We start from the raw sequence: 51573 nt of genomic DNA, 5'->3' as shown, positions 1-51573 counted from the left end.
TCGGTCAGTTGCAGACCGAGAAATGGCCCGAGGTCGAGCTCGACAACCGGGGGCACGAGCGTGGTGCGGGCCCAGAACTTGGTGACCAGATCGACGAAGATCAGACCGGGCACCGCGAACCAGAGATACGCATGCCGCATCTCCATCAACGCTCGAGCCCCTTCCATGCAAGCAGCCGCATAGCGTTGGCGGTCACAAGCACAGTTGCACCGGTGTCGGCCAGAATTGCGGGCCACAGCCCCGTGATGCCGATGACCGTAGTCACCAGAAAGAATGCTTTGAGCCCCAGTGAGATGGTGATGTTCTCGACAATGTTGCGCATTGTAGCGCGCGACAGCACGATCATGTTCGCGATATCCAGCACCCGGCCATGCAGCACCGCCGCGTCGGCCGTCTCCAGTGCCACGTCCGTGCCGCCACCCATCGCTATGCCAATGTCGGCAGCAGCAAGTGCCGGAGCATCGTTGATGCCGTCGCCAACCTTGCCAACCACCTTCCCCTGCTGGCGCAGTTCGTCGACGAACTTCTGCTTGTCTTGCGGCAGTAGCTCGGCTCGAGGCTCGATGCCCAGGGACTTGCCGATCGCCTCGGCAGTGCGGCGATTGTCGCCGGTGAGCATAACCACGTCAGCTCCCAGCCGCTTCAGTGCATCCAGACCGGCCTTGGCATCCTCGCGCGGCTCATCGCGCATCGCGATCAATCCCGCGACCTTGCTGTTGGCGAGCAGTACAGAAACGGTCTTACCTTCGTCATTTAGCGCGGCAATCCGGCTCTCGAGATCGGCAGAGAGGGGTGCGCGCTCGCCAGCAGCGCGGCGAGAACCGAGAAACAGCTCCTGCCCCTCAACCGTGCCGATGACACCTTTGCCGCCCACCGCTCCAGCGCCTTCAACTCGCTTGGGATGGACGTTCTGCTCCTTCGCTTTGGCCAGGATCGCCGTGGCCAGCGGGTGGCTAGATCCCACTTCTAAGGCCGCAGACAGTGCGAGCACGTCGGCCTCCGAATGATCGACCCCGACGATGTCGGTGACCTGCGGCTTGCCCACGGTCAGCGTACCCGTTTTGTCGAGTGCTACGTGGTTGATCTTGCCCAAGCCCTCGAGCACGGCCCCGCCTTTCATCAACAGGCCGCGTCGGGCGCCAGCCGAGAGGGCAGCAGCGATGGCTGCGGGGGTCGAGATGACCAAGGCGCATGGGCAGCCAATGAGCAGCACTGCCAAGCCCTTATAAATCCACTCTCCCCAGGACTGCCCGAAGAGCAGCGGAGGGACGATGGCTATCAAGGCCGCAACCACCATGACGCCGGGCGTGTAGTATTTCGAGAACCGGTCGATGAACCGCTCAGTCGGCGCCTTCGATTCTTGCGCCTCCTCAACCAGTTTGATGATGCGCGAAATGGTGTTGTCCGAGGCTGCCGCCGTGACCCGAATTCGTAGCACGCCTTCCTGATTGACGGTGCCGGCAAAGACCAGATCGTCGACAGTCTTGCGCTTGGGGACGGACTCACCCGTCACCGGGGCTTCATCAATGGCGCTCTCGCCGGAGACGATAGTTCCGTCGGCCGGGATGCGGTCGCCTGGCCTGACAAGTACGGTCGCCCCGACTGCAACCTGGTCAGCCGGGATTTCGGTGGTCTTGCCGTCGGCCTCGACAAATGCCGTCTTGGGGACCAGCGTGGCCAGGGCCTTTATGCTGGCCCGTGCCCGACCCGTTGCGATTCCCTCGAGCAGTTCGCCCACAAGGAAAAGGAACACCACTACCGCTGCTTCCTCGCTGGCACCGATGAACACGGCGCCGACGGCGGCGACCGTCATCAGCGTCTCAATTGAGAAGGGGCTGCCGTTCAGCGCGCCAAAGAGCGCCCGCCTCGCGATCGGAATCAGACCGACCGCCATTGCGACAATGAAGATCCAGGACTCTACAGAGGGTACGGACCAGGCCAGCGCGAACGCCCCTCCGATCGCCAGCCCGCAAACGATCGTCAGACGAGCCTTGACAGTCTTCCACCAGGGGCCGTCTTCGGGGGAATGGTCGTGACCGTGCATGCCGGCGAGCTTGTCGGGCTTTTCTTGCTTATGATCCTCACCATGGGCATGGTCTTTGTGCTCATCGTGATCATGCTCAAGATGGCTGTGACCATCGTGGTTGTCCTCGCCGTGATCATGTCCGGCGTGAGCGTGCCCTGATTGATCGTGCCCAGTGTGTTCGAGCGTGGGCGCCTGCTTTGCGGTCTCGCTCTTCGATCCAGCATCGCCGCGCTCGATAGCCCTGGCCTTGTAACCGAGACTGGTTACCTTCCGCACGATCTGTTCCAGATCGGCTGCCGGCGAGTGCTTTACGGTCATGGTGCCGGCCACCACGGACACCGAGACGTCCTCGACCCCTTCGACCCTCCGGGTAGCGGTATCGATCTTGGCTGCGCAGCTTGCGCAGTCCATCCCGTCGACGAGAAAGCGGGTCTGGGTCGTTGCCTCGGTCATTTTCATGCTCCTTGCCGCACCGGGCACTGGCTACAACCTCTAGCCACTGGAGGAGCAACGCCTAAACTGATCACGATGCTGTGCAATGATGTCGCACCAGCGCCACGCCCACCCTGCACCGGCGCCAGCACCTTTCATGGTGGATGGCTTTGCACTACATGCTCCAGTGGCTAGAGGAGCACTGTGAAATGGATCATGGCTTAGCGATAGGAAGAGCAGCCGAGCTCAGCGGCGTGAAAGTGCCGACCATCCGGTATTACGAGGAGATCGGACTGCTCCCCGCATTGCAGCGGACAGACGGCAACCGTCGCCTCTATGCAAGGGCGGATGTGGACCGGCTGGCGTTTATTCGCCATGCGCGGGAACTTGGATTTGAGCTCGATGCCATTCGAACGCTTCTGCACCTTCAGGATGAACCGTCCCAGCCATGCGCGGACGCCGACGCCATCGCAAAGGCGCGGCTGGAAGAGGTCCGCAGGAGAATCTTGAGTCTCAGGGCGCTCGAAGCCGAGCTGCAGCGCATGGTCGAAGGCTGCTCCCATGGGCGGGTCGAGACATGTCGGGTGATCGAAATTCTGGCCGATCACAGTGAGTGCCGATTCCATGAGAACAATCAGGCGGCCTGACACGGCGTTTGGGAGAGCGGGCCTCACGCCAAGTTGATCAACATCAGGGATGGCACGGCCGGGCCTCTGACGGGCTAGATGATGGCAACAGGAGGAACGCATGACCATCAACAGACGGACATTCATCGGCAGCACCGCCGCGATCCTGGCGATCGGGAGCATCGCGGGGGGAGCGTCCGCCGAAGACGGGGATACAATTCCCCTGGAAAAGTTGATGAAGCCCGCGGGACCTCCGGATCGATCCTTGGGCGCCGCAGATGCAAAGATCACCCTGATTGAGTATGCGTCGCCGACCTGCCCGCATTGCGCCAAGTTCCATGTAGAGACGTATCCGGAACTGAAGCGCACCTATGTCGAAGCCGGTCAAGTGCGCCTAGTCGTCCGCCCATTCGTGCGCAATGTCCCGGACGCCGTGGTCTTCCTGCTAGCCTATGCCAGCGCCGAGACAGCCTATTTCGACCTGATTGAAGCCTTCTTCAAGACCCAGGAACAGTGGTCGACTTCGGAAACACCGAAGACGGCCCTGGAAAAGATCGCCTTTCAGCATGGCTTCACCCAAGAGAGCTTTGACGCCGCTCTCAAGGACCAGGCGGGCTTCGATGCCCTCGAAGCCGCTCGAGATCAGGCGATGAAGGAGTTCCACCTTACCGGAACCCCCACGTTCTACATCAATGGCAAGCACAGGACCGGAGCGCTCTCACTCGAAGAACTGGCGACGGAATTCGAACCGTTGCTGCGCGCCTGAACGCTATGAAAATACTGGGACTTGTGGTGGTTGTTTTGGCGGGGGCGGTGGCTGGCGCCGTAGCCGCCTTTGCCTTGATCCAATCGCCAATCGGACCCAACTGGGATCAAGCCCAGTTGCGGCAGCTCATCGTCGACGAGATCGCGGCTGCCACGGCTGGCCCGCAATACCGACCGGAAGAACTCGGCCCAATGGTGGAGCAGTACCTCCTGGCCAACCCGGATGTTCTTCAGCGGGTGTCTGACGCTCTCGCTACGAAGCGCCAGGCAGAACAGGCGGCCAAAACCAAGACCCTCATCGCTGAAAACCGCGATCGCATCTTTTCAGACACTGGGGCGGCGGTCGTTGGCAACCCGCTTGGCGACGTCACCCTTGTGGAGATGTACGACTACAACTGTGCCTACTGTCGCACTGCCATGCCGGATCTGGTCGCACTTGTTGACGAGGACCCCAACCTGCGTCTGGTGCTTAGGCAGTTCCCGATCCTGTCACAGGGGTCGGTCGACGCTGCCAAGGTCGGTGTTTTGGTGGATTTGGCAGGAGCAGATTACTGGTCCTTCCACCGAGCGCTCTACACAGCCCGCGGGCAGATCGATGGCCCCGTTGCGTTGCGGGAGGCAGGCAAACTGGGGCTCGACGAGGCGACGTTGAAGGGCAAGCTATCCGACCCGGAAGTGACGGCCGCGCTTGACCAATCCTATGACCTGGCCCGCCGACTCGGCATCTCAGGCACTCCCACTTTCATCATCGGCGATGAGATTGTCCCCGGGGCCGTCGGCATCGAGGTCCTGCGCGAAAAGGTCGGCAATATGCGCGCGTGCGGCAGTACGATCTGTCCCCCAAGCTGAGGACCGCGCCCTTTCTGCAAATCATTCCTACTTGCAAATGACCGCTGGACGTGCTTATCCCTGTTGCGATCTATTCGCAACTAGGAAACAACATGAGCGATCAGTCGCACGGCGACATCGTCACTCGGCGCGGCCTATTGTTGGGCGGGCTCGCGGTAGCAGGTGGTGCGGCAGCGCTGGCCACGACCGCGGCTGCCCAAAGCATGCCAGGCCACGACATGGCCGCCACGTCGGGTGATTCGGCGGTGCCGACCGCCGACCCATACGCAGCGCCTACGGCTCACCGCGGAGCGCATGGCGGCATGATGACCGTGGGCCAAGTCGACTATGCGAGGAACGGTTTCGACCCATCCGCGATGCTGACAGAGTGGGAGAGGGGCACCCTATCCACGACCGTGGACGGTAGACCGCTTCGCACTTTCGAGGTCGAGGCGGTCGACAAGGAAATCGAGATCGCCCCCGGCGTGATGTTCCCGGCTTGGACGTACAACGGACGGGTACCCGGTCCAGCTTTCCGCGCGAAGGAAGGCGAGCGACTACGGTTCGTCTTCAAGAACTTCGGGTCGCACCCACACTCGATGCATTTCCATGGCATCCACTCGGCCCGCATGGATGGCGTGCCGGGTGCTGGCCTCATCAACCCAGGCGAGGAATTCGTCTACGAGTTCGATGCCAAGCCATTCGGCTGTCACCTCTATCATTGCCATGCGCTGCCGCTGAAGCGGCATATGCATAAGGGCATGTACGGCGCCTTCGTCATCGACCCCGACCCCGCTCTCCATCCAGAGTTCGAAGCACAGGCCAAGTCGCGGCTGCTCGGTACGCCGGAGAACGCCCACTGGCAGGAGATGGTGATGGTGATGAACGCCTTCGACACCAACTTCGACAACGAGAACGAGTTCTATGCTGTCAACTCCATCCCGCATGCGTATGGCAACCGGCCGATCCGTATCGAGAAGAGCCGGCCGGTGCGCATCTACCTGGTGAACGTGACCGAGTTCGATCCGATCAACTCGTTGCACCTGCACGCCAACTTCTTCGACTACTATGACACCGGCACGCAGCTCACTCCGACGCTGCGTACCGTCGACCTCATCACCCAGTGCCAGGCCCAGCGCGGCATCCTTGAGTTCAGCTACAAGGACCACGAGCCGGGCATGTACATGTTCCATGCCCATCAGTCTGAGTTTACCGAGCTCGGCTAGATGGGAATGTTCGACGTCGTGGAGGCGTAAATGACGGACACTGCATCGACTCTTCCGCCCCCGCTTGAAGCGAACAGATGGCGTCGCCTTGCATGGCTTTTGCTGCCGCTGGCGCTACTGCTCGCGGCGCTCGCCTGGATCGCGGCAACTGATCCGCTCAGGAGCTTCAACAACGGCGCCCCGCCGGTCGAAGCGCTGACCTATGAGCGCACCATCCTCGACAGCAGCGGGATCAAAGTGCTGGTGCGGGCCGGCGGGTCGGAGCCGATGTCGATCGCGCAGGTCCAGGTCGATGATGCCTACTGGACATTTACCCAGGACCCGCCCGGCGAACTCGCTCGCGGCGCCACCGCCTGGATTTCACTTCCGTATCCTTGGGTGCTGGGCGAGGCGCACCGCGTCAACGTCCTCACCAATACCGGCACTGCCTTCGAGCACGAGATTCCCGTCGCTGTTCCAACGCCGCAGCCAAACGCTTCCGCGCTGACCGCTCAGGCCCTGATTGGCGCCATCGTCGGTATCCTGCCCGTTGCGATCGGTCTGATGTTCTACCCCGCGCTACGCGGCGTCGGCCAATCCGGCTTGAACTTCCTGCTGGCACTGACGATCGGCCTACTCGCGTTCCTACTGATCGACATGAGTGCCGAGGCGCTCGAGCTTGCCGCCGAGTCGGCGGCGCTGTTCCAGGGGCCGGCCATGGTGGTGCTCGCCGCCTTGGCGAGTTTCATGATCCTCATGGCCATCGGCCGCTGGCGCGGCACTCCCGCAGGCCTGGCGCTCTCGTTCTACATTGCCCTCGGGATCGGGCTGCACAACTTCGGGGAGGGTCTCGCTATCGGTGCCGCCTTCGCAGCGGGATCAGCTGGCCTTGGTACATTCCTCGTTCTTGGATTTGCCATCCACAACATCACCGAAGGTATCGGCATAGCAGCGCCGATCCTTAAGGAGCGCCCAAAGCTCTGGTCATTCGTCGTCCTGACGCTGGTGGCTGGCGCTCCCGCGGTGGTTGGAATGTGGATTGGCAGCCTGGCTGTCGCCCCCCAATGGTCGGCTCTTGCCCTGGCTATCGGCGCCGGCGCGATCTTGCAGGTGATCGTCGAGGTTGGTGCCTATCTTCTCCGTTCCAACAAGGGCAAAGGCTCGGCACTGCTGTCGCCTTCGGCTCTGGGTGGTCTCCTGGCAGGCGTCGCCTTCATGTACGCCACCGCCGCAGTGATCAAGATCTGATTGCGAGGACAGTACATGCCAGCGGTCCAGACGCTTGAAAGGCTAACCGATGCCTGCCGCGCCCATGGTATCAAACTCACCGGCCAGCGAAGGGCGATAACGCAGGTCATAGCGAAAGCCCAAGGCCACCCCAGCGCCAACCAAATTCACGAACTGGTCTCGCGCGACCACCCTCGAATCTCGCTCGCCACTGTCTATCGAACGCTCAAGACGCTGCGCGACGCGGGGATTGTGGAAGAGCACACCTTCGGCGAGGGCCGCTGCCATTACGAGCTAGCCGACGGCCCACATCATGACCATCTGATCGACGCCGAAACGGGAGAGATCGTCGAGTTCGTGGATCCCGAAATAGAGAGGCTGCAGCACGCGATTGCCAAGCGGCTCGGCTACAGGCAGCGCACAAACTGGAACTCTACGGGGTACGCGCCGACGACAAATGATCGCCGACCTCATGCCTGGGGCAAACGGTTATCGGAACCGGCTCCGACGCCAACGTCGTATGGCGGCTCGACTCAAGACAATGGGAGAATTCGCGATGACCCTGGCTATCCGAATTGTCGCGTTGCTCACACTGCTGGGGCTGTCCTTTCCAGGGCAGGCTCTGGCGCATGGGCTCCTGGTCCAGACCGTTCCAGCTGCCAATGCGGCTGTTGCCCAGCCACCAGTTGAGATCAGCCTGAGCTTCAATGAGAACATTGAGGCTCGATTCTCCGGCATCGACCTCTTGGGGCCGGACGGCGCGCTCGTCGCTACAGGTGAAATCACGGTAGACAATAAGAACATGGTTGCGCCGGTGTTGGGTTCCCTCGTGCCCGGCGTCTACCAGGTTGATTGGCATGTACTTTCAGCAGATGGGCACAAGGTGAAAGGAAGCTACAGATTTGAAGTCAAACCGTAGAAATGGACGTCGCTAGCACGCTTGTCTTGGCGCGATGGGGCTATTTCCTGTCGGTTATGATCCTGTTCGGGTCGACGCTGTTTCCGTTCTATGCGCTGAACAGGAGCGGCACAGCCTCGCGGGCGCAGCAGCCTCGCGGCATCAATCTTGCCCTTGCGCTTGCGACTATAGCTTTTGCCGGCGTGTGGCTGGTGTCCTTTGCAGCAGGACTCACGGACCGCGAGGGTACCCTTGAAGCGCTGAGTGGCGTTCTGCTGGAAACCGGCTTCGGTCCGGTATGGATCGCCCGGATTTCGCTTGTGATCCTCTTGCTCGGGGCGAGCTTGTGGGGCCCCCCGGGATTTGTCCCCGCGATAACTTTCCTGATTTTGACATGTGAGGGCTGGCAGGGCCACGCCGCAGTATGGGGCATCGTGGGCTCACTCAGTCAGGCTGTCCACGTTGCCGCAGCCGCAGCATGGATAGGGGGCCTCGTGCCCCTCGGTCGCCTGATCGTAGCGGCGCGGCGCGATCCGACGGCAACGGCAGAGGTGGTAACCGCGCTGGGCCGCTTCTCAAGCATGGGCGTAGCGGCCGTAGCGCTCATTGCGGTGACAGGTGCTTTGAACACTTGGCAGATGCTCGGTGGTGTGCCCGATCCGGGCGATGCGTACGGCCGGGTTCTCCTCATCAAAATCAGCTTGTTCGCGGCAATGGTCTGTTTGGCCCTCCACAATCGCTATTTTCTTCTCGAGAAGCGCATGAAGGTTGCACCGGCTCAAGGCCTGCGAACGCTGTCGCGCAATGTCCTGCTTGAGCAAATTCTTGGCTTTGCCGTGCTTCTGGACGTGAGCGCTCTGGGACTGATGGCTCCTAATATGTGAGACCTTGTCGCTTCCTTAACCATAGCGGTCGATCATTCCTGCCATTGTGTGGCGTGGATTGTCCAGCGTGCGCGGCCCTTCATCGGCACTTTGCAGGAAGCGATATGTGGCGATGCTTGCCGGCCTCGTGGTCGTCAATGCGGTCACCTTGTCTGGCCTTGTTACACACCCGGATGTTTCGCGAATGTGGGACGGCCAGCAGACGGCTACATCTGCATACGAAGCCCGACTGGCCCAGTTGCGCCGTGATGTCGATCGCCTTCGCTCCAGGGAGACGGCGAGCAGTGGAAGCACTGCCCTTAAAGTTCAAGACCTCACCCAGCTTCAACTTCAATTGGCCGAACAGCTAAGCACAGTGCGTCTGCTCGGAAGCAAGGTCGCTGACCTAGGCATAGCGGTGTTTCAAAAACCTCTACCGTCGATTCGGCGCGACAACGAGACGTCACCGAAAGTGGGGCCGATCGACAGGATAGAGCTCGAACTTCGTGACATGGAGCAGGAAACCGTCACCGCCCTCGGGGCGCTGACTGAGATCGTCACGCTGTCGGCTGAGGCGATAACAGAAGAACTCACGCAACTTGGCCACCCGCCACAGTTTGATGCCCGGCTGGGTGTCGGTGGACCGCTGCTGGAGGCAGCCGACATGGCACCGGTCGTGCCGACGTTCGATTTGGGTCCGGCGCTTGCCGCCATCGATCGGTTGACGACCGTGCGCCTGGCGATGGAGCGAACCCCAGTTCACCCGCCCGTCGCAACCAGCCGGGTCAGCTCGGGCTATGGCCTTCGCAGTGACCCGTTCACCGGTCAGAAGGCGTTCCACTCCGGGATAGATTTCCCGGCGCCAACAGGTACGCCGGTCAGCAGCGCCGCCAGCGGCGTCGTAAGTTTCGTCGGTTGGAAAGACGGATATGGTCGGGTGGTCGAAATCACCCACGCGTCCGGACTGGTGTCACGGTATCCGCATCTGTCGAAGGCATTGGTCGCGGAAGGCGATGAGGTAGAGGCAGATGCAAGGATCGCGCTGGTCGGGTCCACTGGCCGCTCGACGGGACCGCATCTTCATTTCGAGTTGCGGCAGGGTGATAACGCGATAGACCCTGCTCCCTTTCTGAAGGCAGGCAAGCGCTTAGAGGCGTTCGATACATGAGAGCGCTAATGCACCGCTGCGACCAACACCGGTCGCTGGTCGACAATTTCGACCCAATTGCCGGCGTTGGCTTGTGATTGCCGCTTGAGATAGGTGTAAGGCGTCTCGTTCCAAAGGTGGATGTCGCCGTCCTGGTTGTCGAGGACCAGGTCGCCCCGGTCGGTGCGGGCCATCAGCACTGCGTGGCCCGCGCCATTCTGCTGACGGACCACTGCCATAAGCAGCGTACTCGCCGCCCAGCCTTGGTTGATCAGCTCTCTGCGCTTGGCCAGCGCATAGTCCTCACAGTCGCCCGCCCCCTTCGGGTAGGTCCAGTACTCATCGATCGCGTACTGGTCGAGGTCGGTTAGTGGTGCGACCGTGGCATTGATCTCACCGTTGACTTTCACCAAAGCGTCCCAGGTCGACTGCGTAATTTCGGTCGCCACCACCAGTGTATCGCTTTCGCCGCACTCGGTCGGTGAACTCTTGCAGAATTCATAGTGCCCGACGGGCATAGAGGTCGGCGCTCCTTCCGGTGCGAATGCCGGGTTGCCGAAGTCGACTGCCAGAGCCGACTGCTGACCGATGAGGCCGAACACCGCGGCAAGCGACACCAAAACTAAATGCTTGAAGGACATTGCTCTTCCCCGATCGAGGAGGAGCTTGCCGATGTGGAATTGCCCGAAAGGGAAAAGCTGTAATCAGATTTGAAGCGAGTTGAATGCAACTGGCTAAGGCCGCAGTTACCCTAACTGTTCGTTGATCTGGCTCGGCTGCGCCCTCCTGGCTGCGGCTGATCGTTGCCCGGACCGGGGCTTACCCAGCCCGCCCATCCCGCCCGGTGAGAGCTTCACGCATGATCTACTCGTAGTTCCGGCGCCCGCCGTTTGCGCGGTGAACTGATGCGCTGGCCAGGAGAACAAGCATGACGAATGACGAGACGAACGTGGCTGCGCCTGAGGGAGACGTCGCAGGCCGACATCACGCGCCCAAACCTTCTTGCCTTTGTTCCCATTGCCGCAGCGGCGGGGCTTTCGGCGTCTTCTTCGCTGCGACGCGGCAGATTCGTGCTGCTCAACACCGGCAATTGGAGGCCGGTTCCTCCAACGACGCTGCAGGTGGAGGGAACAAACAGAGTGCTGAAGACTTTGTTTTTCCTGGCTGTATCTGCGGCATTTTTACCGCGGCACGCGGATCAACGGAATGTGCCTTGATGGCAGCATGTTTCGGCGGCAATGCTTGAGGGTCATGGTGAACTGGTCGCTTCGGCAAATAGCGGTGATAGCGCTTGGGCTCTTGTTCGCCCTGAGCGCCAGCACCTTTGCCGTCCAGGCGAGCAGCATGGGCGCGCCGGGGGCACGAATGATGTCGGCATCCAACATGGACGTCGAAAATCAGGTGCCCCCCGACTGCGACGACGGCAAATCCATGCCGCTCCCGTGCAAGGACGCCGCCCCGGCCTGCTATGCAATCTGCGGGGCATCGGCGTTTGCGGTGCTCGTCGAGCCTCAGGCGGCAGCTCGCCTCCTATCCACTGACAAACTCTACCTTCCAAGGGTTGAGCCCCTTTTGGGCAGCAGTACCCCTCCCAGTCCTCCTCCTCCGCGAACCCCCTACATCGGCTGAACGCCAGCACGCTTCGGTTGAAGCCTGCTGAAGCGTGAGCGCGCTTGCTGTTCAGCGCGTGCGTCCGGATCCCCGGTCGCATTCGCGGGCAAAGAGCTGATTTCGGGTAATCGCGGAGGGGTTTCGTGCCCAACAATTCCAAGCCTTATGGCTGGCCGTTCGTGCGGTCCTTCTCGGCGCGCCCGAGATGACAGGGTCTGATCGGGCACAGGCCGAGGCCCGCTGCGTGAGCGCCCCCTTGGGCGTCACGCGGCGCAGCGTACTCGCCTTTATTCCGCTTGCCGCGGTAGGCGGCCTCGTTGCCGTCTTCGCCGCCGGATTGGGCCGCGATCCCAGTGTCATTCCCTCGGCGCTGATTGGCCGGGCCGTGCCGGATTTCGCGCTCCCTCCCGTTCAGGGGCGCAGTCTCGGCCTCTCGAGCGTCGACCTGCGCGGCGAAGTCTCGCTGGTCAATGTCTTCGCTTCTTGGTGCATTCCCTGTCGCGAAGAACACCCAGTGTTCATGCGGCTCGCCCGGGAGAAGGTCATTCCCGTCTATGGCATCAACTACAAGGACGCTCCTGACGACGCAGCGAAATGGCTGGACGAGCGGGGTGATCCCTACACCCGCACAGGCGCCGACCGTGACGGCCGGGTGGCGATCGAGTGGGGCGTCTACGGCGTTCCAGAGACGTTCGTCGTGGGTGCGGACGGCGTCATCGCCCACAAGCATGTCGGGGCAATCACCGAGCAGATCTTGTCGGACACGTTCCTGCCGCTGATTACCCGACTGCAAGCGGAGGCGCGCCCGTCATGAAGCATTCTTTCCTCATGCTCGTTGCTGCCATCGCGACTGCTGCCGTGCCGGTGTCGGCCGCTGAGCCAGCGCGTCAGTTCGCGCTGCATGACACCCCAGTTCCCGTGCCCGACATCAACTTCGCGGACGAAGCCGGTGCCTCGCGCTCGCTTGCCGACTTTCGCGGCAAAGTCGTGGTGCTCAACGTCTGGGCAACGTGGTGCGTCCCGTGCCGCATCGAAATGCCGACCCTGGACCGTCTGCAGGCTAAACTCGGCGGCCCCGACTTCGAGGTGATCGCACTTTCGATCGATCGCGGAGGGCCGAAAGTGGTCAGAAGGTTCTTCGACGAGATTGGCATTCAGCATCTCGCGGTCAGCATCGACACCTCCACGGGCGCGGCTTTCGAGCTTGGCACTGTGGGTCTGCCAGCGACCCTGCTGATCGATCGTGATGGCATGGAGATCGGCCGCGTCATTGGCCCGACCGATTGGGATTCGGAGGAAATGGTCTCGACACTTAAGTCGCTCATCGCTGCCGAGCCGGCACAGCCGACACAATAGCAAGGGAAAGAAACTCCATGAGAATGTCGCAGCATACAAACCTCGCAAAGCCATCGGGAACCGCCGAGCCGGCGGGGCGGCTCGGACGCTACTTAAGCGGTCGCAGGGGACTGCTTGTTCTCGGGGGCATAGCCGTAACGTTGGGCCTCGGCCTCAACTGGAGCTGGCTCGCGGCCGCCGGCATCACCCCGATCCTGGTCGGCCTGCTTCCGTGCGCCGCCATGTGTGCGCTCGGCCTGTGCCTGCCTCGCCTGATGAGACCAACTGCGGACGAGGCGGCGTCACGTGACATGCCGCTCAATGAAGTCCCCGCTTCAAGCAGCGACCAGCCGCAACCGAAACCCACGAGCGCTCAGGCAGATCGCAACACCTCCGCCACAGCCCGGTCATGCGAAGACTACGAGTGAAAGTGAAGAACCTCAAAAGCATTGCATTCGCAGCCACCATCCTCGCCGCGCTCGCCTCGCCTGCCCTGTCCCATTCGCTCGACTACGTCGAGCAACAGCTCATGGAGAATGAGGATTACTTCCAGCCGGTCGACAGCCACGCCCCGGACTTTGCGCTGGAGGACGCTGCCGGGAACCCGGTCGAGATGGCAGACCTTCGGGGGAAGGTCGTCATCCTCAATTTCATCTACACCAATTGCGGCGACTTCTGCCCGCTGCACACTGAGCTGCTTGCGGCCTTGCAGGCGATGATCAACCCGACCCCAATGCGGGACAGGGTCAAGTTCGTCACCATCACGACCGATCCATCTCGCGATACGGGTGCCGTCCTCGCCGAGTACAGCAAGGCGCATGGCGCCGATCTCGGTAATTGGCTGTTCCTGACCACACAGCAGGGGCAACCCGAGGACACGACGCGCACTGTCGCCAAGGGATATGGGCTCGAGTTCACCCAGACGGAGGACGGCGAGCAAATGCACGGCGTCGTCACCCATGTCATCGATCAGGATGGCCGGCTCAAGGCCCGCTTTCACGGATTGAAGGTCCAGCCCCTGAGCATCGTCACTTTCGTTAATGCCCTCGTGAACCGGGACCTACCCGATGATGGTCACGGCGACCCGGGCTTGCTCGACTGGCTGAAAGGACTGCTTGGATGACAGCGGAAACCCCGGAGACAGCTGGCACCTCTGACAGCACGACGCCGAACTCTGCTTGGCCGAAGCGAACTCGGCCAACAGCAATGATGGTCGGGCTCCTGCTTCTGATGGTCGCAACCTTCGGCATGTCGGCAGCCTCCCTGCTGGTCTCGCTCGGCTACCTTGGGACTGCGGCTCCGAGGGCTGACTTCGAGAGCCTCGCCAAGGAGTATCTGCTCAGCAATCCAGAAGTCATTGTCGAGGCGGTCAAGCAGTTGGAGGCGCGTCAGCAGGCGGCCCAGGAGAACGAGCTGACCGCGGTTCTCACCGCCCGCCATGACGAGATCGTCAGTGATCCCACGTCCCCGGTCGGGGGCAATGTCGATGGCGACGTCACGGTCGTGGAGTTCTTTGACTACAATTGCCCCTACTGTAGGCAGGCTGCGCCCATGCTGCAACAGCTGCAGCAGGAGGACAGCGGGCTACGGATCGTTTTCAAGGAGTTTCCGATCCTCGGGCCGGGGTCCCACTTCGCTGCGCGTGCCGCGCTCGCCTCCCAGAAGCAGGGCAAGTACCTTGCCTTTCACAGCGCGATGATGGCGTTCAAAGGCTCGATCTCGGAGAGCTCGACACTGGAGATCGCAGCCAGCATCGGCCTCGACGTCGAGCAGTTGAAGCTCGACATGGCCGATCCTGCGATCGAGGACGCGATCGCGGCGAATTTCGATCTCGCCGATGCCCTTCGATTGTCGGGGACACCCAGCTTCATCTCCGGCAAGCAGATTACTCGAGGCCTTGTCGATCTTGAAACTATGGCGCAGCTGATCGCTGCAGCACGCGCGGAATAGGAGAGAACCGACGTGCTGGACAACATCGGCATTCCAGCAGCATTCCTCGCGGGGATCGTATCCTTCCTCTCGCCCTGCGTGTTGCCTCTCGTGCCCGGCTATATCTCCTATGTGTCTGGCAACGCGCTGAGCGAGATCGGACGGTCGACCTCCACGCGGCTCTCGGCGCTTGGCCTCGGCCTGTGTTTTGTACTGGGGTTCTCATCGGTGTTCGTTGCATTGGGCGCGACGGCGACAGCGCTGAGCCGGGTGCTGCTCTTTTACCGGTACGAAGCAAACCTGGTCGGGGGCGCGATCGTCATCCTGTTCGGCGTCTTCATGACGGGCCTTGTCCCAATGCCGTGGCTAGAACGGGAGTCGCGCTTCCACGGTACCATTCGCGGAGGACGTCCCGCTGGCGCCTATCTGCTTGGGCTCGCCTTCGGCTTCGGATGGACGCCCTGCATCGGACCGGTGCTGGGGGCCATACTCACCGTGAGCGCGGTGTCGTCCACTGCCTCGGCCGGCGTCGTCTTGCTGTCGGTCTACGCCCTCGGACTTGGGCTCCCCTTTCTCCTGTCGACGATCTTTGCCGATGCCTTGCTTCGCCGCCGCAGGCAAGTGGGCCGCCTCGGCCGCTTAGCCCAGGTCGGCGCCGGAGGTGTGATGATCGTCATGGGCGTCGCGATGATCACCGGGACGATGTCGGTCTTATCGTTCTGGCTGCTCGAGAACGTGCCCGCTCTCCAGGCAATAGGGTGAGGCCCTGATGAGGAAACAAATGGAGCAGTGGATCATGAGAAACTGCGCAATTGCCGCGCTAGCGCTCATCGGCTTGGCGTTGATGGCCTTGTCAGTGTCAGTATGGTCGGGGCCCGCCCACGCCGGCACAGGCGGAGATGGTATCCTCCAGGATCGTTTCGAGTACCTGAGCCAGCACGGCAACAGCAACTGCTCGCGCGCGTTCATGGAGTCGATCGCCTCGATGGCACCGACCATGCGGCTGCAGGGCTCCTGCTGCGGCCCGATGGCTGAGCACCGCTATCGCGAGCAAGTTGAAGGCCTGCAGAAATACGCGAGCGTCCCGCTTATTCCCGCCGATCCTTACGACATTCCGGCAGGCATCGCGCAACAGGCAATGGCCTGGTTTGCCGTGGAACTCTCTGCCGAAGGGCAGGCGGCCTACGACTACGCGATGGAGAATTCGGCAGAGCGGGGGCCATGTTGCTGCAAGTGTTGGCGCTGGCAAGTTTACGGCGGGCTCGCGAAGTACCTGATCCGCGAACATGACTTCACCGACGAGCAGGTCGCCGAGCTTTGGGACATGTCGGACGGCTGCGGCGGTGACGATCATGTCCACTAGTCGTTTGTCCTCATCGCTCGAGCCGGTTCCGCTGAACCCGGCGCTATCACGACGGCGGTTCCTGGCCGCCGGGGCGACGGCGGTCGCGGGACTGGTCCTGCACCCTGTCGTGCTCGGCGCCCAAGCCCTGTCCGTCACCGCCCTCGCCTTCGATGGGGGTGACCTCGTGGTCGCCCGCGGCAGCGAGGTGCAGCGCCTCGCCGTGAACGGCAAATGGAATCCGCTGCCCGCCCCCGGCGCGACACCCGTTCTCGCTCTCGCCACTCATGTGGGCCGGCCCGGCCTGGTCGTTGCCGGCCTTGCTTCAGGCGCGGTCGCCGTCTCGGTTGGTGGCGGACGCAACTGGGAGGATCGGAGTTCGGGATTGCCGGGCGGACGGGTAGCTGCACTCACTGTGGCTGCGACGAAGCCGGAGACCTTCTACGCATCCGTGCTGGGCGACGGCCTGTGGCGGAGCGAGGATGAGGGGCGCACCTGGAGCCTTGCCATGGATCGGCCGTGGCTCAACGAGCAGGAGCAGGACGTCGTTGCTCTTGCCTCGGTAGAGCTCGCGACCGGCATGGGCGGCATCTGGATCTATGCCGGCACCAATGTCGGATTGACCCGGGTCCCGGATTGTTTCTGCCGCTGGCAGGACGTTCAGCCCGGAGACGCGATGGACGCGCTCGCCTCGGGCGGCGCACCGAAGAGCGCGGCGCCACTGCCTAAAGGCGAAATTGTCCAGGCACTCGTGAGCGCGCCCGCGAAGCCCGAGACGCTCTACGCGGCCCTGCCTTCCGGCCTCTGGAAATCAGAGGACGCGGGAGTGGTGTGGTCGCGCCTCATCGCAGGACGCAGTTCGGCGATCGCCGTTCACCCCACGAACCCTGCCCATGTCGTCGCCGAAATAGACGGTGTTCTACAACGGACCGCCGACGGCGGCACTCGCTGGTCAACACTGCCCCCAAACGGAGTACTTCAATGAACAAATCGCTGATCGTCGCCGCGGCCGTTTTCGCTCTCGCAGCGGGAGCCGCCATGGCAGCCCAGACCACACCACAAGATAAGGCGCAAGCCGCCGCAGGCATCTCGGTCGCATCCGCCGCGCCATCGAAGGAGATCACGATCTGGCGCGACCCGGGCTGTGGTTGCTGCAACACCTATGCCGAGTATTTGCAGAAGCACGGCTACGACGTGACGCTGGTCGACGACGCCGACTTCGCCCAGCGCTCGGTCGCCGCAGGTGTTCCCGAGCAGGGGCTCGGTTGCCACCTCGCCCAGATAGACGGCTACTATGTCAGCGGCCTCGTCCCAGTTGACATCATTGAACGGCTCGTCGCCGAACGCCCGGATATCGCCGGCATCACGTTGCCTGGGATGCCCGCCAATGCGCCCGGCATGGCACCGGACAAAACCGGCATCTTGAAGACCTACGCCTTCGGCGACAGCGGGATCAGCGTATATTCCAACGAGTGAGGAAACGATGCGCTGGAGACTGATCGTTCCAGTAGTGACAGTGGCGGCGCTGATCGCGCTGGCTGCCGTTGTGCGGGGTCAGCCGACTGGGCTGCCCGAAGGGCTTACCATTCTTGGCGAGCCGGTGACGGTCGAGCAGGTGGCACTCGGGCGCACAGTTTATGCGGAGAACTGCGCTTCCTGCCACGGTGCGAACCTCGAGGGGCAGCCGGACTGGAAGCGGCGGCTCGACAATGGCCGGATGCCGGCGCCCCCGCACGACGAAAGCGGGCACACCTGGCACCATTCGGACAAGGCCCTCTTCAGGATCACCAAGGGCGGACTAGGGGCGGTGGTTCCTGACTATGAGAGCGACATGCCGGCGTTTGGAAGCAAGCTCTCTGACGAAGAGATCGCCGCCGTGCTCGCTTACATAAAGAGTACCTGGCCGGATCGCCCGAGAGCCTACCAGGCTGAACGATCGCAGGATGATCCGCTATGATGAAATCCGTGATCGAACGTAGCAATCGCCGGACCTTCCTTGGACTTATCGCGAGCGTGATATCCATCGCGGCGATTGCTCCTTCCGGTGCGTCATTTGGCGCCGAGCAATCCTCGCCGGCGCTCCAAACCATCACAAGTGCTCAGTTGGCGCAGCGGCTGCGCGAAAAGAACTTCGTTCTCGTGAACGTCCACGTTCCCTACGAGGGCGAGATCTCAGGGACGGATGTATTCATCCCGTTCGACCAGATCGGCCAAAACCTCGATCTCCTGCCGGCGGACAAGAGCGCGGAGATCGTTCTCTACTGTCGGAGCGGCCGTATGAGCGAGATCGCGGGCAATGAGCTGTCAGCGATAGGCTACACCAACGTGTCCCATCTTGCCGGCGGCATGATCGACTGGGCCGCATCGGGGAACGAAGTCCTCCGGCGCAGGTAGCGTCTCGAACCGATCATTTGCGCCCCCGCCGGCGAAAAGGGGCATCGATCTCACGATACGCCTTTGTTACTGGACGTTCGCCGGCCTGTGCGCCGGACCTCTCCTGGTCGAGCTTTTCGAGCGCCGCCAACATGAAGTCGGCAATATCCAGCCGATCCTCTCGGCAAGCGCACTTCAGCGCATCGAGAACGACACGTTCAAGGTTTGAAGTCTCACGGATGATCACGTTTTCGACTCCTACCGATCCGGAAAGCGTGCTCCTTTCCACGATGGGAAGGTCAAGTCACAACGTCGTGTCGAAAGCGATGTTGGGTGGCCCCCAAAAACCAGCCGTCGGGTTCGCGGTCAGCCAAACGGCCCGACCAACGCTATCGAGCGAGCGCTTCAATGACGCGGCATTGTGCGACGACCCCTTTCCGGCATTCAGACACCATGCGCGAGAGTTCGGCCTGCAGGTTCTGCAGCTTGGCGATACGGCTTTCGACTGCCTCGAGCTGCGCCTGTGCAATGCGGCTCGCGGCCTCGCAGGAGGCCTCGGGCTGTTCCTGCAGGGCAAGCAGAGTGCGTATGTCGGCCAGCTCAAACCCAAGATCGCGGGCATGTCGGATGAAGCCAAGGCGACCAGCGTCTTGCTCGGCGTAGGTGCGCCGCCCGTTCATCTGACGGCCGGGCTTGGGCAGCACGCCGATCCGCTCGTAATAGCGGATAGTCTCGATGTTTACGCCGGTCTCGCGCGATAGGTCCCCGATCTGCATTTTCACTCTTGCTCCTGTAGTGACTACAGGATGTAGGCTGTTGGGCAATTCACTGCAAGGGCGCGTTCGGCATACCGAGAAAGGAGGCCTTCGCATGGGTGAGGACCTGCTCGGTCTCGTGCTCGATGTCCGGCGCGCAAAGAAGCAAGGGCCTGAGGGCATAGCCCGCCGGCAGCGCGAGCGCCTGGGGGCGATGATCGCGCTCGCGAGGACCAAATCACCCTACTATGAGCGGCTTTACGCCGATCTGCCGGAAGGGACTGCAAGCGTGGAGCTGCTGCCCACGACCGACAAGAAGGCCCTGATGGGTGCCTTCGACGAATGGCTCACCGATCGGTCGGTGCATCTCTCCGAAGCACAGGCCTTTGCCGACGACGCTACCAAGGTCGGCGAGCCGTTTCACGGCCATACGCTCGCGACCACTTCGGGCACTAGCGGTACCAAGGGCATTTTCCTGTCTGATCGGCACGCACTTACCGTCACGCAGGCAATCGCAGTTCGCGCGATCACGAGCTGGCTGTCGTTCGGTGATTTCGTGAGAATCATCGCCAGCGGCGGGCGAATGGCGATGGTGATGGCCAAGGGCGGGCACTTCGCCTCGGCAGTGGGAGCGGCCGGAATCAAACGCCGGCTCAAGGAAAAGCTGCTGCAGCTCTCGGTGCACGATCCGATTCCGGAGATCGTGACCAAGCTCAACGAGTTTCGGCCGGCGCTGATTGCACCGTATGCGAGCATTGCTTCGTTGCTTGCAACCGAGCAAGAAGAGGGGCGGCTCCATGTCCATCCGGTCCTCCTGACACTTGCGGCCGAGGGCCTCGCGCCCGAAGAATACCTGCGCATCGCACGCGCCTTTGGCGCGAAAGTAGGGAATACCTACGCCTCAACTGAAGTGCCCTTCCTAAGCGCCAGCTGCGACCACGGCTGGCTGCACGTGAACACCGACTGGGCCACGCTCGAGCCGGTCGATGCAAGCTACAAGCCGGTGCCCAAAGGCCACGTCTCACACACGGTGCTGGTGAGCAACCTCGCAAACCGCCTGCAGCCGGTGCTGCGCTACGATCTCGGCGATAGCGTCGTCGAGCGCCCTGACCCCTGCCCTTGCGGCAGCCCTTTCCCGGCGATCCGGGTGCAGGGCCGCACCTCCGATGTCGTGCGCCTTGTTGGCCGGGACGGGCAGGACGTGGCTATGCCGCCGATGGTCTTCTCAACGCTGCTCGATCCGGTGCCCGGCATCGATCTCTACCAGGTGGTGCAGACCGCGCCCGATGCGCTGCGCGTGCGCATGAGGGTCTCCGGCGACCCTGTCGTGGTGTGGCGGCGGGTCGAAGGCGACATGCGGGACTTGCTCAAGCGCCATGGCCTCGAGCACTTGCGGCTCGAGCGCGGCGATGAAGCGCCCGAACAAACCCAAGGTGGCAAAGTCCGCCCGATTATTCCCTTCAAACCCAAAGGACCTAGCCCATGAGTGCTGCTGCGACAGCCCGCTATCACGTCACAGGCATGGACTGCGCCTCCTGCGCGGCCAAGATCGAAGGCGCCGCGCGAAAAGTCTCTGGCGTCTCCGACGTGAAGGTGTCAATCGCCTCACAGATCATGACCCTCGAGGTCGACGATCCTGCAGTCCGCCTGCCGGTGGTCGAAAACGCGGTTACCGAGCTCGGCTATCAGCTCGACCGTCTCGACGGGCCAAAGGCCTCGGGTGGCGAACACGACCATGACGAGGACGGCGATGACGACGACGATCGCATCCCTGACCTGTCGCATGTGACGCCGGCTTACAAGCGGGCACTGTGGATCGTCGTTCTGCTGAATGTCGGTTACGGCGTGGCCGAAATCGGAGGCAGCTTCCTTGCGGGTTCGCAAGCCTTGCAGGCCGACTCCCTAGACTTCATTGGGGACGGTCTGATCTCGTTCCTCGGCTTGATCGCAGTCGGGTGGGGCCTTGCAGCCCGGGCCCGCGCGGCGCTGCTGCAGGGCATCTTTCTTGCCTTGCTTGGCTTCGGCGTCATCGGCTCGACGCTCTACCGGGTGTTTGTGGAACACGAGCCCCAGACGCTGCTGATGGCGGGTTTTGCGATCGTCGCCTTCGTCGTCAACGTACTCGCGGCTTTGGTCCTGATTCCGCACCGAAAGGGCGACGCCAATATGCGCGCGGTGTGGCTGTTCTCGCGCAATGACGCGATCGGCAACCTCGCGGTGGTTGTTGCGGCCGGTCTAGTATGGGCGCTGAATTCGCCTTGGCCGGATCTGATCGTAGCATTTGCCGTGGCGGGCCTGTTCCTGCAATCCGCCTGGTCGATCATCAGAGATGCCCGGTCAGACCTAAAGACGGCGCGCGGGGCTGCGTGATCGCACGGCTGGTTCTCTTGGCCGCGATCGGCGGCATCGTCGCCATTGATCTTGGAACCAAGGCCTGGGTGTGATGACGCTGTCTTGCCGTTCTTCGCTCTGCGCCTGGGCTTCAACACCGGCGTGAGCTTCGGCATCCTGGCGGCCGAAGGCGTGCACGGCTACGTGGTTCTGCTCATGCTCGCGCTCACAGTGTCGACCTTCTTCCTGGGGCTGGCCTAATGGGCCCGCAGGCCGCTCGATCGGGCTGGGTATGGTGCAATGGGTGGCGCGTTGGGCAACCTGATCGATCGCCTGCCCGATGGCGCGGTCACCGATTTCTTGGACCTGCACGCGGCGGGCTGGCACTTCGCAGCGTTCAACATTGCCGACGTGGCGATCACGACCGGTGTTGGCCTGCTACTCTGGGCCGCTCTCATCACCGGCAACGGAATTCCGTAGTCGAGGCGATCCTTATTTCGGACCCATACATTCTTGCCGCTGCGGAAGCTGCGCCGACCGATATGCCCAATCTTGCATTTCGACTAGTCGCCAGCACCCGCTTCCGATACGTCCCGATCAGAGATCACTTGGGACCGCCCATAGCTCGCCCCTGGCCATCTTTCGGCAAACTCGGGATAGCGCAACAGGTCATAGTGTACCGCCAACGTGTCCAGCCCACACAGCACCTGGTTGAGCATCAGCTCCCAGTGCGCCTCCGCCTTCTTCTTTTGCCGCCGACGCTCAGCCCCGCTCTTTGCCTTTCGCTTGGGCTTCGGCGCGTCCAGCAGCCACTGGTCGTTGATCAGGAACGCCTCGAGCAGATTGAAGGTCCCGCGAGGCATGTTGTCCCGCAGGCGACCGATCGACTGCATGGCGTAGATCTTCACGTCCGCGACCGTGCTGCGGCTGCCGCCACCACCGCCACTGTCACGGATCGGCTTGGCCGACAGTGTCGACAACTGGGCGCGCTCGATGTCGTCGCGGAACCGGAAGCCCGCCTCGGCGCGCAGCATGGCGAGGTCTTTGTCCTCGCCTGGCCGCGCTAGCTGGTCGGTGAAGAGCAGGTTCTCGAATGGGGCGCCGGTCGCCTCGAACGGAGTGATGGTGCGCACTTTGTCCGCGATGGCGCGGATCCTCGCCGTGCGCCCCTCCATGCCCGGCAAGCTGGCGTGGAGCTTGCCCTGCTCTCGCCCCGTGACAGGCACGAGGGGCGAGCCCTCGCGGCCCTCGCGCAGTGCCTTCAGTCGGTTTGCGATGCTGTCTTCTTCAGCCACGGACCTGATCCTTGGTAAGCGGCAGGGGGGTCCAGTCGATGCGGTCGAACATGCCGCGATCGAGTGGCTTCCCATCTGCACCGATGCGAATTGCCTTGAGTTCGTTCAGGGCTGCCTGGCGATCGTCGTGCGACATGGCCGACCGGTTCACCCAGGGCGAGCGATTGACGATGCCGGCTAGCTGCTTCGTGCGCAGCTTGGTCCAGTGGCCGATCGTCGAGAGGGAATGTCCTTTGAGCCAAAGGACATACACCTGGTACTTGACGCGCTCGTCATGCATCGCGGAGGGCTCCGAAGAACCCGAACTCGAGCTCGGGGGTGCCGTGCTGCGCGATTTTCCGCGCCACCTTCTCGGGCTTCTTCCACTCCTTGCTCGGCAGCGTGACACGCCGGTTCAGGATGGGCACGAGAGCGCGGGCCGCTGCTGCCTCGGCCGCGTCGCGCGACGGGAAGCAGTCGACGTTGTTCGCCGCATCGACCAGCCAGTAGATCCCCTCGAACGGGATCTCTAGCCGGCATGCGAACATGTCGTTGAACTTGCGGTGCGGAAACACCCTGATGCGATAGCGCTCCGGCAACTTAGAACCCGAGGTCACTGATCAACTCCTCTTGGATAGCCCCATTTTCCTGCGCAGCCGCGCCCTCGGCCTCATCGGGCACGCGCACTGCTTCCTTCGCCCACCGCGGCAGTCCGAGGTCCCAGGCGATGCCCAACGTCATGTCGCGGTCGATCATCCCGAGCTTCACCAGCTTGTCACCGCTGCGAGCGATCGCACGGGTGACCACGTCCTTGCGCCGCGCCTCGTTCTCCTCGGGGGTGGCGTCCGGGAGATCGGTGTAGGTCCACTTGCGCATGAGCTCGGCGAACACCGCTGGCCACGGCACGACCTTCTGAACCTGCTTGGGCAGCTGCAGCCCCTGGTGAGGGTCGATGCCCTGCGCGTCGATGGCTGTCTTGATGCTGCGATAGAGCAGCTCGTCATTGTTGGTGAGGCGAAGGCGTTCCATCGCCTGCTGCTCGCGACCGCCCTTGGCGGGCTCGTCGACCACGCACGACGTGACCATGTCGCCATCGGCATCGTACCCGACCTCGACCTGCTTCAGGACGAAGTGCCAGCTCACGCCGTCGGCCCCCTCCTTGTCCTTCACAAGCTCGACCCTGCGGTTCCACCGGCCGTTGGCGTCCTTCGTCTCGCCCTTGGAGACCAGGAGCACATTGTCGACGTTCGCGCGGATGGAGGTGTGCCCCCGCAACTTCTTCCCGTCGGCGTTCATGTGGTGGACGATCACCAAGACGGTCTCGCATTCCTTCGCGATGCGTGAGGCGCGAGCGAGGATCTTGCTGACCTCACCGCCGTCGTTCTCGTTCGCGCCCGGCGTGGCCGTCGCGAAGGTGTCGATCATGATCACGCCGATGGGCAGGCCGTAGTAGCTGCGCCAGGCCTTGCACTCAGCGATGAAGCTACTCGCATGGTCATCGCTGTTGTGGAGGTCGAGCTCGCCCGGCAGCAGTACAAACGGCACGTCCTCCTCGATCTTGTGCTCGATCTTGTAGGCGCGCATGCGCTTCTTCAGCCCGAGCCCGCCCTCACCGGCCTGGTATATCGCCAGGCCCCTCTCCACCTTGCGGCCCTGATAATCTGTGCCCCTCGCGATCGCGAAGGACATGTCTGTGGCGAGGAACGACTTACCCGAACCCGACTCGCCGCCGATGATCGCCACGCCGTATTTGGCGAGCAGACCCTTGATCCGGTGCTCGTACTCACGGCCGGGTTCGTTCATGCGCGACCACTCAACCGCGCCGAACCGCGACTGAGGAGGGCGCGGGCGCCAATCCGGCATCTTGTCGGCCAGAGCGAAGAACTGCTCGCGCGTGCCGCCCTGCTGCACCCACTCGTGGATGTCGTCCTTCGCCTTCTTGGCGGGAAGCTCCATCACGCGAACGCGCTTGGCGACGCCGCGCACCGACGAGGCAACCAGGTCGGCGTGGTTCCGGCCGGACACGTCGTTGTCGGGGATGATGATCAGGTCTGCGCCGCGCAGCAGCTCGGTGAACGCATCCTCCCACTTCTCCGCCCCCATCGCGTTGGTCGTGCCCTCGAGGCCGATCGAGACCGCGGCCTTCACCGCCTTCTCACCCTCGACGAACACGATCGCCTCGCCACGAGCGATGGCTGCGAGGATCTCGGGCAGGCGATACAGCACTCGCCGTACGTCGCGGATGTTCCACACCCAGCCGTCGCCCTTGGCGTCAGGGTGACCAGGCTCCTTGCGGCGCTGCCGGAAGGTCTTCTTGCGCTTGCCCGACTCGGGGTCGATCTCGCCGTTCTCGAACCGGCAGACCTCGTAGAGCTCCTTGCCGTTCTCGTCGGTGTAGCTGAAGCGGGCGACGAGTTCGCCGAGCCCGCCCTTCTTCTGCTGGTGGGATTTCTCGCGGTCCGGGATGGGGAAGCCCTTGGCCTTGAGCCACTCGAAGGCGTCGTTGCCCTCGAGGCTCAGTTCCTGCTTGATCAGCGCGAGGACGCCACCGCCCTCCTTCACGCGATGGTCGAACCAAGTGCCCTTCTCCAGGTCGACGGACCGCTTCCCGCTCTCGCCCCACCGGAGCTCGATGCCCTCCTTGCTGTGGGCTGGATTTGGGTCACCCCACAGCTCGCGGGCGACGCCCTCCATCATGGGGCCGAAGTTGATCTCCTCGCTCATTCTGCGGACGCCTTCTTCTCGTCGAGGATAGCGTCGATACGGGCGACCACCCCGCCCGTGGGCAGTGAGCCCCGTTTGCGCCGCACCGCCTCGCAGAAGGACTTGAAGCCCTCGGTGTCGCGGAGAATGTAATGGAAGGCGTTGACGACCGACCGCATGGCGAGCATCTCGCGGCGGTTCCTCTCCGGCGTGACGCCGCCGTTATTTCTGTCGCGCCACTGCAGGTGGAATGTGACGGACTGGCCGTAGTCCTCCTCGAGAAAGAGGACGACTTCTGAAATCGGGATTTGCTTCGACATGGCCGGCCTCAGAACCCCGCGAGGCGAGGCTGCTTGCGCCCGCCCTTCCGGAGCCAGCGATGGGACGGCTCGCCGTCGTATCCCTGGAGGAACACGGCGATCACATAGTCGATCGCGCCGGAGTTCGGTTTGTGCCCTGCTACGATCATCGCGCCGGGCGGCATCGAGGGCTTCGGCGTGACGTTGTAGATGCGGTAGAGCGGCAGGCTCTCGAGGAAGTGGCTGCGCTCCTCGCCGAACACCCAGCTGGCTTGCATCACGATGGCGAACTTGCGTCGAGCGAGCCGGAGGCCGTGCCGGATGTACGGGTACGGCTCTTCGTTGCAGAGCTTGAATGGCGGGTTTGTGCAGATGTTGTCGACCTCGTCGCTCGACTGCAGGAAGTCTTCCTCCTGCTCGATGATCGGAAAGCGGGCAATCAGATCGCGCGCCTCGACGGTGTAACCGGCTGAGCGAGCGGCGTTGACACAGTTTCCCATGCCGGCGCTCGGGTCGCGGATAACGCCCTCGAAACGCTCGCGGGCAAAGAACCTCTCCCACACCCAGGTCGGCTCGACATACCAGTCGTTGGGGTCACGCTCCCAGACGTGCGCGTTCTTCTTCTTGGTCTTCGGCATGTCAGCGTCCCGACGCGAGGCGGAAGGTCTGGGACACGCCCTCGAGCAGGCCATCCTTGCGACCGACCACGAGGCCATTGGCGATCAGAGCGCGGGCAGCACCTGGTGGGAATGGTCGGTGGTCTGGTTCGGTGTGGTAGAGATAGCCCCCTCCGACATTGACTGCCTCGTCGCTGTCGCTGGCGGTGCGCACCAAGATCTTGCCGACCAGTTTCGGCATGACGCGGAGCGCCCGCTTGAGGCCGGCGTCCATCTCGGCATAGGAGAGCTTGGCGAGCCCGTCCGGTGTGATGGCGAAGAGCTCCTGCTCTCGCCTCACCAGCCCTCGCTCGGCGGCCCAACGGAGCGGGACGTAGCGAGGGGAGACCTTCTGCGGACCCTCCTTCTTGAGCTTCGCCAACAGGTTAAGCCGCGGACCTATCACGTCCTCGGAGAGAGAGCACCCCTTCTTAGTCATTGCCTCTTGCCCCAACAAATGGCGGAGCTATTCGCCCCAGCCGATCAGGCCGAAATACAGGTGGCCGTTCCTCCGAAGCAGGCGGGCAATCTCCGCCGGCGTCGACTTCAGCCCGGTCGCCTCTAGCTCCCAGGCGATGTCCTCCGGCTTCATTCTCCGCTTCGCCATCTGGTCGATGCGGTCCATGTCCGCCAGGGAGAACTTCAGGTTGAGGTGGGCGGTTGTGCGCTCGCCCACCTCGACGGGTCGACCGTCAGAACGGAATATCATCGTCCATCGACCCACTATCGAACGCCGGCTGGCGCTGCTGTTGGCTACGGCCGCCACCGTTGCCGCGGTTGTCGCTCTGACGGTCGTTGCTGCCGCGGTTGCCGTCGCCGTCGCGGTTGCCGTCAAGCATGGTCAGGGTGGCGTTGAAGCCCTGGAGGACGACCTCGGTGGAGTATCGGTCCTGGCCGTTCTGATCCTGCCACTTGCGGGTCTGCAGCTGCCCCTCGATGTAGACCTTGGCGCCCTTCTTCAGGTACTGCTCGGCAACCTTCACGAGGCCTTCCGAGAAGATCACCACGCGGTGCCACTCGGTCTTCTCCCGGCGCTCGCCGGAGTTCTTGTCCCGCCAGCTCTCGGAGGTGGCGATCGACAGGCTCACCACCTTGCCGCCATTGCCGAGATTGCGGACCTCGGGATCCTGCCCCAGGTTGCCGACGAGGATCACCTTGTTGACGCTACCCGCCATCTATGCCGCCCTCAGTTGGGAGAAGCGCTTGGCGTTCTCCGGGTCGTAGAAGTGGACGCCCCATGCCCAGACGGCTAAGGCGTCGGTTTGGTCGAGGCTCGTGACCGACTGGTCGATGAACCCCAGCTCGATGCAGCGCTTGCGCGCGAGCATCTTGAGCTGTTCGCTGTCTAGCCGGGGGCGCTTCTCGCCCCGCTTCACTGGCGTCCGGGGGATGAAGAAGGCTCGAACCGTAGACTGGTTGATGACCTTCACCCGGAAAACGCTGTTCTGCCTGGCATTGCACCGGAGGCACGCCTGGATCCCGTTGAGGAGCTCCGTGGTCTTCGCCGTGGTGTTCTTGCCCAGATGGAGGGGTGCCTCCATGCAGATCGCTTGCGGCCGGTACTCTCGGATGGTGTCGTGCATCCATCTCCAAGCACCGGCGAAGTAGGCCTCATGCTCCGATCCGGGGTCGGCGAACCTGGCGTTCCCCGAGACCGGCATCTGGTCGGTGGACCCGAAGGCCCACCCGAACTTTGAGGCCGCGTCGATCGCGAGCAGCCTGAGAGCCATGATCAGTTGATCGTCTGATCACCGTTGAGGATCGCTTCGCCCTCAGCCTGCTCGGCGGCTTCGTTGGCCTTGGCAGGGTCCTCCGGCGGAGTGAACTCGGGCTCGAACTCGCTGCCGTCGTCTTCGTCTTCTTCGGAGAACATGTCCGTCTGGACCGGTTCCTTGTACTTGGCAAAGACCTCGGCCAGGCTCTCGAACAGGGGCTTGTGATCCTCGTCGAGTTCCTCCTCGAGGGCGTCGATCTGCCCCTCGAGATCGCGGCGCTTCAGGATCTTCGCCAGCACCTTGCGCGGGATGCCGTGCTCCTTGGCCTCGTCGAAGGCTTCCCTGATCTCGTCCCGCTTCTTGCGGGCGAAATTCATGTGGGTGGCCTTGCTGTTGGCGATTTCCGCCTCCAGGCCTTCGATCGTCTGGATGAAGGCCGAAACCTCATCCTCGTCGAACATGTTGCTCATCGGTTCCCTTTAGTGGGTGGCGCCGAGGACTTGCCGCGCATGCTGGAGCGCAGCTTCCGCCTCAGCGATCGTGCTCGGATCCATGCGCAGACCAGCGCGCCGAGCGACTTCAAGCTCACTCTCCAAGCCCTTCATTTCTTTGGTGAGTTCGCGAATGACGACGTTCTGCAGCGCGCGGAAAATGCGCGTGGAGACGTCCTTGACCCGCTTTCTGGAGATGCCCTCTACTGCGCCGACCGTCAGGTGCTTGTCGCCATCGGCGATCGCCTTCCAGGCGTCCGCCTTGTTGAGGCCCAGGTTGGCTGCAAAGCGCCGCTCCAAGCCTTCCACCCACGCAGTCGCCGTCACGAGGTCATCGGCGGCCGGGGCGGTCGGTAATGAGATCGAAAAGCTCATGGTCTTTCTCCGGCAATTTCTCCCGCAGGCGGGGAAGATGTTCCGCGTTCAGTCGCGGATACTGGTTGGCGTCAGGAGTTGGCAGGCGCCGGCTCCGCAACAGGAGCGAGTGCCCCAGATGCAGCGTCAGCAAGGAACGTCTCGAATGCGCGACCCACCAACGTCGAGAACTTGCCGCCAGCCTCGATGCGGGAAACGGTCGCCTGGGTCACGCCAACGTGCTTGGCGAGATCCACCTGCCCCCAACCGAGACCCTGGCGTGCGGTCCTAACGCGCGTCCCCAGGGGCTGTTCTTCGATTTCCACGAGTTCTCTCCGGTTCGGATGCAGCCAGATCATCTTATTCGATTCGTATAAAGTTCGTCAATACCACACGTATAGAACCCCTGCGTATATTCGATCCGACCTTCGAGGGAGGCAAAATGCCCGAACGTGCTCAAAGACTTAGGTCGGCTCGGATCGCTGCCGGCTTCACTTCGGCCTCGGCCGCCGCCCGGCGGTTGAACATTTCCGTGCCTACCTACCTGGCCCACGAGAATGGAGGACGGGCGTTTTCGGTTGAGGACGCAAAGCTGTACGCGAGGCGATTCGGGGTCTCGCTCGAGTGGCTCCTGACCGGCGAGGGCGACTCCGCTGCCGGACCTAGCCGCTGGCGCGGAACCCCTGTAGCCGGGGCGATTTCGTACACAGCGTGGGAGGATCGGCCGCCGCTCGACCTGTCAGCGCCGCCGTCCGACTACCTCCAGATCGCCGTTGTTGCCGGCAGCGACGAAGCCAACTGGTTCGCCGTCGTCGTCCCCGAAGGCCTTGATTGGCAGAGCGTTTTGCCCGGCGACTATCTGCTCGCCCGACAGGTGTCCGAAGCGCAGCCCAATACGCTGTGCATCTGCGAGCGAACCGGCTTCGGAGGGCAGCTGCGTCAGCTGGTGCCGGCGCAGAACGTGCAGGTCGACGGAAAGTGGCAGCTGGTGCTGCGGGCGGGAAGCGCTGAACTTGATGGCACGCCGCTCGGCGAGGGCGGCCGGCTTCTGGGCCAGATCGAGTCGCTGTATCGCGCGCTCTAGCCTACTGAGAGATCTTTCAGGAAAAACCTCTGAACGTTGTGGAGGGGAGGGGGTGTTGAAGACACCCCCCTCCCCCACCCTCGTTCTCTCGGATAGTACCTGCACATATTCCAGACGAGCGCGCGTTCGGTCAAGCCAGTTTATTCGTTTTGGATAATACGCAGCAGATGTTATACGCTGCGCATTGACACGCGGAACCCTGCCTATACGGTGCGGTTATTCGCTGTGAATAAGCAGCAGCGCGCAACCGTGGCGGCGGCATTGGCAAACCTTCTCCCATTGGGGCTTCACTTCGGCTTGGCGGACGACGTCTACCACGCCGACCCAGCCCTCGGGTCGACCGACCTAAAGGCGGTCTTTCTCGACGCGATCCAGTTCCAGTTTGACCGGCTCTACCCGGCTGACACCAACGACGAGACCTACGCCAAGCTGTGGGGCTCCGCCTTCCACGCTCGCAGTCTCGAGGGCCGCAATGTGTTCGAGGCCAAGTACCGGATCGAGCCCGATCCGAAGACGTTCAAGAACCTCATCGTCACCGACGCGGACGTGAAGTTGTGGCTGGCCGAGAACGGCGTCAGCACCCGCGGAACGAAGACGAAGGCAGACCGCGTAAAGCTCATCCGCGAGGCCGACCCCACCGTGCACGTGTGGGATGTGATCAAGGCCCAATTCGAGGACAGCCTTACCGACGGGGTCACCGGCATCACCGCAAAAATGGCGAAGGAGATTGCCCTCGCCATCGAGTGGATGGGCCGTCACCCAAAGCTTGCCGGCGTGATGATGGACGGCGCCTTCTTCGGCGGCGCGCCGGAGGTCTCGCTGTTCTACGAGCACGAGGGCGTCCGCCTAAAGTGCCGCTTCGACTACGTATACCCAGGGCTCTTCGTCGACCTAAAATCCTTCCGCCCTTGGCGGCCGCGCGAAATGCGAAAGACGATAATCAAGGCTATCCGCGACTTCCGGTACGACCTGCAGTCGGCCGCCTATCGCAAGGGGTTTGCGAAGGCGCGTGAGCTCTACCTCAGCGGCAACCTCGCCATCCACGGCGAACCGCCGACCTCCAACTTCGTCGACCTGCTCTTCCAGAAGGACCAGATCCAGTGGCTCTGGTTGATGGTCAAGGCGACGGGTGCCCCCACCTCCACCCTGATCGAGTTCCCCGACGAGCTCCTCGTCTTCGAGGCCGCGGCCCGCGAGATCGAGCAGGCTATCGCCATCTACAAATCGATGGTCGCGCAGTTCGGGGAGTACAAGGACTGGATGCCCGAGCCCGATGTGATCGTGCTCGACGACAGCGACTTCCCCACGAATTTCGGCATCTACAGCTAAGGATCTGCCATGCAGGAGTTTGACCAGGGCCAGGATCTCATCCCAGCCCGCGACGCGAACATGCCGGCCGTTCGTCCGGCGGCGCCCATCGACGTCCAGCTGGCGAGCGCGAGGACGTATCCGCGCGACGATCTGGCGGTGATCGAGAAGATCACCAAACTCGCCACGATCGACGAGGAGGCGGCGGCCGAGTGCCTCTACGCCCTCGTGCGCAAGAAGAAGAACAAGAAGCGCAACAGCGAGGACACCGCCGAGGAAAACAAGGCGATCGAGGGGCCGAGCATCCGCCTCGCGGAGATTGCCGCCCAGAAGTACGGCAACTGCCGCATCGAGGCGCGAGTTGTCGAGGTGAACAAGGCCGAGAAGTATGTCGAGGCCGAGGGCATCTTCCTCGACCTGGAGACCAACATGGCCTCCAAGGCGACGGTGCGTCGGCGCATCTCGACGAGCGGGGGCTACCTGTTCTCCGACGACATGATCATCGTCACCGGCAACGCGGCGTGCGCGATCGCGAAGCGCAACGCGATCCTCGCCGGGATTCCGCGCAGCGTCTATCGTCCCGCCTACCAGGCGGCCCGGAAGCTGATCGCCGGCTCAGTCGAGACCCTGCCAAAGCGCCGCGAGGAGGCCGTGAAAGCGTTCTCGGTGTACGGCGTCAAGCAGGAGCAATTGCTCGAGCACTTCGACGTGGAGAGCCTGAACGACATCACGGCCGACCACCTCGTGACGTTGCGCGGCATGTTCAACTCGCTCCGCAGCCAGGAGGCGACCGTCGAGGAGATGTTCGCCCCCGACAGGCGCCCAGTCGACAAGGACTATGATCCGCTGGGCGAGGCTGCGAAGCGCACTGCCGTTTCCGGCCCAGCTGGGGATAAGGCTGAGGAAAACAATCCTAGAGATCAGGCCAAGCTGACTGACGACGAACTCGACAAGCTGTTCTCGGAAGGCAAGGAAGCCAAGGCATCTGGAGCCCCTCGGACCCCTCCCGAGGGGCTGTCCGACCAGGCCGGGAAGGTCTGGCTCAACGGATACCACGACGACTGATTTAGGAATTTTCACCTAGACAAATGCGTCAAGTATAGGTCTTTTGTCCTCGATGTTCTCCCGACGTTCACGTTTTTCGTGGGCGATCGGGGGAGGTTCGGCGAAATTCTCACTCCGGGTGCTCCAATGCCCTTCTCGCGGATGCGGGTGATCGACACAGAGACCACTGGCTTCCAGGACGATCCTGGGGCACGGCTCGTGGAGGCCGCGTGGTGCGACATCGACTTGGCGACGCTGACCGTCTCGCGTCCCAAGTCGATGCTCGCGAACCCCTGCTGTCCGATCCCGCCGCAGGCTTCCGCCGTCCATCACATCGTGGATGCGGACCTGCTTGGAGCTCCGGTGCCGGCGGCGGTTGTGGAGTTCGTGACTGAAGGCTGCGGACCGGAAACGGTCTTTGCCTCCCACAACCGCCGCTTCGATATGCACTTCATCCCGACGCCCCAGGGCTCGCAGTGGGTGTGCTCCTACAAGTGCGCCAAGCGGATGATCCCGTCCGCTCCGACGCACTCGAACCAAGGGCTTCGCTACCATCTCGGTCTGGCCGTGGATCCTGTCCTGGCGATGCCGCCGCATCGCGCTGCGGCCGACGTCCACGTGACCGCGCACATTCTTGTCCGGATGCTGGCGAAGGTGACCTTGGACGACATGCTGCTTTGGTCGTCTCAGCCGGTGCATCAGCCGACCTGCGAGTTCGGGAACAAGCACAAGGGTGCCCGGTGGGCTGACGTGCCGACGGAATACCTCAGATGGATGGCGTTCGAGGCGGAGCGCATCGATGAGGACACGCGGGAAGTCGCCAGGATGCACCTGGACGCTCGGGGGTGGTCATGATCCCGGGACGCCAGCGCAAGCCTCGCCGTCACGACGAGAAACATCTGAGATTTATCAGGCAGTTACCATGCCTACTAACTGGGCGCTCTCCAGTCGAGGCCTGCCACATTCGTTATGCGGACCTTGAGAAGGGCAAGCAACACACTGGCAAAGGGGAGAGACCGGACGACGAATATGTGGTCCCCCTCCACCCTGATCTCCACCGGGAGCAGCACTCAATGAACGAGCGCTCCTTCTGGCAGAAGCAAGGGGTCGATCCGGTGAAGGTTGCAAAGCTGCTCTACGCGGTGAGCGGCAATTTCGAAGAGGCGGCCAAGGTACTGCGCTTGGCGAGGTTAAACAGAAGGTTTCAGAATGTTTGAGGGGAAGCAGGAAGTTCCCACAGAGAGCGTCATTGCGGAGCTTACGGCGCTCTCGAAGAGCCGTCACTTCACGCCGGCATCTCAGCTGATCTTTGCCACGGCCGTTGCGCTAATCTCGACGAACCATGCGCGGCCGGTCTACCGACACGCGGTGCGCCCCGGAGACTATGTCGTCGACCGCTTCGGCGTCGAGGTCCAGACCTCCAAACCCATCAATGAGGGCGACACGCTGACGGTCTACGTCGAGGAGGGTGGAAAGGCTTACGCCCGACCAGACGCTGAGTTCCAGGAGCGCTTCACCCCCAAGGGTTAGCAACTCCTTCCTCCGCGGCCGCCCCCCTCCCCCTTGGGCGACCGCGAGGGCCGCGCCGGCATGCAACGGCGCGGCCAACCCCACACCAAACCGATCGGATTTTCGCCGTGAGAACTTCTCCGGAAGGGTTCGTCTACGCCTTTGAGATCGACAAGGGGCTCGAGCGCCGCCGTCCCGAGGACCGCGCCTACGCCTTCCAGCCGGTCACTCCGCAGATGATCCACGGCATGTCCGACGAAGAGCTGAAACACGTCGCCAGCGTCATCGACGACGTTATGGCGAAGCTGATGAGGTCATGATGCCACAGTGGTCGCCACAACAAGACGAGGCCCTTGTCGCCGCCAGCCGGTGGTTGAAGGACCCAAGCAGTCAGGTCTTCCGTCTCTTCGGATGGGCCGGCACCGGCAAGAGTACACTCGCCAAGCACCTCGCCGGCGACGTTGAGAAGGTCGCGTATGGCGCGTTCACCGGGAAGGCCGCGCTCGTGATGCGGCGCCGCGGTTGCGCCGACGCCTCGACCATCCACAGTCTCATCTACCGCCAGGAAGACGACGGCCCGATGTCGAGCGGTGGCGAGCCGAAGTGGGTGCTGAACCCCGACTCGCAGGTGGCGGCCTCCAACCTCGTAATCATCGACGAGGTGTCGATGGTCGACGCGCAGCTGGCGATGGATTTGCTGTCGTTCGGCAAGAAGGTGCTCGTCCTCGGCGACCCCTTCCAGTTGCCACCAGTGAAGGGCGCCGGCTTCTTCACGGCGCCCGAGAACAAGCCCGATGTGATGCTGACGGAGATCCATCGGCAGGCGAAGGACAGCCCGATCATCGAGATGTCGATCGACATCCGCGAGGGGCGCGGCCTCGACTATGGCACCTATGGCAACTCGAGGGTGATCGCCCGAAAGGACGTGCAGCGCCAGGACGTGCTGCTGGCCGACCAGGTGCTAGTCGGCACGAACAAGACCCGCCAGTCCTACAACACCCGCATCCGCACCCTGAAGGGGCGGACCTCGCAGAGGCCAGAGCGCGGCGACAAAGTCGTCTGCCTCAAGAACAACAGCACGAAGAAGCTGCTGAACGGCATGCTCTTCAACGTCGACGAAGTGACGGCTGCCAGGCGCGGGGACATGACCCTGCTGCTCTCGCCGGAGGATGCCGGGCGCCGCCGCGCGCAGGCGTCGGTTGTGACGAACGAGCTGTTCTTCCAGGACCGCCAGGATGAGTTCACCTGGCAGCAGCGCAAGAGATACGACGAGTTCACCTACGGCTACGCGCTGACGGTTCACAAGTCGCAGGGCTCGCAGTGGGACAGCGTCTACCTGTTCGACGAGAGCTACGTCGCCCGCGAGGAACCAGCCCGCTGGCTCTACACCGGCGTCACCCGCGCCGCCGAGAGCATCACGGTGGTGCTGTGATAGCGCGCACCCCCTGCCTCGTCCCCTTCTGCCGCCGCACGACGAAGGAGCCCTTCGCCGAGTGGATCTGCGCCAAGCACTGGAAGCTGGTGCCGGCGCGCATGAAGAGCCTTCTGCGCCGCCTGCGTGCCCGCCTGCGTCGGGGACACGACCCCCGACTGATCACGATGGAGAGCCGGACCTGGCAGCGGTGCAAGCGCGCGGTCCTCGAGAGGAGTGCTGGCCTATGAACGACGTCCAGATCACCAAGCAGACGGTCATCCAACTGGTGAACCGCATCTACTACCTGACCGGCGCGCTGGAAGCTCTGGACCGCCGCTGCTCGGCCCTCGAGTTCGAGAACTTCGAGCTCCGTCGCCGCATGGGCGGCGGGATCGTCCCCACCCTCTTTCTCGGCATGTCAGAGCTCGAGGCCCGGGCGGCTGGCGTGCTGCTCGAACTGACGAGCGCCACCCGCAAGGAGCTCGCCGGCTTCCTCTACAACGCCGACGCCGACCGCGACATGCGGCGCGCCACCTCCATCATCAAGTCGGTCCGCGAGCGCCTGGCACCGCACGGCATCGAGATCCAGTCGATGCGGGGCGAGGGCTACACGATGCCCGGCGGCTCGAAGGCCATCCTCCACCTCCTCCTTGAACAGCACCACGAAGGGAATGCCGCATGAAGATCGTCTCGCTCAGGGTCGACAGTTTCCAGCGCGTGAAGGCGGTCGAGATCCGCCCAGATGGCAACGTCGTCCGGATCACCGGCAACAACGGCGAGGGCAAGAGCTCTGTCCTCGACGCGATCTGGGCCGCACTCGGCGGCAAGAAGTTCGTCCCCGAGGTGCCAGTGCACCTGGGCGAGAAGGAAGCCCACATCGAGATCGACCTGGGCGACTTGCAGGTGACGAAGATCATTCGTCACCGGGAGAACGACGAGCCCCTCGAAATGCTCGTGGTCAAGGGGAAGGACGGTAAGAAATACGCCAACCCGCAGTCGGTGCTGAACGACCTGATGGGCGCATTGACCTTCGACCCGCTGCAGTTCGTGAAGGCCAAGCCCGAGCAGCGGTTCGCCCTGCTCAAGACCTTCGTTCCAGATTACGACTTCGAGCACGCCGATGCGCGCCGCAAGAAGGCCTACGACGAACGCACTGACGTCAACCGCGACTTGAAGAAGGTCGAGGTACAGCTGGCCGCGATCGTGGTGGATGACAGCGCTCCCACTGAACTGGTCGACGAGGCCGCACTTGTGGCCGAGCTCGAGGCCGCCGGCGAGAAGAACCTCGAAAGCAGCCGGGCCTCGGCCGCCTACCAGCAGAAGCGGCAGGCGATCGAACAGCACACCGCCAATGCTGAGACGCGCCGCCAAGAGGCCGAGGAGCTGCGCCGGCAGGCTGACACCAAGGAGAAGCTGGCCCGCCAGGAAGAACGCGCGGTCGAATTGCTGAACGCTGAGCTGCAGGGCTGGCCTGCCGTCCCGCCGCAGATCGATACCACGGAACTGCGGGAGCAGATTTCGACGGCCCGCGACCAGAACCTGCGTATCGGCGAGAACATCCGCCAGCGCCGGCTGCGCGCCGACCTGCGGCGCCAGGTGGGGGAGCTTGGCGAGAAGTCCCAATCGCTTACCGAGGACATCGACGCCATCAAGGGCGAGCAGCGCGCCGCGATCGCCGGCAGCAACATCCCGGTCAATGGGCTGACGCTCGAGGACGACGCCGTCCTCCTCAACGGCCTGCCGTTCGATCAAGCCTCAACGGCCCAGAAGATCACGGCCTCGGTGGCCATCGCGAGCGCCCTCAACCCCAAGCTGCGGGTGATCCAGATCCGCGACGGCTCTCTGCTCGACGAGCGCGCGATGCGGCTGATCGCCGACTATGCGGCCAAGCACGACATGCAGATCTGGGTGGAGGAGGTCGACGGCACCGGTGAGGTCGGCTTCTACATCGAGGACGGCCGGCTCGCCGCCGCTGACCTCAAGGCTGCGGAGTGATGGCGATGCAGCAGAAAAAGACACTCGCAGAGCTGATCGAGATGGTCGAGCTGTGCCTGAAGCAGGTCAGCACGAACCGGAAAGGCCTGGCCGATGCGCAGCGGGCGCTGAATGCCGCAGAGGTCGACCTCCACAACGCTCAGACCGAACTCGGCAAAGCGCTCGATGCGGCCGGCGTCGTGGGCAGCGACTTTCGGCTGGTGAACCGGCAGACGGCCTCGCGGCACGTCCTGCAGCATGTCTTCGGCATCGTCCATGAGGTCGGCTGAGAGCATGGCGCACGCCGCGGTGCAATGGGACCCGGAGCAAGAGGCCGCCGTCGCGTGGCCTCACTCCATCCGCTGGGACGCCGCCGACGTGATGGTTTGGATGGGGCGTCTCTACGCCCAGGACGGGGAAACGCCGGTGCAGGGATGGGAGCGCGCGAAGGAGCGCGGCTGGACCATTTACCCGGTGAGGATCAGGGGGAATTTGCAATGACCAGGTGGGAGCGGGAGCTCAAGGCCATCGTGAAGGCAGCGTGCGGCGACAACTTCTTGGTGTCGAAGACGCGGAAGGGTCACTTCAAGGTGACGCTTCAGGGGCCGAGGGGGCGGGAGATCGTCTACGTCGGCGGGATCCTGAAGGACAGCCATGCCGTCCACAACGTCCGGGCTGAGATGCGCAAGCGCGCCGAGCTAGTGGGGGCCATGTGATGGCGCGGTACGCAGAAGGTGCGACGGTTGAGGTGCTCTCCTCGCGGCTCGAGATCGAGAGGATGATCGCCAAGCACGGCGGCGGCGACGTGCTCGCCGGCACCCTCAGCGGCAAGGCCTTCGTCCAGTTCCGGATGAAGAGCCGGTGGGTCAGGCTGTCGGTCCCCACCCCAACGATCAACGACCCTCGGGTGCAGCGTGGACCGAATGGCGGCCACCGCACCGAGGCGCAGAAGAAGACCGCCATCGACGGTGAGCTCCGTCGCCGTTGGCGCGCCCTGGTGCTGCTCGTGAAGGCCAAGTTCGCAGCCATCGACGACGGCGTCACTCAGTTCGAGGAGGAGTTCCTCGCCCACGTCATCATCGACCAGAACCGCACCGTCTACGACGTGATGCGAGAGAACATCGATCAGCACTACATTACCGGGCAGCCGCTGGCGTTGCCCTCACCAGACGGGCTTCACAAATGATGTTTGAGTTGAAGCGGCATGAGCTGGCCGTCCTCTTCGGGCAGCTGAAGACCCTCAAAGGCGTCCCCCTGCGCGCACAGCGCAAGGATATCATCGCAATGGCTGAGGTCGCGCTGCCGAAGGGCGCGGCCAACCAGGTGTTCCTCGCGATCGGCAGCGGCGGAGAGATGTCGCAGGCCGGCGCCGCGCAGAGCGTGCTCGACCAGGCGCTGCCCGACGCTACCTACGTGATCTCGTCGGCCAACACGAAGCTCGGCAAAGCGTACACCGCCGCCGTCGAGGTTGTGGTGCAGGATAGCCGCTACCACTTCGTCGCGCAGGATATGGCGTCGGCCGGGCTGGCATTGCTCACCGCCGCCGTCGGCTGCCTCGGCGACATCGCGCGGGATGAAGTGGTCGATCTTCCGGCTATTCCTTTGCGGGCGGGCGGACCCATCATCCCGTGATCCAGCCCGTCTCCAGCATCCGCCTGCCGCGTGCGCTGAAGCTGTTGCTCGGCGGGGCATACTCCGAGGCCGTGCCCTATGAGGTGCGGATCGAGGGTGTCGGCGAAGATACGTTCATCCGGGTCTACAAGCCCGGCGCTGCCGGACCCGCGGTCGAAGACCAGCCCGAGGAAGAGCCGGATTATGCGCCCCCTCCCCAGCCCGATGTCGCCGCTGGCGAGGACTGCAACGCCCGTCTGTCGCCCGACGGCACGCACTACATCCACGCCCATAACTGCGAGCGGGCGATCGAGCTGGGCTTGCCCCGAGACCCGGCCCCTGCCCCGGTGACGACCGGCGACCCGCCGTTCGACCCGCCCTACATGTCCCGGACCGAGTTCGACGATCGTGCTGATGAGGCGCCAGGGTCGCCGGCCGCGCCGGAGCTGAAGGGCGGTCGCCTCGCCATGCGCGCGGCGATCCTCTGCGACGAGGGCGGCTTCCGGGTGTTCATCGGCGCCACTGACAAAGACCACGCCGCGGAGATCATCCGCACCCGCTGCGGCATCACTAGCCGCCGCGAACTCGACCACAACGAACAGGCCGCCGCCCGCTTCCGCACGATGACGCGGGACTATGACGCCTGGCTGCGAGACGAGTGAATGGCCTCCCACAACTTCACCGCCGACCAAATTGAGGAGATGCTGGTCGTCGTCGCGAACGCTGTTGAGCGTTGCGGCGAGCACCATCTACCCCTGTTTGAGATGCTCGAGGGCGAACTCGAACAGGCTCGTCAAAAGGGCGATGTGCTGGCCCGCGCGAGGAGGTTGGCAGCGCAGCGGCGAGTCGCGGCCTAAACCGTGATCAAAACCGTGATACAAACCGTGATCCATTTGACCGACCCCTCGCTTGGGGTCGATCTTCAAGAGGGCCGGGAGATCGGCCTTTTTCTTTGTCCTATGTGTGGTACTAGGACGATCCGGGCGTACCACTCTCCCCGTCTCCCAGGCCGACAGGCGACCGCCGATCGGCCGGACGCAGCGGAACTTCCGCTTCTCCCCTCTGTTCAACCTTCGAGCGAAGGCGCAGCATGGCGCCGCGAGGCAGGGAGAGAACCGATGAACACCGCCAATCTGCAACTGGAAGGCCTGTACCTGGCCATTGCCGCGATGCACGAGACGCTGATCGGCAAGGGCATTGTCTCGCGGCAGGAGGTCGACGACGCAATGCGGGCGGCCGAGAGCACCGCGCTGACCGACTATCGCTCGATGGAGAACCTGAGGCCCGCCGAGCGCGACGCGCTTGCCTTCCCGGCACGGCTGTTGCGCATGGCCAATGCCACCGTGGCGGACGGCAAGGCCCTGTCCTTCACGGCGTTGGCCCGGCGCGTTGGGGCCGGCAAGGATCTCGGCCGCAACCACGCCTAGTCTACAGGACGGGGTTCGGTCCGGACCAGATGAGGCGGTGCGCGCCGTTCTCCTCGGCGGCATAAACCTGCGACCGGCGCGTCGCGTCGCCATAGGCCATGGCGATGCGCTTGGCCTCGCCCTCCGCCTCGCTGCGGCTGTCGAAGGGGCCGTACGCCTTGCCCTCGCAGTCGACCCACCAGGCGCCCATGCTCTCGATGACGATGAACCAACAGGTCTTCATGGCTTGCTCCCCGGCCGCGTCGGCGGACACCCTCGGTTGCAGGTGGTCAGGCCCGACCTGCTGCCGTGCGCTGGTCCACATTCAGCGGCGCGAACAGCCGAGCGATACGCGCCGTGCTGATGCCGTCGTCGAGCTGCCCGAAGGCCGCGATCAGGCTCATGTCCGGCCCCGCCTCGCGATGCAACTCGGCGGCGGCAATCGACACCTCGACCTGCTGCCAGTTGCGCGTCTCGTCGAAGGCGAAGGCCGCCGTGAGCACAAGAGATCGCGCCGACTCGTCCGCCTCGAAACGCACGAGCAGATGCCGGCATTTCTCGTTGTTCCGGGCGATGAACAGCGCCTTTTCGCGCGCCAGGGTAGTCAACGTCTCGACGCTCAGCACCGACCGGCGCCTGGTCCTTGTGGCAGTCATCGGATTGGCCCCCCGATTGCTGCGGGATTTGGTGATGACAGTAGTTGCTCAGTGTGGCTCGGGAGCGGCTGCATTTGGGCGGAACCGCGATGGCTAAAGCTGTATGAATCCATGCAACCCAACCCTGCCGGAGCCGTTTGGTTCCCCGTAGCGCTGCGTGTCAACCGGACGCGACGGGCACGGGGAACATTGCGGTTTTTCCGGTTTCCCGCTCTGGCCAACGAAACGGCAGACGAGCCTCTTACCCGTCCGCGGCGCTACTTTCCCTCCCCGGATTGTGGCAGCCAGCGCCTCGGCGCCACTTTTGACCACCCCCGCCGATCGTGCACTGTGCGGGCGCGGCAGAATCACTGACCGAGGATTGCCGGGGACACAGGTGCGGGTCGTCATACTGGGCGCGACATCCGGGATCGCCACCGCCACGGCCCGCCTCTATGCGGCCGAGGGGGCAGCCCTCATGCTCGTGGCACGGGACGCCGGCCGCCTCGAAGCGCTGCGCACCGAGATGCTCGGGCTTGGCGCCGCCGCCTGCCGCACCGCGGCGCTCGATCTTGCGGCCGCCGACCCTCATTCGCGACTGGCCGATCTGGTCGAGCAACTGGGCGGGGTCGACCATATCCACATCGCCTACGCCATCATGCCGGCCCAGTCGCTGGCCGCGGCCGACCTGAGCGTGGCTCGGTCGATGATGGAGACGAACTACGTGTCCACCGCGCTCTGGGCGCTGGCGGCCGCCAACCTGCTCGAGGCGCAGGGGCGTGGCTCGCTCGTGGTCCTCGGTTCGGTCGCCGGGGACCGGGGGCGCCGCAGGAACTTCATCTACGCCTCGACCAAGGCGGGCGTCGAGACGCTGGTCGAGGGGATAGCGCACCGCTTCGCGGGGACGGCGCTGCGGGCCGTTGTGGTGAAGCCGGGACCAACGGCCACGGCGATGACTGCGACCAGTCCGCCCGGCCGGCGCATGGCTTCGGCGGAAAGCGTCGCCCGCGTCGCACGCGCGGCAGCGGAGCGCGGCGGACCGGTGCAGTACGCGCCGCGCCATTGGTGGTGGATCATGCTGGTGGTCCGCGCCCTGCCCTGGTGGCTGTTCCGGCGCGCGAACATCTAGGCCTTGTGCCCGGGCTCCAGGCGGCCGAGGTCAAGCGGAGGCAGCGGCAACAGGCGCCATTGTCCGCTGCGCGGCGCGGGCCCATATTCGCGCCATGTCCCGCAAGTCCGATCCGTTCGCAATCGACCTGACGCCCGATCTCATCGTCCGGGCTTACCAGGCGGGCATCTTTCCCATGGCCGAGGACGCAGACTCACCGGACCTGTTCTGGGTCAGCCCGCAGAAGCGCGGCATTATCCCGCTCGATGCCTTCCACATCTCGAAGAGCCTCAGGAAGACCCTGCGGACCCACCCCTACGAGATAAGGGTCGACACCGACTTTGCCGGGACCATCGAGGGTTGCGCCACGGCCGGCGTCGACCGGGAGACCACCTGGATCAACCCGGAGATCCGCCGCCTGTACGGCGCGCTGTTCGATCGCGGCATCGTCCACACCGTCGAGGTCTGGGATGGCGCCGATCTCGTCGGCGGGCTATACGGCGTGGCCCTGGGTGCTGCGTTCTTTGGCGAATCGATGTTCCACAGGAAGACCGACTGCTCGAAGATCGCCATGGCGCACCTGCTGCACCGGCTCGTCGCCGGCAACTACCGACTGCTCGACACGCAGTTCGTCACCGACCACCTGCGCACTTTCGGCGGTATCGAGATTCCTCGCGAGGACTACGAGGCCCGCCTTGCCGACGCCCTGAAGCACCGGGGCGACTTCTTTTCCCTCGACCGCCGGCCGCCTGGACCGGCCGCCCCGCTCAGTCCCTGATCTTGATGGCGATGATCGTTTCCCACCTGTCCGGGTCCGGTTCGTCGTCCGGCCCGTTGGGATAGGTTTCCAGGCGCGCGACAAAACTGTCGCCTTCGGGGGTTTCGATCGCGTCCCAGCGTATCCCCCGGCTCCTGGCCCAGTCGATCACCGCGGCCGTGGCGTCCATCAGCTTGTCATAATGACCAAGATGGGTGGCCTCTACATAGCGCCCCGCCGGCACGATCCCGGCCACGAGGCCGTCCGGCGCGGGGACGCTGGCGGCCAGCGGCACGCCGAAATCGATCTCGAGGTCCGGCATGTTGATGAAGTTGTACTTGAAGAAGACGGGACCAGAGGGCTGCAGCTGCTGGACATTCACCGCGGCGAACAGCGCCTCCATCGCCGCCGGAATCACATCTCCGAAAGGGATGGTCACCGCCTTGCGCACGGCGACGTAGGGCTGCGCCTTTCGCTCGACGATTCTTGGCCCGGTCAGCATGCCATCCTCCCGCCGGACGCACCCGGCTGTGGTCAGCCCCCCGCGGCCGGAGCCGGTTGCGTTGTTGCATCCGGCGGCGGCACGTCCGAGCTCTGCTTGCAGTCGAGCAGCCAGATATCGTAGACCGCGTGGTCGATGGCATTGAGCGCCGGGCTGTCGGCGAACATCCAGCCGGTGAAGATGCGCTCGATCTTGCCGCTGAGGTTCACCTGGTCGACTTCGACGAACACGCTGGTCCGCTGCGTCTCCGTCGGCGGCCGCGTATAGCAGGCGCGCGGGGTGATCTGCAGCGCACCGAACTGCACCGTCTCGTTGACATAGACGTCGAACGTCGTGATCCGGCCGGTGATCTTGTCGAGCCCGGAGAACTGCGCCACCGGATTGGCGATCGTCTCCGCCAGGGCGGGCGAGATCAGCGCGAGGATGGCGACGAAGGCGGCAAGTCCCTTGCGGACCATAGGCATGGGCTTCCCGGTAGAGGTCTGGTTATTCCGGTGACCAGGCGTCATAGTCGCTGGAAACGCGCGGCCGTTCGCCCTTGGCGAGCAGGCTGCCGTCCGGACGATAGGCCAGCGGCGTACCGGTGAGGTTGGGCTGGTGCGGCTGCTGCCAGCTGCGCGCCTTGTATTCGGCTTCGGTCGGCGGCGTATTGGTGCGGTAGTGCATCCAGCCATACCAGCCGGGTGGAATCGTCGTCGGCTCGGCGGAGCCGCCCGCATAGGACACCATCCGGCGCTCGTAGCCGTTCGGACCCGGCTTGGCCCCCGCCTTCGAACGATAGTAGCGGTTCCCGAACTCGTCGGTACCGACATACTCGCCCTTGGTCGCGATCCACAGCCGTGTGCCCCAGGTATTGCCCCGCCACCAGGTGAGGATCTCGAGCAGGAAGTCTTTCCAGCTGAATGCGTCGCGATCGTCGCGTGCCATGCCGTCCGTCCGTGTTCGGCAGGCCAAATCGCCTGCCCCGTTCAACCCGCCTGCCTCTAGCATGCGCGCGCCCCAGCGCCTAGTGCCATGACCGCGGGCGAGCCCACCCGCTCCGTCTACCTATTGTGTGCCGCGTGACCCCGAGGGGCTGTCTATCGTCCCGGCATTTGTGACAGAAATTATGCGCTTGACAGCTTTCGCACTGAAAACCGCGCTGCGCTTAGCCCCATCGGCTCATCTTCGCGCGCTGCTCAAACACGGCGAAAGAGTGGCGGTTTCGCTTGGGGTTAGGGCCGGAACCGGCACTGGATTGGGTACTGCCAGCACCGAAAATTGACCATCGGAAGGGTCGAATCGCACTTCATACTTTTCCCCGCAATTCACATATGACACACTGGATTTAGCCATCGGATACGGGCAATGCCACTACCTGTTGTGTGTCGTGAACATGCCTCGGCATTGACCGACTCGGTGAGAAGGGCGAACTCTCTGTGGGTTGCGCCGGCCTCGCGGAGTCGACGCGGCAGACGACCGGGACCAAGCGGCGGCGGCAGTTCGCTGAGGGTCCCAAACGGGGCTCCTTGGCCGTTTCTGGCGGCCGTTAGACAGCGTCATACAAAGAGGCAGAGACCGTCCTTAGGCGGTCCGCGGACTTTCGTGTCCGCTATTTTGGGGAATATATAGAGAGATGCGCATCGAACGCCGGTTCACGAAAGCCAATGAGAGCGCCTATTCCGGGATCGAGTTCCGCTCGGTGACGAGCGAGATCAAGAATCCCGACGGCTCGATCGTGTTCAAGCTCGAAGGCATGCAGGTCCCCTCGACGTGGTCGCAGGTGGCCGCCGACATCATCGCGCAGAAGTATTTCCGCAAGGCCGGAGTCGCCAAGGTCCTGAAGAAGGTCGAGGAGAACGACGTCCCCTCGTGGCTGTGGCGCTCGGTCCCCGACGAAAAGGCGCTCGCCAAGCTCCCCGAGGCTGAGCGCTATGGTTCGGAGACCGACAGCCGCCAGGTCTTCGAGCGCCTCGCCGGCACCTGGACCTACTGGGGCTGGAAGGGCAAGTACTTCAAGACCGAGGAGGACGCGCGCGCCTTCTTCGATGAGCTCTGCTACATGCTGGCCACGCAGCGGGTCGCCCCCAACTCCCCGCAGTGGTTCAACACGGGCCTCCACTGGGCCTATGGCATCGACGGCCCCGGCCAGGGCCACTTCTACGTCGACCCCTTCACCGGCAAGCTCGTCTCGTCGAAATCCGCCTACGAGCACCCGCAGCCGCATGCCTGCTTCATCCAGTCGGTCAGCGACGACCTCGTCAACGACGGCGGCATCATGGACCTGTGGGTGCGTGAGGCGCGCCTGTTCAAGTACGGCTCGGGCACCGGCTCGAACTTCTCGAAACTCCGCGGCGAGGGCGAGAAGCTGTCGGGCGGCGGCAAGTCCTCCGGCCTGATGAGCTTCCTCAAGATCGGCGACCGCGCGGCCGGCGCCATCAAGTCGGGCGGCACCACCCGCCGCGCCGCCAAGATGGTGGTGATCGACATCGATCACCCCGATATCGAGGACTACATCAACTGGAAGGTGAAGGAGGAGCAGAAGGTCGCCGCCCTCGTCACCGGTTCCAAGGTCGTGTCGAAGGCCCTCAAGGCCATCATGAAGGCCGCGGTGAACTGCGAAGGCACCGGCGACGACTGCTTCGACGTCACCAGGAACCCGGCGCTGAAGCGCGAAGTCCGCGCCGCCAAGAAAGCGCTCGTCCCCGAGAACTACATCCAGCGCGTCATCCAGTTCGCGCGCCAGGGCTACACCGACATCGATTTCCCGGTCTACGACACCGACTGGGACAGCGAGGCCTATCTCACCGTCTCGGGCCAGAACTCGAACAACTCCGTCCGCGTCACCGACGATTTCCTCAAAGCCGTCGAGACCGATGGCACGTGGGACCTGCTCAGCCGCACCAAGGCCGGCAAAGTGGTCAAGACCGTGAAGGCCCGCGACCTGTGGGAGCAGATCGGCTATGCCGCCTGGGCCTCGGCCGATCCGGGCATCCATTTCCACACCACCATCAACGAGTGGCACACGAGCCCGGAAGCCGGCGAGATCGTCGCCTCCAACCCGTGCTCGGAATACATGTTCCTCGACGACACGGCCTGCAACCTGGCCTCGGTGAACCTGCTCCCCTACCGCAACGCCGACAGCACCTTCGACGTGGCCGCCTTCGAGCACACCTGCCGCCTGTGGACCGTCGTCCTCGAGATCTCGGTGATGATGGCGCAGTTTCCGTCCAAGGCCATTGCCGAGCGCAGCTATGTCTACCGCACGCTGGGCATCGGCTACGCCAATATCGGCGGCCTGCTGATGACCTCGGGCATCCCGTATGACTCCGCCCAGGGCCGCGCCATCGCCGGCGCCATCACGGCGGTGATGACCGGCGTCAGCTACGCCACCTCCGCCGAAATGGCCGGCGAGCTCGGCCCGTTCCAGGATTATCCGCGCAATTCCAGGCACATGCTGCGCGTCATCCGCAACCACCGCACCGCCGCCTACGGCAAGGCCGAGGGCTACGAGGGCCTGTCGATCAACCCGGTCGCCCTCGACCACGGCTCGATCGGCGACGCCACCCTGTCGGCCCGCGCCAAGGCGGTGTGGGACGACGCGCTGGCGCTCGGCGAAAAGCACGGCTACCGCAACGCCCAGGTCTCGGTCATCGCCCCCACCGGCACGATCGGCCTCGTCATGGACTGCGACACCACCGGCATCGAGCCCGACTTCGCGCTGGTGAAGTTCAAGAAGCTCGCCGGCGGCGGCTACTTCAAGATCATCAACAACGCCGTGCCCCCGGCGCTGCGCACGTTGGGCTACAGCGAATCCCAGATCGCCGAGATCGAGGCCTATGCCGTCGGCCACGGCAACCTGAACCAGGCCCCGGGCATCAACCCGGCCTCGCTCAAGGCCAAGGGTTTTACCGACGAGAAGATCGACATCCTGAACAAGGCCATGAAGTCGGCCTTCGACATCAAGTTCGTCTTCAACCAGTGGACGCTCGGCGCCGATTTCCTCAAGAGCCTCGGCGTCACCGACGCCCAGCTCGCCGACATCAGCTTCGACCTCCTCGCCTTCCTCGGCTTTTCGAAGAAGGACATCGACGCCGCCAACACCCATGTCTGCGGTTCGATGACGCTCGAGGGCGCGCCCTTCCTCAAGGACGAGCACCTGCCCGTCTTCGATTGCGCCAACCCGTGCGGCAAGACCGGCAAGCGCTACCTCTCGGTCGAGAGCCACATCCTGATGATGGCCGCGGCGCAGCCGTTCATCTCGGGCGCCATTTCCAAGACCATCAACATGCCGAACGACGCCACGGTCGCCGACGCCAAGGAAGCCTACATGCTGTCCTGGCGCCTGGCGCTCAAGGCCAACGCGCTCTACCGCGACGGTTCGAAGCTCAGCCAGCCGCTCAATTCCTCGCTCATCGCCGATGAGGACGACGAGGAAGAGGACGCCGCCGAGGCCCTGCTCGCCGCCAACCAGATGGCGCGCGTGCCGGCCGTCACCGAAAAGATCGTCGAGCGCATCGTCGAGCGCGTCACGCGCGAGCGGGAGAAGCTGCCGAACCGCCGCAAGGGCTATACCCAGAAGGCCAATATCGGCGGCCACAAGGTGTACCTGCGCACCGGCGAGTTCGACGACGGTCGCCTGGGCGAAATCTTCATCGACATGCACAAGGAAGGCGCCGCCTTCCGTGCCATGATGAACAACTTCGCCATCTCGATCTCGCTCGGCCTGCAATACGGCGTGCCGCTCGACGAGTACGTCGAGGCCTTCACCTTCACCCGCTTCGAGCCGGCCGGCATGGTCATGGGCAACGACCGGATCAAGAACGCCACCTCGATTCTCGACTACATCTTCCGCGAGCTGGCCGTCTCCTACCTCGACCGCGAGGACCTGGCCCACGTCCACGCCGACAGCCCGACCGCCCTCGGCAATGCCAGCGAAGCCCAGCGCCCTGCCCCGATTCCGGCGCAGAACCTGGTCTCGCGCGGCATGACCCGCGGCAAGGTCAAGGACCAGAACCTGATGCTGGTCTCGGGCGGCCTCTCGGCCGCGCAGGCCTACAACCCGGTGCAGTCGATGCAGACGAGCACGGTCACGGCGTTGAAGGCCGCCACCGCCCTCAAGATCGAGCCCAGCCCCACCGTCCTCAACGAAGCCGAACTCAACCCCATCCCCAGCCCGCCGACCCAGCAGGACGCCGGCCAGCTCCGCGCCCAGGCCCTGATGCAGGGCTACACCGGCGACCAGTGCAGCAACTGCAACTCGATGCGGATGAAGGTGAGCGGCCACTGCATGGTTTGCGAGGATTGCGGGACGACGACTGGGTGTAGCTGAGGTAGTTGCAAACTCACCTGAAAATAGGTGACAGTCCCTCTCGCTAGTGGCGGAGGGGAAACAATTGGCGAAGCGCGTAAGTGTAATTAATTTCAAGGGCGGAGTCGGTAAAACGACTCTGTCCTTTAACTTGACCACGGGCCTTACCAGGTATCATGGCGCCAAAGTGCTCCTCGTGGACGTGGATCATCAGAGCAGTCTTTCAATTGTCTGCTTGGGCGCGAATGAATGGACGAAAATCGTATCGAACGGAAAGACCGTTGATGCAGTATTTCGTCCATTCATTGACGGAAGTCCGTTCCCTGGCACAGAGATCATCTACAAATCAGCTGTCGTACGACGCCCTGGCGACAAGGACTATTCGTCGCTAGATCTTGTCCCGGCAAGCCTACAGCTCGACGACGTCGAGATAGATTTGACAGCCTCGCACCACGGAAACGCTATCCAGTCCGAATGGGACAAGCGAACCCTAATCTGCCGGTGGCTGCAGGAGACCGGGGTGGATGATGCCTACGACTACATCATCTTCGATTGCCCACCGGCAACGAAGATTGTTTCGCAGAATGCCATCGCGGCGAGCCACGGTTATATTGTGCCAGTGATTCCTGAGGCGGTCATGGAACGTGGCGCACCCCACCTTGTTGGAATGATCGGCAATGGCATCGACAAAAGACTAAAGGCTCTGGCCACACTGGGGACTCCACGGCCGGCGTTCGTCCCGGACACCAAGCTGGTGGGAGTTGTGATCACCAGGATTCAGGAGCACGGAGCAGCGTACTCGGGATACACGGATGATCACACCCAGCACCTGGGCTCGCTTACGCGCCGATGGGGAACGGATTTGGTCGAGCCTTACATTCCGAGCGGCACTGGTGTGTCACAGTCCCTATCGGCAAGCTTGCCAATCTACGAATTGGCCGATAGTCCGAACGTCGGAGGGCGCAACATCGACGACGACTATCGCGAGCTCACCAAGGAACTGAAGAAACGGATCGATAGCTTGTGAGGAAACCGCGCTCTACGAGGGAAACAGAGGTGTCGGATGCTGTGCTCGGAAAATTCATCCGCAAGCTCGCCAGCATCTACTCCGAGCCTCCAATTGGCAGCAGACAGTTGGGTGCCGCGCTTAAGAAGCTGGCCGACGAGGTCCTGGCAAGAGATTTGGCTGCCCCTAGAAGTGCACCAGTGGCGAACGCTGCCCCTATACCGCCGCGACCGTTGCGTGAGCTAGTTGGGCTCACCGCCGCCGAGGTGCGGGCGATCTTGACCGACGAAAGCATACCGAAAGTGGATCTGGTTAGGCTCGGCGCACTTCGGTTTTCAATGCCATCGTCCGCACTAGAGAAGCAGCCAGTAGCTGAGGTTCGCGAACGTATCCTCGCAGCGCTAATGCATGAAGAGTCGATCAACATTCTTACCGATGAGGCGACGCGACAGGGTGCCGCTCGCAAATCCTAGAACGGAAGAATTGGTGCTTGAGGTCGATCGCCCCCTTCCTAAGCGTCGGCTCGGCTGGCGCGCAGAGTAATGACGCACATATCATACGTAGACTCTCTTAAGCAGGATCAATCTGTCCTTGGCGTGAGGTACGGTGCCGCATTCTTTCATTCTCGGCAGGCACTTTGGGCCCTGTCTTCCTATTGGGATCGCTACGAGGCACTCTTCGGAAGCGCGGAACGCGTCGCGGTTTTGAATGCGAATAGTGGCCAGTTCTGGCATGCGACCCAGCAGGTTCTCTTTGACCACGTTCTCCTCGGAGTGTGCCGCCTGACCGATCCACCGCAAACGGGAAAACGTCAAAACCTTACCTTGGCGCAGCTGTATGAGTTGGATCCAACCTCCCACAAGGTCGAGTTGGCCAGGTTAGTAGGCCGGGCCGAGAAGCGAGCCGAATTTGCGAGGAGTTGGCGCAACAAGCGCATTGCGCACAATGACTTCGACCAAATCACTGGTCCAGTGAACAGCCTCGCACCAGCGACGCGCAACAAGGTCCGCAGCGCGATAATCGGTATCCATGATGTCCTTAGGTGGATTCACCTAAAGCACTTTGGCGGAGACATGTTTCTTCCTGAGCTAGGAGACGACGACACAAATCAGATGATGCGGGGTCTCGCCGATGGGAACGCGGTTCGCGAAATGCGCTTGCAGGCCTTGCGGGACAACGACTACGCAGCCGCCCAACTGCCGAAGTATGACTGGGCGAAGCGTAGTACACGCGACGAGCGGTATTCAAAGAGGATCGCATTGCGCGTCCGACGTAGGGCTACATGACCAGCACCTTCACGATGGAGAGGCTGCACACAGGCCCTTCGAGAGGGACGGGTCTCTAGTACAACGGGCGCGGCGACGGCCGTTTCGAGCCTCAAGCACAATTCTTATCCCCCCACCCTCCAACCCATGCGATTCTCCCCCTCGTCCGCTGCACCGAAGCGAGATCATGACGAGTGGTTGGTGCAGGGGAGGTTGGGTGGGGTGGCAGTCGTGTTGCCCCAGGCTCAAAGCACGCGCGGCATGGTCCGGTTCGCCGGATGAGCCGCTAGCAACGCGGGGCAGCGCCATGCCGGTGCTGCCAAGGGCTGGAAGCTGCCGGGCATGGGCAGCGGAGCTACGGGTTCGCGCCAGGCAGACGCCGGCGGATACCGGGCGCCCCCGGTCTCGCGATGCGGCACGGGATGCGCCCGGGTCCGCGTGCCATAGGCCCAAAACCCCGATCGGCCGGCGAGGC

At 63.4% G+C, this 51573-nt stretch carries 71 protein-coding genes (1 of these 71 only partly in view); 48 read left to right on the top strand and 23 right to left on the bottom strand.

Annotated elements, in window-relative coordinates; all coding sequences use genetic code 11:
- Positions 1 to 146 carry the 5' end (the start) of a signal peptidase II gene (locus tag J0I99_RS20050; RefSeq protein WP_291399226.1) on the bottom strand. 358 nt of this gene lie to the left of the window's left edge, so only the first 146 of its 504 coding nucleotides appear in the window; it begins with the start codon at positions 144 to 146; the stop codon falls past the left edge of the window.
- Complete coding sequence (locus J0I99_RS20045) at positions 146 to 2479, bottom strand: heavy metal translocating P-type ATPase (protein ID WP_291399225.1); 2334 nt, start codon at positions 2477 to 2479, stop codon at positions 146 to 148. Before J0I99_RS20045 ends, J0I99_RS20050 begins: the two co-directional genes overlap by 1 nt.
- Positions 2480 to 2667: 188 nt before the next feature.
- Between J0I99_RS20045 and J0I99_RS20040 the strand changes: the two genes are divergently transcribed.
- The 9 genes from J0I99_RS20040 (at position 2668) to J0I99_RS20000 (ending at position 10038) form a co-directional block, all read left to right on the top strand.
- Positions 2668 to 3105, top strand: a complete 438-nt coding sequence (locus tag J0I99_RS20040; RefSeq protein ID WP_291391129.1) for a helix-turn-helix domain-containing protein — start codon at positions 2668 to 2670, stop codon at positions 3103 to 3105.
- Between the two features lie 100 nt (positions 3106 to 3205).
- The gene (locus J0I99_RS20035) at positions 3206 to 3850 is read left to right on the top strand and encodes a thioredoxin domain-containing protein (RefSeq protein WP_291391128.1); all 645 of its coding nucleotides are present in this window, start codon (positions 3206 to 3208) and stop codon (positions 3848 to 3850) included.
- Between the two features lie 5 nt (positions 3851 to 3855).
- Positions 3856 to 4698, top strand: a complete 843-nt coding sequence (locus J0I99_RS20030) for a DsbA family protein (protein ID WP_291399224.1) — start codon at positions 3856 to 3858, stop codon at positions 4696 to 4698.
- 92 nt (positions 4699 to 4790) lie between these two features.
- Complete coding sequence (locus tag J0I99_RS20025) at positions 4791 to 5903, top strand: multicopper oxidase domain-containing protein (RefSeq protein ID WP_291399223.1); 1113 nt, start codon at positions 4791 to 4793, stop codon at positions 5901 to 5903.
- A gap of 30 nt (positions 5904 to 5933) precedes the next feature.
- The gene (locus J0I99_RS20020) at positions 5934 to 7130 is read left to right on the top strand and encodes a ZIP family metal transporter (protein WP_291399222.1); all 1197 of its coding nucleotides are present in this window, start codon (positions 5934 to 5936) and stop codon (positions 7128 to 7130) included.
- Positions 7131 to 7145: 15 nt separating this feature from the next.
- A complete protein-coding gene (locus J0I99_RS20015) occupies positions 7146 to 7799 on the top strand; it encodes a Fur family transcriptional regulator (protein ID WP_291399221.1) in 654 nt (217 codons plus the stop codon).
- Positions 7693 to 8028, top strand: a complete 336-nt coding sequence (gene copC, locus J0I99_RS20010) for a copper homeostasis periplasmic binding protein CopC (RefSeq protein WP_291399220.1) — start codon at positions 7693 to 7695, stop codon at positions 8026 to 8028. The genes J0I99_RS20015 and copC overlap by 107 nt, the downstream gene beginning before the upstream one ends.
- 2 nt (positions 8029 to 8030) lie before the next feature.
- On the top strand, positions 8031 to 8891 hold the full coding sequence (locus J0I99_RS20005) for a CopD family protein (protein WP_291399219.1): 861 nt from the start codon (positions 8031 to 8033) through the stop codon (positions 8889 to 8891).
- A 112-nt stretch (positions 8892 to 9003) separates the two neighbouring features.
- Entirely contained in the window at positions 9004 to 10038 is a 1035-nt protein-coding gene (locus tag J0I99_RS20000; RefSeq protein WP_291399236.1) for a M23 family metallopeptidase, read from the top strand.
- 5 nt (positions 10039 to 10043) lie between these two features.
- On the opposite strand, the gene J0I99_RS19995 is transcribed toward J0I99_RS20000, so the two are convergent.
- Positions 10044 to 10658 carry a transglutaminase-like cysteine peptidase gene (locus J0I99_RS19995; protein ID WP_291399218.1) on the bottom strand — a complete coding sequence of 205 codons (615 nt, stop codon included), beginning with the start codon at positions 10656 to 10658 and terminating at the stop codon, positions 10044 to 10046.
- Positions 10659 to 10945: 287 nt separating this feature from the next.
- On the opposite strand from J0I99_RS19995, the gene J0I99_RS19990 reads away from it, so the two are divergent.
- The 11 genes from J0I99_RS19990 to J0I99_RS19940 all read left to right on the top strand — a co-directional run bounded on the left by J0I99_RS19990 (position 10946) and on the right by J0I99_RS19940 (position 18628).
- Positions 10946 to 11263, top strand: a complete 318-nt coding sequence (locus J0I99_RS19990) for a hypothetical protein (protein ID WP_291399217.1) — start codon at positions 10946 to 10948, stop codon at positions 11261 to 11263.
- 621 nt (positions 11264 to 11884) lie between these two features.
- On the top strand, positions 11885 to 12442 hold the full coding sequence (locus J0I99_RS19985) for a DsbE family thiol:disulfide interchange protein (RefSeq protein WP_291399216.1): 558 nt from the start codon (positions 11885 to 11887) through the stop codon (positions 12440 to 12442).
- Positions 12439 to 12984 carry a TlpA disulfide reductase family protein gene (locus J0I99_RS19980; RefSeq protein ID WP_291399215.1) on the top strand — a complete coding sequence of 182 codons (546 nt, stop codon included), beginning with the start codon at positions 12439 to 12441 and terminating at the stop codon, positions 12982 to 12984. The genes J0I99_RS19985 and J0I99_RS19980 overlap by 4 nt, the downstream gene beginning before the upstream one ends.
- A 403-nt stretch (positions 12985 to 13387) precedes the next feature.
- Positions 13388 to 14086, top strand: a complete 699-nt coding sequence (locus tag J0I99_RS19975; RefSeq protein ID WP_291399214.1) for an SCO family protein — start codon at positions 13388 to 13390, stop codon at positions 14084 to 14086.
- A gap of 83 nt (positions 14087 to 14169) precedes the next feature.
- Positions 14170 to 14913: a DsbA family protein gene (locus tag J0I99_RS19970; protein WP_291399213.1), complete on the top strand. Its 744-nt coding sequence runs from the start codon at positions 14170 to 14172 to the stop codon at positions 14911 to 14913.
- 12 nt (positions 14914 to 14925) lie between these two features.
- Entirely contained in the window at positions 14926 to 15654 is a 729-nt protein-coding gene (locus tag J0I99_RS19965; RefSeq protein ID WP_291399212.1) for a cytochrome c biogenesis protein CcdA, read from the top strand.
- Between the two features lie 19 nt (positions 15655 to 15673).
- Complete coding sequence (locus J0I99_RS19960; protein WP_291399211.1) at positions 15674 to 16255, top strand: hypothetical protein; 582 nt, start codon at positions 15674 to 15676, stop codon at positions 16253 to 16255.
- Positions 16245 to 17219, top strand: a complete 975-nt coding sequence (locus J0I99_RS19955) for a hypothetical protein (protein ID WP_291399210.1) — start codon at positions 16245 to 16247, stop codon at positions 17217 to 17219. The genes J0I99_RS19960 and J0I99_RS19955 overlap by 11 nt, the downstream gene beginning before the upstream one ends.
- Positions 17216 to 17710: a DUF411 domain-containing protein gene (locus J0I99_RS19950; protein WP_291399209.1), complete on the top strand. Its 495-nt coding sequence runs from the start codon at positions 17216 to 17218 to the stop codon at positions 17708 to 17710. Before J0I99_RS19955 ends, J0I99_RS19950 begins: the two co-directional genes overlap by 4 nt.
- Before the next feature lie 7 nt (positions 17711 to 17717).
- Positions 17718 to 18191, top strand: coding sequence for a cytochrome c (locus J0I99_RS19945; RefSeq protein WP_291399208.1), 474 nt, complete (start codon positions 17718 to 17720; stop codon positions 18189 to 18191).
- Positions 18188 to 18628, top strand: coding sequence for a rhodanese-like domain-containing protein (locus tag J0I99_RS19940; RefSeq protein ID WP_291399207.1), 441 nt, complete (start codon positions 18188 to 18190; stop codon positions 18626 to 18628). Before J0I99_RS19945 ends, J0I99_RS19940 begins: the two co-directional genes overlap by 4 nt.
- A gap of 13 nt (positions 18629 to 18641) precedes the next feature.
- On the opposite strand, the gene J0I99_RS19935 is transcribed toward J0I99_RS19940, so the two are convergent.
- Together J0I99_RS19935 and J0I99_RS19930 are read right to left on the bottom strand one after the other, a co-directional pair.
- Positions 18642 to 18854, bottom strand: a complete 213-nt coding sequence (locus tag J0I99_RS19935; RefSeq protein WP_291399206.1) for a hypothetical protein — start codon at positions 18852 to 18854, stop codon at positions 18642 to 18644.
- A gap of 142 nt (positions 18855 to 18996) precedes the next feature.
- Positions 18997 to 19383, bottom strand: coding sequence for a helix-turn-helix domain-containing protein (locus J0I99_RS19930; protein ID WP_291399235.1), 387 nt, complete (start codon positions 19381 to 19383; stop codon positions 18997 to 18999).
- Positions 19384 to 19477: 94 nt separating this feature from the next.
- On the opposite strand from J0I99_RS19930, the gene J0I99_RS19925 reads away from it, so the two are divergent.
- The 4 genes from J0I99_RS19925 (at position 19478) to J0I99_RS19910 (ending at position 22173) form a co-directional block, all read left to right on the top strand.
- Positions 19478 to 20848, top strand: coding sequence for a phenylacetate--CoA ligase family protein (locus tag J0I99_RS19925; protein WP_291399205.1), 1371 nt, complete (start codon positions 19478 to 19480; stop codon positions 20846 to 20848).
- The gene (locus J0I99_RS19920; RefSeq protein ID WP_291399204.1) at positions 20845 to 21732 is read left to right on the top strand and encodes a cation transporter; all 888 of its coding nucleotides are present in this window, start codon (positions 20845 to 20847) and stop codon (positions 21730 to 21732) included. The genes J0I99_RS19925 and J0I99_RS19920 overlap by 4 nt, the downstream gene beginning before the upstream one ends.
- A gap of 84 nt (positions 21733 to 21816) precedes the next feature.
- Positions 21817 to 21954, top strand: coding sequence for a hypothetical protein (locus J0I99_RS19915; protein WP_291399203.1), 138 nt, complete (start codon positions 21817 to 21819; stop codon positions 21952 to 21954).
- A gap of 51 nt (positions 21955 to 22005) precedes the next feature.
- Positions 22006 to 22173 carry a signal peptidase II gene (locus J0I99_RS19910; RefSeq protein WP_291399202.1) on the top strand — a complete coding sequence of 56 codons (168 nt, stop codon included), beginning with the start codon at positions 22006 to 22008 and terminating at the stop codon, positions 22171 to 22173.
- A gap of 83 nt (positions 22174 to 22256) precedes the next feature.
- On the opposite strand, the gene J0I99_RS19905 is transcribed toward J0I99_RS19910, so the two are convergent.
- The 13 genes from J0I99_RS19905 to J0I99_RS20335 all read right to left on the bottom strand — a co-directional run bounded on the left by J0I99_RS19905 (position 22257) and on the right by J0I99_RS20335 (position 29544).
- On the bottom strand, positions 22257 to 22988 hold the full coding sequence (locus tag J0I99_RS19905) for a hypothetical protein (protein WP_291399201.1): 732 nt from the start codon (positions 22986 to 22988) through the stop codon (positions 22257 to 22259).
- Positions 22981 to 23268, bottom strand: a complete 288-nt coding sequence (locus J0I99_RS19900; protein ID WP_291399200.1) for a hypothetical protein — start codon at positions 23266 to 23268, stop codon at positions 22981 to 22983. The genes J0I99_RS19905 and J0I99_RS19900 overlap by 8 nt, the downstream gene beginning before the upstream one ends.
- Positions 23261 to 23584, bottom strand: a complete 324-nt coding sequence (locus J0I99_RS19895; protein WP_291399199.1) for a hypothetical protein — start codon at positions 23582 to 23584, stop codon at positions 23261 to 23263. Before J0I99_RS19895 ends, J0I99_RS19900 begins: the two co-directional genes overlap by 8 nt.
- Positions 23568 to 25691, bottom strand: coding sequence for an AAA family ATPase (locus J0I99_RS19890; RefSeq protein ID WP_291399198.1), 2124 nt, complete (start codon positions 25689 to 25691; stop codon positions 23568 to 23570). The genes J0I99_RS19895 and J0I99_RS19890 overlap by 17 nt, the downstream gene beginning before the upstream one ends.
- Complete coding sequence (locus J0I99_RS19885; protein WP_291399197.1) at positions 25688 to 25990, bottom strand: hypothetical protein; 303 nt, start codon at positions 25988 to 25990, stop codon at positions 25688 to 25690. Before J0I99_RS19885 ends, J0I99_RS19890 begins: the two co-directional genes overlap by 4 nt.
- Before the next feature lie 8 nt (positions 25991 to 25998).
- Positions 25999 to 26607, bottom strand: a complete 609-nt coding sequence (locus tag J0I99_RS19880) for a hypothetical protein (RefSeq protein WP_291399196.1) — start codon at positions 26605 to 26607, stop codon at positions 25999 to 26001.
- Position 26608: 1 nt separating this feature from the next.
- A complete protein-coding gene (locus J0I99_RS19875; protein ID WP_291399195.1) occupies positions 26609 to 27007 on the bottom strand; it encodes a hypothetical protein in 399 nt (132 codons plus the stop codon).
- Between the two features lie 84 nt (positions 27008 to 27091).
- Positions 27092 to 27334: a hypothetical protein gene (locus tag J0I99_RS19870; RefSeq protein ID WP_291399194.1), complete on the bottom strand. Its 243-nt coding sequence runs from the start codon at positions 27332 to 27334 to the stop codon at positions 27092 to 27094.
- Entirely contained in the window at positions 27318 to 27800 is a 483-nt protein-coding gene (ssb, locus tag J0I99_RS19865) for a single-stranded DNA-binding protein (protein ID WP_291399193.1), read from the bottom strand. The genes J0I99_RS19870 and ssb overlap by 17 nt, the downstream gene beginning before the upstream one ends.
- The gene (locus tag J0I99_RS19860) at positions 27801 to 28355 is read right to left on the bottom strand and encodes a hypothetical protein (protein WP_291399192.1); all 555 of its coding nucleotides are present in this window, start codon (positions 28353 to 28355) and stop codon (positions 27801 to 27803) included.
- Between the two features lie 2 nt (positions 28356 to 28357).
- On the bottom strand, positions 28358 to 28810 hold the full coding sequence (locus J0I99_RS19855) for a hypothetical protein (RefSeq protein ID WP_291399191.1): 453 nt from the start codon (positions 28808 to 28810) through the stop codon (positions 28358 to 28360).
- A 9-nt stretch (positions 28811 to 28819) separates the two neighbouring features.
- Entirely contained in the window at positions 28820 to 29206 is a 387-nt protein-coding gene (locus J0I99_RS19850; RefSeq protein WP_291399190.1) for a hypothetical protein, read from the bottom strand.
- A gap of 71 nt (positions 29207 to 29277) precedes the next feature.
- On the bottom strand, positions 29278 to 29544 hold the full coding sequence (locus J0I99_RS20335) for a multiprotein-bridging factor 1 family protein (protein WP_367115456.1): 267 nt from the start codon (positions 29542 to 29544) through the stop codon (positions 29278 to 29280).
- 83 nt (positions 29545 to 29627) lie between these two features.
- On the opposite strand from J0I99_RS20335, the gene J0I99_RS19845 reads away from it, so the two are divergent.
- The 18 genes from J0I99_RS19845 (at position 29628) to J0I99_RS19760 (ending at position 40556) form a co-directional block, all read left to right on the top strand.
- A complete protein-coding gene (locus tag J0I99_RS19845; protein ID WP_291399189.1) occupies positions 29628 to 30269 on the top strand; it encodes a helix-turn-helix transcriptional regulator in 642 nt (213 codons plus the stop codon).
- Positions 30270 to 30566: 297 nt separating this feature from the next.
- The gene (locus J0I99_RS19840; protein ID WP_291399188.1) at positions 30567 to 31598 is read left to right on the top strand and encodes a PD-(D/E)XK nuclease-like domain-containing protein; all 1032 of its coding nucleotides are present in this window, start codon (positions 30567 to 30569) and stop codon (positions 31596 to 31598) included.
- A 9-nt stretch (positions 31599 to 31607) separates the two neighbouring features.
- The gene (locus J0I99_RS19835) at positions 31608 to 32642 is read left to right on the top strand and encodes a hypothetical protein (RefSeq protein ID WP_291399187.1); all 1035 of its coding nucleotides are present in this window, start codon (positions 31608 to 31610) and stop codon (positions 32640 to 32642) included.
- A 126-nt stretch (positions 32643 to 32768) separates the two neighbouring features.
- Positions 32769 to 33476: an exonuclease domain-containing protein gene (locus tag J0I99_RS19830; protein WP_291399186.1), complete on the top strand. Its 708-nt coding sequence runs from the start codon at positions 32769 to 32771 to the stop codon at positions 33474 to 33476.
- 218 nt (positions 33477 to 33694) lie between these two features.
- The gene (locus tag J0I99_RS19825; protein WP_291399185.1) at positions 33695 to 33838 is read left to right on the top strand and encodes a hypothetical protein; all 144 of its coding nucleotides are present in this window, start codon (positions 33695 to 33697) and stop codon (positions 33836 to 33838) included.
- Positions 33831 to 34151, top strand: a complete 321-nt coding sequence (locus J0I99_RS19820; protein ID WP_291399184.1) for a hypothetical protein — start codon at positions 33831 to 33833, stop codon at positions 34149 to 34151. The genes J0I99_RS19825 and J0I99_RS19820 overlap by 8 nt, the downstream gene beginning before the upstream one ends.
- 107 nt (positions 34152 to 34258) lie before the next feature.
- Positions 34259 to 34450 (top strand): hypothetical protein, encoded by a 192-nt coding sequence (locus tag J0I99_RS19815; protein WP_291399183.1) that lies wholly within the window; start codon positions 34259 to 34261, stop codon positions 34448 to 34450.
- Positions 34447 to 35562, top strand: coding sequence for an ATP-dependent RecD-like DNA helicase (locus J0I99_RS19810; RefSeq protein ID WP_367115455.1), 1116 nt, complete (start codon positions 34447 to 34449; stop codon positions 35560 to 35562). The genes J0I99_RS19815 and J0I99_RS19810 overlap by 4 nt, the downstream gene beginning before the upstream one ends.
- A 226-nt stretch (positions 35563 to 35788) precedes the next feature.
- A complete protein-coding gene (locus J0I99_RS19805) occupies positions 35789 to 36226 on the top strand; it encodes a hypothetical protein (protein ID WP_291399182.1) in 438 nt (145 codons plus the stop codon).
- Positions 36223 to 37539, top strand: coding sequence for an AAA family ATPase (locus tag J0I99_RS19800; RefSeq protein WP_291399181.1), 1317 nt, complete (start codon positions 36223 to 36225; stop codon positions 37537 to 37539). The genes J0I99_RS19805 and J0I99_RS19800 overlap by 4 nt, the downstream gene beginning before the upstream one ends.
- Positions 37539 to 37808, top strand: a complete 270-nt coding sequence (locus J0I99_RS19795) for a hypothetical protein (protein ID WP_291399180.1) — start codon at positions 37539 to 37541, stop codon at positions 37806 to 37808. The genes J0I99_RS19800 and J0I99_RS19795 overlap by 1 nt, the downstream gene beginning before the upstream one ends.
- 4 nt (positions 37809 to 37812) lie before the next feature.
- A complete protein-coding gene (locus J0I99_RS19790) occupies positions 37813 to 38019 on the top strand; it encodes a hypothetical protein (RefSeq protein WP_291399179.1) in 207 nt (68 codons plus the stop codon).
- Positions 38016 to 38234: a hypothetical protein gene (locus J0I99_RS19785; RefSeq protein WP_291399178.1), complete on the top strand. Its 219-nt coding sequence runs from the start codon at positions 38016 to 38018 to the stop codon at positions 38232 to 38234. The genes J0I99_RS19790 and J0I99_RS19785 overlap by 4 nt, the downstream gene beginning before the upstream one ends.
- Entirely contained in the window at positions 38234 to 38704 is a 471-nt protein-coding gene (locus J0I99_RS19780; RefSeq protein WP_291399177.1) for a hypothetical protein, read from the top strand. Before J0I99_RS19785 ends, J0I99_RS19780 begins: the two co-directional genes overlap by 1 nt.
- Positions 38701 to 39150: a hypothetical protein gene (locus J0I99_RS19775; protein ID WP_291399176.1), complete on the top strand. Its 450-nt coding sequence runs from the start codon at positions 38701 to 38703 to the stop codon at positions 39148 to 39150. The genes J0I99_RS19780 and J0I99_RS19775 overlap by 4 nt, the downstream gene beginning before the upstream one ends.
- The gene (locus J0I99_RS19770) at positions 39147 to 39791 is read left to right on the top strand and encodes a hypothetical protein (RefSeq protein ID WP_291399175.1); all 645 of its coding nucleotides are present in this window, start codon (positions 39147 to 39149) and stop codon (positions 39789 to 39791) included. Before J0I99_RS19775 ends, J0I99_RS19770 begins: the two co-directional genes overlap by 4 nt.
- Positions 39792 to 39986, top strand: coding sequence for a hypothetical protein (locus tag J0I99_RS19765; RefSeq protein WP_291399174.1), 195 nt, complete (start codon positions 39792 to 39794; stop codon positions 39984 to 39986).
- A 261-nt stretch (positions 39987 to 40247) separates the two neighbouring features.
- Positions 40248 to 40556 carry a hypothetical protein gene (locus J0I99_RS19760; RefSeq protein ID WP_291399173.1) on the top strand — a complete coding sequence of 103 codons (309 nt, stop codon included), beginning with the start codon at positions 40248 to 40250 and terminating at the stop codon, positions 40554 to 40556.
- Position 40557: 1 nt separating this feature from the next.
- Here the strand turns inward: J0I99_RS19760 and J0I99_RS19755 are convergent, their stop codons facing one another.
- The gene (locus tag J0I99_RS19755) at positions 40558 to 40779 is read right to left on the bottom strand and encodes a hypothetical protein (protein ID WP_291399172.1); all 222 of its coding nucleotides are present in this window, start codon (positions 40777 to 40779) and stop codon (positions 40558 to 40560) included.
- 46 nt (positions 40780 to 40825) lie between these two features.
- The gene (locus J0I99_RS19750) at positions 40826 to 41191 is read right to left on the bottom strand and encodes a hypothetical protein (protein ID WP_291399171.1); all 366 of its coding nucleotides are present in this window, start codon (positions 41189 to 41191) and stop codon (positions 40826 to 40828) included.
- A gap of 376 nt (positions 41192 to 41567) precedes the next feature.
- Between J0I99_RS19750 and J0I99_RS19745 the strand changes: the two genes are divergently transcribed.
- The gene (locus tag J0I99_RS19745) at positions 41568 to 42299 is read left to right on the top strand and encodes an SDR family NAD(P)-dependent oxidoreductase (protein ID WP_291399170.1); all 732 of its coding nucleotides are present in this window, start codon (positions 41568 to 41570) and stop codon (positions 42297 to 42299) included.
- Positions 42300 to 42393: 94 nt separating this feature from the next.
- Positions 42394 to 43056, top strand: coding sequence for a leucyl/phenylalanyl-tRNA--protein transferase (gene aat / locus J0I99_RS19740; protein ID WP_291399169.1), 663 nt, complete (start codon positions 42394 to 42396; stop codon positions 43054 to 43056).
- Here aat and J0I99_RS19735 read toward each other — a convergent pair.
- The 3 genes from J0I99_RS19735 to J0I99_RS19725 are packed head-to-tail and all read right to left on the bottom strand — an operon-like array spanning position 43046 to position 44464.
- Positions 43046 to 43537, bottom strand: a complete 492-nt coding sequence (locus tag J0I99_RS19735; protein ID WP_291399168.1) for a GyrI-like domain-containing protein — start codon at positions 43535 to 43537, stop codon at positions 43046 to 43048. The genes aat and J0I99_RS19735 overlap by 11 nt on opposite strands.
- Positions 43538 to 43569: 32 nt before the next feature.
- Positions 43570 to 43995 carry a DUF2155 domain-containing protein gene (locus tag J0I99_RS19730; RefSeq protein WP_291394183.1) on the bottom strand — a complete coding sequence of 142 codons (426 nt, stop codon included), beginning with the start codon at positions 43993 to 43995 and terminating at the stop codon, positions 43570 to 43572.
- A gap of 28 nt (positions 43996 to 44023) precedes the next feature.
- On the bottom strand, positions 44024 to 44464 hold the full coding sequence (locus J0I99_RS19725; protein ID WP_291394180.1) for an NADH:ubiquinone oxidoreductase subunit NDUFA12: 441 nt from the start codon (positions 44462 to 44464) through the stop codon (positions 44024 to 44026).
- 688 nt (positions 44465 to 45152) lie between these two features.
- Here J0I99_RS19725 and J0I99_RS19720 point away from each other — a divergent pair.
- From J0I99_RS19720 to J0I99_RS20330, 4 genes are all read left to right on the top strand, one after another.
- A complete protein-coding gene (locus J0I99_RS19720; protein ID WP_291399167.1) occupies positions 45153 to 48848 on the top strand; it encodes a vitamin B12-dependent ribonucleotide reductase in 3696 nt (1231 codons plus the stop codon).
- A 64-nt stretch (positions 48849 to 48912) separates the two neighbouring features.
- Complete coding sequence (locus tag J0I99_RS19715; protein ID WP_291399166.1) at positions 48913 to 49854, top strand: ParA family protein; 942 nt, start codon at positions 48913 to 48915, stop codon at positions 49852 to 49854.
- Positions 49855 to 49883: 29 nt separating this feature from the next.
- The gene (locus tag J0I99_RS19710; RefSeq protein ID WP_291399165.1) at positions 49884 to 50306 is read left to right on the top strand and encodes a hypothetical protein; all 423 of its coding nucleotides are present in this window, start codon (positions 49884 to 49886) and stop codon (positions 50304 to 50306) included.
- Positions 50307 to 50375: 69 nt separating this feature from the next.
- Entirely contained in the window at positions 50376 to 51119 is a 744-nt protein-coding gene (locus J0I99_RS20330) for a hypothetical protein (protein ID WP_363278061.1), read from the top strand.
- Positions 51120 to 51573: the final 454 nt, after the last annotated feature.

This window comes from Devosia sp., assembly GCF_017307495.1.
In the GTDB taxonomy this organism is placed as follows: Bacteria; Pseudomonadota; Alphaproteobacteria; order Rhizobiales; family Devosiaceae; genus Devosia_A.
Note: the sequence above shows the minus strand (reverse complement) of the source record. Positions and strands in the feature narration are given on the sequence as shown.

What these genes read in the sequence shown, in the direction of transcription:
- J0I99_RS19800 (WP_291399181.1), top strand. Translation starts at nt 36,223, where the DNA reads ATGAAGATCGTCTCGCTCAGGGTCGACAGTTTCCAGCGCGTGAAGGCG.
- J0I99_RS19885 (WP_291399197.1), bottom strand. Translation starts at nt 25,990, where the DNA reads ATGTCGAAGCAAATCCCGATTTCAGAAGTCGTCCTCTTTCTCGAGGAG.
- J0I99_RS19955 (WP_291399210.1), top strand. Translation starts at nt 16,245, where the DNA reads ATGTCCACTAGTCGTTTGTCCTCATCGCTCGAGCCGGTTCCGCTGAAC.
- J0I99_RS20335 (WP_367115456.1), bottom strand. Translation starts at nt 29,544, where the DNA reads ATGATCTGGCTGCATCCGAACCGGAGAGAACTCGTGGAAATCGAAGAA.
- J0I99_RS20330 (WP_363278061.1), top strand. Translation starts at nt 50,376, where the DNA reads ATGACGCACATATCATACGTAGACTCTCTTAAGCAGGATCAATCTGTC.
- J0I99_RS20030 (WP_291399224.1), top strand. Translation starts at nt 3,856, where the DNA reads ATGAAAATACTGGGACTTGTGGTGGTTGTTTTGGCGGGGGCGGTGGCT.
- J0I99_RS19760 (WP_291399173.1), top strand. Translation starts at nt 40,248, where the DNA reads ATGAACACCGCCAATCTGCAACTGGAAGGCCTGTACCTGGCCATTGCC.
- J0I99_RS19995 (WP_291399218.1), bottom strand. Translation starts at nt 10,658, where the DNA reads ATGTCCTTCAAGCATTTAGTTTTGGTGTCGCTTGCCGCGGTGTTCGGC.
- J0I99_RS19720 (WP_291399167.1), top strand. Translation starts at nt 45,153, where the DNA reads ATGCGCATCGAACGCCGGTTCACGAAAGCCAATGAGAGCGCCTATTCC.
- J0I99_RS19775 (WP_291399176.1), top strand. Translation starts at nt 38,701, where the DNA reads ATGATGTTTGAGTTGAAGCGGCATGAGCTGGCCGTCCTCTTCGGGCAG.
- J0I99_RS19980 (WP_291399215.1), top strand. Translation starts at nt 12,439, where the DNA reads ATGAAGCATTCTTTCCTCATGCTCGTTGCTGCCATCGCGACTGCTGCC.
- J0I99_RS19850 (WP_291399190.1), bottom strand. Translation starts at nt 29,206, where the DNA reads ATGAGCTTTTCGATCTCATTACCGACCGCCCCGGCCGCCGATGACCTC.
- aat (WP_291399169.1), top strand. Translation starts at nt 42,394, where the DNA reads ATGTCCCGCAAGTCCGATCCGTTCGCAATCGACCTGACGCCCGATCTC.
- J0I99_RS19830 (WP_291399186.1), top strand. Translation starts at nt 32,769, where the DNA reads ATGCCCTTCTCGCGGATGCGGGTGATCGACACAGAGACCACTGGCTTC.
- J0I99_RS19940 (WP_291399207.1), top strand. Translation starts at nt 18,188, where the DNA reads ATGATGAAATCCGTGATCGAACGTAGCAATCGCCGGACCTTCCTTGGA.
- J0I99_RS19810 (WP_367115455.1), top strand. Translation starts at nt 34,447, where the DNA reads ATGATGCCACAGTGGTCGCCACAACAAGACGAGGCCCTTGTCGCCGCC.
- J0I99_RS20005 (WP_291399219.1), top strand. Translation starts at nt 8,031, where the DNA reads ATGGACGTCGCTAGCACGCTTGTCTTGGCGCGATGGGGCTATTTCCTG.
- J0I99_RS19755 (WP_291399172.1), bottom strand. Translation starts at nt 40,779, where the DNA reads ATGAAGACCTGTTGGTTCATCGTCATCGAGAGCATGGGCGCCTGGTGG.
- J0I99_RS19920 (WP_291399204.1), top strand. Translation starts at nt 20,845, where the DNA reads ATGAGTGCTGCTGCGACAGCCCGCTATCACGTCACAGGCATGGACTGC.
- J0I99_RS19835 (WP_291399187.1), top strand. Translation starts at nt 31,608, where the DNA reads ATGCAGGAGTTTGACCAGGGCCAGGATCTCATCCCAGCCCGCGACGCG.
- J0I99_RS20045 (WP_291399225.1), bottom strand. Translation starts at nt 2,479, where the DNA reads ATGACCGAGGCAACGACCCAGACCCGCTTTCTCGTCGACGGGATGGAC.
- J0I99_RS20015 (WP_291399221.1), top strand. Translation starts at nt 7,146, where the DNA reads ATGCCAGCGGTCCAGACGCTTGAAAGGCTAACCGATGCCTGCCGCGCC.
- J0I99_RS20035 (WP_291391128.1), top strand. Translation starts at nt 3,206, where the DNA reads ATGACCATCAACAGACGGACATTCATCGGCAGCACCGCCGCGATCCTG.
- J0I99_RS19925 (WP_291399205.1), top strand. Translation starts at nt 19,478, where the DNA reads ATGGGTGAGGACCTGCTCGGTCTCGTGCTCGATGTCCGGCGCGCAAAG.
- J0I99_RS19950 (WP_291399209.1), top strand. Translation starts at nt 17,216, where the DNA reads ATGAACAAATCGCTGATCGTCGCCGCGGCCGTTTTCGCTCTCGCAGCG.
- J0I99_RS20025 (WP_291399223.1), top strand. Translation starts at nt 4,791, where the DNA reads ATGAGCGATCAGTCGCACGGCGACATCGTCACTCGGCGCGGCCTATTG.
- J0I99_RS19990 (WP_291399217.1), top strand. Translation starts at nt 10,946, where the DNA reads ATGACGAATGACGAGACGAACGTGGCTGCGCCTGAGGGAGACGTCGCA.
- J0I99_RS19930 (WP_291399235.1), bottom strand. Translation starts at nt 19,383, where the DNA reads ATGCAGATCGGGGACCTATCGCGCGAGACCGGCGTAAACATCGAGACT.
- J0I99_RS19860 (WP_291399192.1), bottom strand. Translation starts at nt 28,355, where the DNA reads ATGGCTCTCAGGCTGCTCGCGATCGACGCGGCCTCAAAGTTCGGGTGG.
- J0I99_RS19750 (WP_291399171.1), bottom strand. Translation starts at nt 41,191, where the DNA reads ATGACTGCCACAAGGACCAGGCGCCGGTCGGTGCTGAGCGTCGAGACG.
- J0I99_RS19845 (WP_291399189.1), top strand. Translation starts at nt 29,628, where the DNA reads ATGCCCGAACGTGCTCAAAGACTTAGGTCGGCTCGGATCGCTGCCGGC.
- J0I99_RS20040 (WP_291391129.1), top strand. Translation starts at nt 2,668, where the DNA reads ATGGATCATGGCTTAGCGATAGGAAGAGCAGCCGAGCTCAGCGGCGTG.
- J0I99_RS19960 (WP_291399211.1), top strand. Translation starts at nt 15,674, where the DNA reads ATGGAGCAGTGGATCATGAGAAACTGCGCAATTGCCGCGCTAGCGCTC.
- J0I99_RS19805 (WP_291399182.1), top strand. Translation starts at nt 35,789, where the DNA reads ATGAACGACGTCCAGATCACCAAGCAGACGGTCATCCAACTGGTGAAC.
- J0I99_RS19820 (WP_291399184.1), top strand. Translation starts at nt 33,831, where the DNA reads ATGTTTGAGGGGAAGCAGGAAGTTCCCACAGAGAGCGTCATTGCGGAG.
- J0I99_RS19785 (WP_291399178.1), top strand. Translation starts at nt 38,016, where the DNA reads ATGACCAGGTGGGAGCGGGAGCTCAAGGCCATCGTGAAGGCAGCGTGC.
- J0I99_RS19870 (WP_291399194.1), bottom strand. Translation starts at nt 27,334, where the DNA reads ATGATATTCCGTTCTGACGGTCGACCCGTCGAGGTGGGCGAGCGCACA.
- J0I99_RS20000 (WP_291399236.1), top strand. Translation starts at nt 9,004, where the DNA reads ATGCTTGCCGGCCTCGTGGTCGTCAATGCGGTCACCTTGTCTGGCCTT.
- J0I99_RS19795 (WP_291399180.1), top strand. Translation starts at nt 37,539, where the DNA reads ATGGCGATGCAGCAGAAAAAGACACTCGCAGAGCTGATCGAGATGGTC.
- J0I99_RS19890 (WP_291399198.1), bottom strand. Translation starts at nt 25,691, where the DNA reads ATGAGCGAGGAGATCAACTTCGGCCCCATGATGGAGGGCGTCGCCCGC.
- J0I99_RS19790 (WP_291399179.1), top strand. Translation starts at nt 37,813, where the DNA reads ATGGCGCACGCCGCGGTGCAATGGGACCCGGAGCAAGAGGCCGCCGTC.
- ssb (WP_291399193.1), bottom strand. Translation starts at nt 27,800, where the DNA reads ATGGCGGGTAGCGTCAACAAGGTGATCCTCGTCGGCAACCTGGGGCAG.
- J0I99_RS19730 (WP_291394183.1), bottom strand. Translation starts at nt 43,995, where the DNA reads ATGGTCCGCAAGGGACTTGCCGCCTTCGTCGCCATCCTCGCGCTGATC.
- J0I99_RS19970 (WP_291399213.1), top strand. Translation starts at nt 14,170, where the DNA reads ATGATGGTCGGGCTCCTGCTTCTGATGGTCGCAACCTTCGGCATGTCG.
- J0I99_RS20020 (WP_291399222.1), top strand. Translation starts at nt 5,934, where the DNA reads ATGACGGACACTGCATCGACTCTTCCGCCCCCGCTTGAAGCGAACAGA.
- J0I99_RS19780 (WP_291399177.1), top strand. Translation starts at nt 38,234, where the DNA reads ATGGCGCGGTACGCAGAAGGTGCGACGGTTGAGGTGCTCTCCTCGCGG.
- J0I99_RS19735 (WP_291399168.1), bottom strand. Translation starts at nt 43,537, where the DNA reads ATGCTGACCGGGCCAAGAATCGTCGAGCGAAAGGCGCAGCCCTACGTC.
- J0I99_RS19945 (WP_291399208.1), top strand. Translation starts at nt 17,718, where the DNA reads ATGCGCTGGAGACTGATCGTTCCAGTAGTGACAGTGGCGGCGCTGATC.
- J0I99_RS19765 (WP_291399174.1), top strand. Translation starts at nt 39,792, where the DNA reads ATGGCCTCCCACAACTTCACCGCCGACCAAATTGAGGAGATGCTGGTC.
- J0I99_RS19880 (WP_291399196.1), bottom strand. Translation starts at nt 26,607, where the DNA reads ATGCCGAAGACCAAGAAGAAGAACGCGCACGTCTGGGAGCGTGACCCC.
- J0I99_RS19725 (WP_291394180.1), bottom strand. Translation starts at nt 44,464, where the DNA reads ATGGCACGCGACGATCGCGACGCATTCAGCTGGAAAGACTTCCTGCTC.
- J0I99_RS19855 (WP_291399191.1), bottom strand. Translation starts at nt 28,810, where the DNA reads ATGAGCAACATGTTCGACGAGGATGAGGTTTCGGCCTTCATCCAGACG.
- J0I99_RS19900 (WP_291399200.1), bottom strand. Translation starts at nt 23,268, where the DNA reads ATGCATGACGAGCGCGTCAAGTACCAGGTGTATGTCCTTTGGCTCAAA.
- J0I99_RS19825 (WP_291399185.1), top strand. Translation starts at nt 33,695, where the DNA reads ATGAACGAGCGCTCCTTCTGGCAGAAGCAAGGGGTCGATCCGGTGAAG.